Genomic DNA, 57671 nt, shown 5'->3' with positions numbered 1-57671 from the left:
TGCGGCCAGACGGCCCGTAGCGACAGGTACGTCATACAGACGTCCCGGTGCGAACCGGGCCCAGAAGTGCCGGAGCCCCGGCACGATGACCTTCACGACAGGCATGCCGACGTCCGGTCTCGTCTGGTCATGGACGAGAAACTCGAGACCACGGCGCTCGACGATATCACGTGCCATCATGATATCTTCTCGTAGATCCGTCGTCTGTGGCACGGAATAGTCCTCACGCTTCGTCGCCGCCAGTCGTGCATCGGGCACGATATAGGGCTGGTTGGTTATCGTAGCCGTGCGCCACCAGTCGATCGCCTGCGGATCGTCGAAGGCATATTCCTGTCCGTTGGGTCCGGGCTGGATGCCGGGCATCATCTGATTGAGTTCCGTGAGCGCACGAAGCAATGCGATGCGGGGATCGATATGCGCCCCGGGTGCGAACGTGATATTCTCACGCGGACCCTTGGCATCACGACTGAAGGCCATGAATACGGGAATTCCGAGATCGTTCGTGACGTCCAGCACCCAGAGCTCGCGTCCGAGTTCATGCTGACGTCTGCGCATGGCATGCACATAGGGATCATCGTACGATGCGAGATCGACACCTGGCTGACGCGTCCTGTTATACCACCACGTGGCCACGGCATCGCGTTCGACCAGTTCGAGAAAGCCCTGCAGGATGGCTTCCTCCCTCGTAGCACCCGTCGAGGCGCCATTCGAATCCGGTATGTAGTAGAATTCGTTCGCTGCCTTCGGATAGCTGTAGTAGAGCTGGCCCGTCGGCAGCCAGCGGGGACAGTCGTTGGTGAGGGACCATACGGGCGACCACGACATGCGCACCGTCGGATCCATGCGATACGGCACGATGGCGAACTTGTGATCGCGTCCTAACCATATATCCCGTTCGTCGAACTGGCGATCCGAGAAGCGCATGAGATCGTTGGGATGCAGTGCTTCACCACCGAGCTCTTCCATCGTCGCTTCGCGCACGTATTCGTCACCACGATAGACACCGCTGTAGCGTTCGATGGCTTCACACAATCCGCTCACGCGAGCCTGGATATCCGTCGTTCCCTTGCCGCAGCTCGCACTCCGCAGTTCACGACGGAGGTTGTCGAATGAACCGTATTTCGTAGCCATGTTCTGGCCGGAGAGATAGACGTGCTGTACCGCGTCGGACGGATCGGTGATGCGCTCAAGCATGGAGACCACGCCGCTGACATTACTGACGTGGTGCCTGTACCGCTCGTAGATCTGTTCCGGAGTCGAGCTCCGGTACCCTGCGTCCGTCGCCGACATGCGGGGCGATGGCGCGAGTTCTACACGGTCGGGACCGTGCAGGACCGACGCACCTTCACCGCAGGCGGGACATTGCGGACGCCGCACCACTGCATGACGATGCTGATCGCCACCGATCATATCCATCGACAGTATCGTACCGAGCAGGGGCGACCTGTCTGTGAGGAACCACAGCGTCAGTGCCGAAGCGATACGACCGGTCGCCAGATCCATGAAACCCGGCAGCTCAACGCGCTCGGGGAACGGGAAGTGTTCCGGTGCATGCTGACCGAGGAACATGTCGAGATCGCGGTTATGACGCTGACGCTCGGCCAGGCATTCCCAGCAGGCCGTGGCACCGGGTACGATGAGTGGACCGACCATGGGATCGAGGCCGTTCGGACGCACCATGACCCATGGCTTCCCACGTTGCAGATGATCACGATTGATAGCATCGAGTCCGGAACTCAGGTAGTCGTCGGTCACGACCACCGTGACATCGGCCCGCTCCGCCTCCTCGATCGTCCGCAGACCGTTACGTGATAACCCATCCTTCAGCATGTCGATGTCGACGTCACCGACGGCAACGACATGAACCGTGCGATCGAGTACTCGTTCGGATACCTGGGCGGTGCGTACTCCAACCGATGTGGCGACGGCTGCAAGCGATATCGGAACATCGGGCGCATTCTCTTCCAGATAGCCTTTCTGCTCCAGCTGGAAGATCAGCGTATAGACCGTCGTCGGATCGATGTCGGGCTGGCGTTCGATCACGGCATCGACGATATCGTCGACCGTGTGGACACCATCGATCATCGGAACGATGACGGGCCATAGGGAATGAGGCATGCGCGTCTTCAGCATTCCACCGGTAAGGACGAGATCGTGTGGTGGAATGAGATGGACGTGCAGATGTGGGGCGAATCGGGGACGTTCTATCATGACGTTGACCATCGAAAGAATTGGAATGCCGGACTTGACAACAGGATCCGATCGAGGGGACGTCGCCGAACACGACGTCCCCTTCTATAGGAATCGACTCGTTACGTTTTCACGTGCACTTCGTGGACGCCGTCGAGGCGCTGGAGATACATGCCGCTGCCGACATCATCGTCGACGCCGACCCATGACAGGAACCGCCACTGGCGGCCTTCGTGAAGGCTTCCTCGTTCAGCTCGACATCGCCGATGCGATCCAGCGAACCAAGCTGAAGATAGACATCGGAAGCCGTGGATTTGGGGATCGGTGCGCCTGCATCGACGAAGTGGACGGCAATACCGGGCGGAATACTGAGGCCCTGGTTCGAGAGTGCAGCGGACGGATCCGACAGCAGGGAGGCCTTGAACGTCGGATCGGTGTTGGCCCGTGCCACTACCTTGCTGATGATCTTCACTGCCTTTGCAGAAGAGACGAGAGACATATGTCCTCCGGAAAAGAATGCACCGAAAAACCCGTGCGGGGCACGGCGTCTATTGAATCATCATGAGTACGTAACCCTACGATCCCGACTATACAAAGGTAGCCATGTCACCGTCGGGAAAAGTCAACAACAAGTCAACGATCGTTCATGAATCCATGACACCGATGTCGATGGCCTTCATGCGATTGCCGGCGGCCTGCCCTCGGCCGATGCGGTTCGCATGAAGTGGGACGGCGACTGTGAGGCGTCGCATGGACACTCGGCGATCGGAATGGATGGCCACGTCCTTAGGTGGTACACTTCGTGGAACCCGTCGCCGAGCAGGTAACGCAGGACGCAATCGTGTAGGACGTGGAGTTCGTACTATGCGTGGACCCACCCCCACCGGCAACCTTCGTAAGGGCTTCTTCGTTCAGTTCGACGTCGCCGATGCGATCCAGCGAACCGAGCTGAAGATAGACGTCGGTACCAGTGGACGTCGGCATTGGCGCGCCGGCATCCACGAAATGCAGATTCACGTCGGGCGGAAGGATCAAGCCGTGGCTGGCAAGGGCTGCATTCGGATTCGAGAGCAACGAACTCTTGAATGCCGAATCCGTGTTGGCGAGTGCCACGACCTTGCTGATGGTCTTGGCTGCCTGGGCCGATGTGAGAGACATATGTCCTCGATATTGGAAGAAACAAGCCGTGCATGCACGGCGTTGGATGAATCTGCGTCGGTGCGATCCCGGAACATCGACAGCGGGTCGACGATCGTTCATGAATCCACGATACCGAACATGGCGGGCATTGGCGTTCCATGACCGGTATCGGCGATCCCATAACCCTTGTGGTTCATACGGAACAAATGATCGACCGTGGGGACGTCACACGAACGCCCCACGATCGAAATCGGAGCGTCGTCTATCAACCGCACTTCGACGAGGCCGTCGATGCGCAGGTAAGGCATGAGGGGATGCAGAAGCAGGTCGAGGCCGTGCTCTGGCACGAACCACCACCGGCGACCTTCGTGAGAGCCTGTTCGTTCAGCTCGACGTCGCCGATGCGGTCCAGCGAACCGAGCTGAAGATAGACGTCGGATGCAGTGGATGTCGGCACCGAAGCACCGGCATCGACGAAGTGAAGCTTCACGCCGGCCGGGAGGCTCAGGCCGTGATCAGAAAGTGCGGCGGTCGGGTTCGCGAGCAGCGAGCTCTTGAACGCCGAATCCGTGTTGGCGAGTGCCACGACCTTGCTGATGGTCTTGGCGGCCTGAACCGATGAGAGAGACATACGTCCTCCAGGGTGGAATACCGAAAATATCCGTGTCATACACGGCGTAATACGGACCGACAATAGTATAGTCTTCTACGATCCCGACATTGCGGACAGCGATCGCGGAGGCACCGCACGAGGTCCCCACGACCGGATCCGGATTGCGCGTCCTAGCCGCACTTCGTGGAGGCCGTCGATACGCACGTCACGCAAGAAGGCACTGTAAGGCAGGTGGACGCCGTGCTCATGCAGGAGCCGCCGCCGGCGACCTTCGCGAGCGCTTCCTCGTGCAGTTCGACGTTTCCGATGCGATCCAGCGGACCGAGTTGGAGATAGACGTCGGTTGCGGTCGACGTCGGCACCGAAGCACCGGCTTCGAGGAAATGGACGTTGACGCCGGCCGGGAGCTTGAGGCCATGTCTGGAAAGTGCTGCACCCGGATTCGCGAGCAGCGAGCTCTTGAATGCTGCATCCGTATTGGCAAGTGCCACGACCTTACTGATTGCCTTGGCAGCTTGTGCTGATTGAATGGACATATAACCTCCGAACAGGAATTACGTAAAACCCGCATGGTACACGGGACTATCATGGCGGAATCGATCAAGGGAACACAGGTAATTCGTCGACGTCAAGGCATCATACGGACGTCGAGGGTCGGCGCTATCCCTCTCATGTGGTGGTCCGCCCAGGCACGCACTCCCCGGAACGGAACCTTCGATCAAACTACGGCACTACGGACATCGGTCAGGACGACATGACGGAACACCCCCCGGGATCCGATCGATGCTGTCAATATATACAATATCGACCATGGGACGTTGTTGACCCCAACGCCCCATGATCGAAATGGGATTACGCTCTTAGCCGCACTTCGTCGAAGCCGACGATGCGCAGGAAGCGCAGGACGGGATCGTGAAGCACGTCGAAGCCGTGCTCTGGCAGGAACCGCCACCGGCGACCTTCGTGAGAGCTTCTTCGTTCAGCTCGACATCGCCGATGCGATCCAGCGAGCCGAGTTGAAGGTAGATATCCGAATCCGTGGAGGCCGGAACCGAAGCGCCGGTATCCACGAAGTGCAGATTCACGCCAGCCGGGAGGCTCAGGCCGTGGCTGGAGAGAGCGGCACCGGGGTTCGAGAGCAGCGAGCTCTTGAAAGCAGCATCCGTGTTGGCAAGTGCCACGACCTTGCTGATGGCCTTGACCGCTTGTGCTGATGCGATAGACATGTGTCCTCCGAGAAGAGAAACTGGAAAATTCCGTGTCATGCACGGTATTGAATGAATCGAAGATTGTACAACCCTACTCCGAGCTCGACGATGCAAAGGTAGTCGATACCATGTCACCGCAAAGTCAACAAGAAGTCAACAGCACCTTCCTCGATTCACGGCCCGAAGTTATGCAAGCGCTCATCGCTGTAGTATCCCCACTTCAGGCTATTTGACGCCTTGCCAGGGCAGCGAATGCTCCACCCGCGGTCATGAGTTCGTGATAAGTGCCCGACTCCATGACGCGTCCGCGATCCATCACGTAGATGCGATCCGCATGGATGATCGTGCTGAGTCTGTGTGCGATGATGATCCGCGTCGCATGCATACGGCCCAGCGCCTCGGTCACGATCTGCTGCGTGCGATTGTCCAGCGCGCTCGTGGCTTCGTCCATCAGGATGATCCTGGGCTTGGAAGCGATGGCGCGTGCGATCAGCAGACGCTGACGCTGTCCGCCGGACAACGTGCTTCCACCTTCCGAGATGACGGTATGCATTCCCATGGGCATGCCGTGAATATCTTCGTCGAATCCCGCCGATGCTGCGGCCTCCCACGCATCGTCGATGGTCAGCAGCGGATTGCCGCTCACGATGTTCTTGAAGATGTCCCCGCTCATCACCCGGCCGTTCTGCAGTACCACACCCATCTGCCTGCGTACCGCACGGATGTCGACGCCCGCGATGTCCTGGCCGTCGAAATAGATACCACCCGCTTCCGGAGTCTCGAAGCCGAGCAGCAGACGCAACAGCGTGGACTTGCCACAACCGGACGCCCCGACGACGGCGATGAATTCACCGGCACGCGCCGAGATCGAGACTCCATCCAGGATCAACGGCCCCTCCGCATCGTAGCGGAAACTGACGTTCACCACGTCGATGTCTCCATGCAGACGGCCCGGATCCGGCCTGGCTTCATCGACTTCGGGCGGTGTCTCGAGGATCGGCCTGGCATAGCTGTAGAGCGGAACGCACATGAGCACGCTCTCGGCAGCCGTGGAGCATGCCAGCAACGATGCGAAGAAGGTCGAGAACGCCGCGAGGAATGACAACACGGAACCCGTGGCCAGCGATTTTCCGTCGACGGCCATGTCGTGGATGATCCAGTAGAAGACCATGGACGCGATGGTAGGAACCACGGCATAGAGTATCTGGGACAGATTCTGCAGGCCCGAAGCCTTGAACTCGTTCCTGCGCTGGCGCAGGAACATGGACGACCACATCCTGAACGCATACGTCTCGGATGCCGTGGCGCGCAACTTCGAAATCGCCGAGAGAAGCTGGAGGATGACGCCCGTTATCTTTTGATAAACGTCCTGCGTAGCCACGAGATGCCGATATCTGCCGTAGCTGATGAGCGCCAGGCAGAGTGCAGCCAGCACGAGAATCAGCAATGCGATCCAGGCGAGCTTCGTGCTGTGGTGGAAAAGGATGATCAACTGGAACGTCGAGAAGATGAAGGCCACCATGGAATTCGCCGTTGCTCCGGCGATGAGCTGCTGAATGGCGTTGAAGCCGTTGGCCCGCGTCGCGAGCTCGCCTGCGGTGAACCTGCGGAAGAAGGTCGCAGGCAACGACAGCAGACGGTCCCAGAGCGCTCCCTGCAACGTCGCATCGCTCTGCAGTTGCAGGCGAAGCACGGCGACGTTCCGTGTGAGTTCGAAGATGGCACCGACGATACCGGCAAGCACGATGCCTACCGTGATCAGCAGCAGTTGGGATCTGTTCGTCGTGGGAATTACCTGGTCGAAGATCGTAGCCGTGATCGAGGGGAGGAACAGGCTAAGCAATCCCCCTGCACATCCCGCCAGCAACAGCAGGAGCAGGTCCTTGCGGAGCGGGCCGAAGCCGAAGCGGAGGATGTCGCGGAACAGCATCGCCGTCGCGGGGAACGGACGATAGACCTGCAGGCCACGTTCGGCATAGTTGCCTACCGTCGTCGAGGAGATCACGGTACGTCCGCCATCGACATCGATGGCCACGTAGTGTCGTCCTTCGCGAAGCATCGTCACTGCGGCGCCCGACTTGTCGAAGCCGATGAGGGGTCCGGCGTCATCGTGATACCACATGCCTTCGAGCACGACGATGCGTGAGCGCATGCGCGAGGCTTCGAGCAGGAGTTCGATCCGCCCGGTACCATCGGCAGGCCAGGACGGTGGCAGGATGAAGGGCGTATGGAGTGCTTCCGCCATTCTCCGTGCAGCGGCGATCACCGGATCGGACGTCGCGGCCATCATCGTGGATTGGGCCTTGTCACCGAAGACCGTACCGAAATCATCGACGCTCGCACGAGCCGTGGCCGCACGACGCTTCATCCGGGCGACGAGGACGTTACGATCCAGGTCCGCTGCCTGCCGATCGAGATCTTCGATGGCACGGGACAGCAGCGTCGTGGCTTCGTCGAGGACAGCGACGGGATCGCCCAGGAGCGTGAGTGCATCGACCGTACTGCGCGGAGCGACCATGATGTCGGCCGTGACACGCCCCGCATGACGGGACGTGACAGGGCGCCATGCCATCGACGATGGCCAGCGCATGGCCGTCGCCGGTGGAATGTCCTTGGTCTGACACCACAGGACCCGGTCGTGTGCGCCGACGACGGATCCCGCCGTCAACTCGATGACGCTGGCTGCGCTGAGTGCAACGACCCTGCCGTCGGCGTCTCCTGCGGAATTACCCACCAGCAGCAATACGTCGACCCATGCGGCAAAGTCAACGGCTTCGTTCGCTGCGGCGTGAATGACGTCGCTACGCGGGCCTTCAGGTCCGAGCTCGAGCATGGTGTCCGCGGAGCCGACGGCGATGATGTCCATTCCGTTCAGCCGCCCGCTGTCGAGCGGTGCGAGCATCGCACCTTCGGGACAACGTGCCAGGAATCTGCGGTGCCCGGGCTCTCCATTCGCACCTGTGCCGATGGCGAACAGGTCGACGCAACCCGTGCGGACGATGGCCGTGCGTGTGGCATCGACGATACGCCAGGGATCATTGCCGGGACATGGCCGCTGTAGGGGTGTGGCGCTCATTCGGTTGATATCAGCCGTGCATAGGGTCCGTCGACATCCTTCATCTCTTCGTGGGTCCCGCGCTGGACGACCTTCCCGTTCTCGAGTACGATGATCTCGTCGCAGTCGCGTATCGTACTCAGGCGGTGTGCGATGATGATCGTCGTGCAGCCACGCTGGCGCAGACGATCGTCGATCTGTTGCTCCGTCAGCGGGTCGAGCGCGCTCGTAGCCTCGTCGAGCACGACGATGCGTGGATCGCCTGCCAAGGCCCGCGCTATCTCAAGCCGTTGTGCCTGGCCCCCGCTGTAGTTGCGGCCCGCCTCTTCGACATGGCTTGCATAACCGCCCGCACGCGAGGCGATGACGTCGTGGATCGACGCATCCTTCGCTGCGTTCACGACGCGCGGCCGCGGAATGGCGGAATTCCACATCGTCAGATTGTCTTCCACCGATCCATCGAAGAGGAAGATATCCTGATCAACGAAGGCCAGCGACGACACCAGGATATCGCGGGGCCATTCATCACGGCGGCGTCCGTCGAACATGATCTCCCCTGACCAGGGCTGATAGAGCCCCATCAGCAACCGGGAGATAGTGGACTTGCCGCTGCCGGATTTACCGACGATGGCTACACGCGATCCCGGAACGAGCTTCAGATTGAAATCCGTGATGAGTGGTGCCGCGAGTGGCGAATAGCCGAAGGTCACGTCCCTCAGCTCCACGTATCCTTCGAGCTTCGCGGGAAGATCGCCGTCGACGGCCCGTTCCTGCGTCATATCGTCCATCTTGTATCGGAGCACGTCATCGAGTCGCGTCATGTCGCCGCGCAGCCGCTGTATCTCGCCATAGAGATTCACGACGTCGTTGATGGGAGCGAGAAAGCTCATCAGCAAAGCCTGGAAGGCGACGAGTGTACCCGCGCTGATGTTGCCGTCCATCACGTACCAGCCTCCGAGACCGAGCACGGCGGCTGTGGTGATGGTCGTGATCATCGGCGGAACGACGAGCAGCACTTGCATCACGATCTGGACGCGGCGCTGCGAATCGAGAGCCTTGGCCTGATATCCTGCCCATCGTGCGAAGAAGTCGCTTTCCGTACCACCGGCCTTCAATGTTTCGATGATCTGCAGGCCGTTCATCGAAACGCCCATGACCTTGCCCTGCTCCTGGAGGAGCTTCGCGTTCACGGTCGCGAGATGCGAACCCACGAATCGTACGGCGACGATGTTCAGCATGGCCACGGCGAACGTGGCCAACGTGAGCGGAACGCTGTACGACAACATCACCAGCCCATAGAAGACGATCATCATCAGACTCAGCACCGTCGTGGCCAGCTTGCCACCGATGGTATGCGCCACGTTGTCGTTGATCTGGACGCGCTGGGCGATGTCACCCGCGAACCGCTGCTGGAAGAAGTCGACGGGTAGCCGGAGGACGTGCCACATGTAGGAGCTGGATTCCCGTACGGCCACCTTCGTCTCGAGCCGCAGCAACGTCGCCTTCTGCAACAGCAGCAGCAGGATGTGCATCGCCACGGTGATTCCCATGCCGAGAAGCAGGGGTTTCATCCATGAGCCATGGCCGCGGATCAGGATCTCGTCGACGAAGACCTTGGAGAAGGCCGGAATGACGAGACCGGGCAGGATCAGGAAGAGACTTGCGATCAGGACGTAGGCCAGTGCGGCGCGCACGCCATGAAGACGGCGTACCAGTGCCGAGATCATGGAGGGAGAACTGCCGCCCTTCGTGAAGTCCGGCCCCGGCTTGAAGGTCAGCGTGATGCCGGTATATCCCTTGTCGAAATCCTCGTGCGTGATGCGTGTGCGTCCACCGAGCGGATCGTTGAGCCACACCCACTTGTCGGACACTCCTTCGACGACGAGGAAGTGATTGAACTTCCAGAATACGATCACCGGCAGGTCGCCGGTATAGACGTCGTCGATAGGTCGCTGGAAGCCTTTCGCTTCCATGCCGTAAGAGCGGGCCGCACTCAGGATGTTGCTGGCTTTGGAACCGTCGCGCGAGACACCGCAGGCGCGGCGCAGTTCTTCGAGGGGTACGATACGTCCGTAGTATCCGAGGATCATCGCCAGCGACGCGGCTCCGCATTCGACGGCCTCCATCTGATAGACGGTAGGCGTGATGACGTGCCGTTTCCGGATATGCGATGAGGCGTCAGCCATTGCTCAGCCCCAGTTTGCGCCGCAGCCAGGGCAGCGCCAGCGTGATCGGGGCCTGGTCCTTCACGATGATCGATCCCGTACAGACCATGCCGGCGGTGACCCTGATGTCGGGGCCCTTGCCGGATGTCCAGGTATACCCGCTCGGCGCGGCCTTGTTGGGCCGCAGGCGTACACGCACTTCGACGGGAGGTTCCTGCTGGACACCGAAGTACGACAGCAGACCTTCGTTCTCGATGAGGCTCGCCATACCGCGTTGATCCAGCGGATACTCGCTCACGTAGAGGACGTCGCCGATCAGCGAGCCCGACTCTTCGGCCGTGACGGTCGATGGCACGATATGGGCATCCATGCCGATCTCGATCTTCTTGCCTTCGAGCGGTGGCACGAAGAGCACGACGTCGACAGGCGTATCGTGAGCCTTGTCGACTTCGAGAACCATGAGTGGCGAACCGTTCGTCACCAGCTGTCCGACGTTCGACGAAAGCTGGACGACCCTGCCATCGTACGGCGAAATGACCGTCGTCACGAGACTGTACTGCAGGTCCGTTTCCCGGGCCGTGCGCAGGGCTGCGCGTAGTTGCTGTTCCTGCTGGAGAAGTTGCTGTCTTTTCTGCAGTGCATCGTCGGAGGTCGTCGATTCCAGTTGCAGCGTCGATGTACGCGCCGCGATGAGATCCTGCTCGGCCGTCAGCAGGGTGTTGAGTTCTTCGAAGTAGGTCGCGGATGTCACCAGACCCCGTTCCTGAAGTCCCTTCGTCGATTCCGCCTTGCGTCGCGCGTGGTCCACGCGTTGCTCGGCCGCGGCGAGACGCGCACGGTTCTCCTTTTCCTGGCTGGTGGCCGTCGCTTTCTGCAAGGATTGATAGGTGGCCAGTGCGCCGATCATCATCCGGTAGACGCTGTCGGCTTCACGAACGGCCAGCCATGAATTCTCCTGTCGCAACGCGAGTTCCGGAGCCTCGATGATGGCGATGGTGTCCCCGGCCTTCACGTGCGAACCGATCTCGCAGCGGAATTGCCGCACGGCACCGGGTCCGAGCGAAGCGATACTGTGAAGCCCGCCTTCACGTATGAGCAGGCCTCGCGACTGCACAGTCGTGGGAATGGAGCCCATGACGCTCCACACCAGCGCGGCGGCGATGGCTATTCCCACACCCGTCAGGGCGAGCCATCCGAGCGGCTTGGTCACGACGAGCGTACGATCGAGCTGCTCCGGTGACGACAGGGCATCCAGCGCCGCCTGACGGAACATGGAAGATTCACTCATGGAGTCACCTTGGGAACCGTGAAGACGTTGGTGGCATCGATCACCATCGACGTGCCGTCGGTACGGAAGAACGATGAGGTCAGGAAGCGCAGTTGCAATACTGCGGCATAGTAGTCGCGTTTGGCGGTGATGAACGTCTGTTCGGCACCTATCACGTTGTCCTGCATCTGGCGAAGCTGTACGAGTGTCGACGCATCGTTGCGTACGCGGTACTCTTCGTCGAGGTAGACGTGGCGCGCGAGTTCGAGCCCTTCCCGTGCAACGCTCAGGCGATGTTCGGCCGACTTGAGCGCCGTCGTCGCCAGCTCGGCATTGATGGAGATGACCCTGCGGAGGTCACGCTCCTGCGTTGCCGTGCGCTCGGCCTGGGCCGTTCTCGTGGCCAGGGCTCCACGGGCGGCGGAGTTCTCCACCGGGAATGCCCAGGTAAGAGTGGCGTTGATATTCAACGGGGTTACGTTTTCGGTATACGGCGAGATATAGGCAGGCATGCCGCTCCGGAAGTTGAAGCCGTTGGCACCAAGGGTCAGTCCGAGATCGAGTTGCGGATCAGATGCACGCTCGAGTCCTTCGATGGACCGTCGGGCGGCTTCACGGCGTGCGAGGAAGGCGGCGAGGTCGGGGCGTTCCCGCTCCGCCACCATGCGTACGTCCCTGCTGGCCAGCTCTCGTGCGACAAGAGTGTCGGATGGCATATCCAGGAACGTCGGCAATCCATACTGCAAGGCCGTTTCCAGATCGTCGCCCAGAACGACTGCGAGCTGGAACCGTGCGGATCTCAGACGCTGCTCCACTGCGACGAGATCGGCGTGACGCTGAAGCGACGTCGCTCGCGCCTGATCCAGATCGGAACGCGTGCGCCTGTCGGCGGCCACGAAGGCACGAACGTCATCCACGGTACTGTCGGCCTCTTCGGACGATGTAACGGCTACTTCATGAAGACGTTTTACGTACCAGTACTCCAGCCACGCCGTCATCGCATCCACGGCGCGCGAATTCATGGCGGCACGTGCATCGTTCCTGACGGCCGTCACGACGAGTGCCGCTTCGTCGCGCACTCCCCGCATAGCGGCCGAACCACGATTCTTCAGAAGAGGGACGCCGAGGGTGAGTCCATAGATGGCCCGATTCTGCGGTCGCGTATCGTCCGACGTACCATCGAGGATACGCGTACTCTGCACACCCACCGTGGCACCGACCGAAGCACCGAACTCGAACTGGCGATTGATACCGATCTGGTACTGCCCCGTCGTCACGCTCGGAAATACGATGCCGAGTGGAGAGATGATCGGAGAATGATCTATGCCGTACTGCGCGTTGAAGGTCGTCTGCAGATCGAACGGAGCCCTGTACTGCTGGGCATATCCTTCGTACTCCGCGATGTTCGTGCGCTGGATCCGTATCTGGGGATCGCGCTCCAGAAGCCTCTGAAGACAGTCGAGCGGCGACAGTTCATTCTGCCCACGCACGGCCCCACCAGAGAAAAGGCAGAAGATGATCGGAATCAATAAGCGTCGAACGTTCCTTCGACGCTGACGTCCGGACGTGACGAGTGTACTGACATGAGTCATGCGCGCCGAAGTTACATAGAACTCGGCATTATGGTTCAAACATCATCGAAACGATGCAGAACGTCTTCGAGACGCTCGCCTCTGCGCAGATGCAGCTTCTTCCGGATACGATGACGGTACTCCTTGACGCTGACTTCACCGATATGCATGCGTTCGGCGCAGGCTCCGGTCGAAAGCCCGTCGCGTATCAGCATGCACAGTTCGCGCTCAGCAGGAGTGAGTGCGGCAAGGAGAACTTCCAGTGCCGGCGCGACGGTACGGATGCCGCGCGGCGAAACGCGTGCGCTTCCCGGCATGGCGAGGCCCTTGCGAACGAGATCGAGCATGCTCTTGTCCGCATCCTCGTCCTTCAACCTCCGTTGCAGTCCGCGCAGCACGTCTGCCCTGTGTTCGTTGAGCATGGTCACCGACGTTAGATTCTGCCGCAGATCGTCCACCGTACGCTGAAGACGTTCGGCAGCGGCAACGAGCTCGTTGTCGTCGTTGTCCCTGGCGATCCGTGCGCGTTCGTCGGCATCACGGCGATGTCGAAGGACGGCGATGGCTTCACGCAAACGTTCGTGCTGATGCATGGCGCGATAGGCCTGTTCGTAGTCTCCGATGGCCGAGCATACGTCGGCCAGCGCTCGTACGGCTATGGCACGGGCATCGACGCTTTCGGCCTGCATCGATGCATCGATGGCTTCATGGATGCGGGCGATGGCCATGAGGTCGTTCCCCGACGACTGTTCGAGTCGGGCCAGTTGTACGAGTACGTTCACGAGTACGAGATGCTGTCCGTCCTTCCGCGCTCCTCTCGCCATACGCAGCAGGGCTGTACGTGCGGCGGCACGTCGTCCCGCCCGCTCGTCCACCCGCGCGGAGAACAGCCGTATCTCCACTTCCACGAGCGGGAGGTGCAACGTCCCCGCCAGATGCAAGGCCATCTCGAGATCGTCCTTGATATCTGCCGCCGGATCGATGTCGTAGCGCGTCATGCTCGAAGCCAGCAATGCGCGAAGAAGGGGCATACCGCGCTGACCGCTGGAGCGCACGAGTCGCAATGCACGTCGGGCATCGTCGGCGGCGGACTTGCTGTCGCCTTCCTGTTGCCACGCCCCGCAGCGTCCCATGAGGGCATGGATCACCGCCGCGGGCGCTGCGCCCTTACGTCTGCTCAGGACGTCGTCGAAGCATCGTCGGGCATCGATCGTATCACCGAGTCGACGTAGACATTCACCACGTTCTAACTGGATCCAGGGATAGAGTTCGTCGCCGACTTCCAGTACTCGCCGCGCACGATCGAAGGCGCGCACGGCCGCAAGCACGTAGCCATTGCGCGCATGCAGGAGGCCGGTCGACGCATGTCGATACGCCTCGCGGTCGACCTCATCCGATGTGAAGACGGATCGGAGCCGTTCGGCATCCGCCGTACGATCGAGATGGATCAGGCACCAGAAGGCGACGAAGGCCGTGCGCTGGATATCCGTACCCGGCTTCTCCGACTGCAATGCACGCTGTAACGATGCGATGATCCGGTGAGGATCGATGAAGGCGAGCGAATAGTCGATATGCATAGGAACGGAAGATATGGCGATCACCCCGTCGGACGTGCATGGATACCGGGCTGGAACGTGGAGATGAATACCGACATGCCGGTATTTTCGTTCTTCGAAAAAGAAAGCCCGCCTCGTCGCATTCGACAAGGCGGGCTCATTGATCTTCCGGCTAGGTCAACGCGTGATGGTCAACGGTATCGACCAGCGCCCATCATCCGCAACCAGGACGATCCGATAGGAACCGCTTGCGAGATGTCCGATGTATCCCTGAATGGTCGCGGCTCCCGTCGTACCCATGTCGAAATGACCGAACTCGGATACCATACGGCCGTTGATGTCGACCACCATGAGACGGCTACCGCGCAATACCATCGTACTCCGTATGGAGATGCTTACGTCGCCCGCTGCAGGATTCGGATGCGCGGACATGTGGACTTCCGCATCGGATCCGCCACCATCGCCAGATTCCTGGACGATGCTTACCGGCTCCTCGAGCAGAACATCACCATTCGACAGTTCCTGGCCATCCTCACCCACCGTCGTGTAGTCCAGCGATACCGGCCCGTCGTCGCCCGCTACGGTGATGTAGATCGGACGCAGTTGTTCGCCAGGTGCGATGAGACGGGCGGCGACATCGCGATGGACGATGTTCGCGACCGCAAGATGCTTCGCACCCGTTTCCTTGCTCGATTCGACGAGCATGAGATCCAGTCCGCCATCGCCGTCGAGATCGCCCGGACCGAAGGCCAGGATGGAAAGCTCGGGACGCGACGGTGCGATACGGAAGGAGGCGATGTTCTGTCCACCCGGATTGCCGTTGGCGATGAAGAGCATGTAGGTACGGACGTTCTTCGGACGGGTACTCTTCCTGTCTTCGGCGATCGTGTCGCCACCATATTCACCAGGACTACGCGCCCATACCGTGAGTTGCGGCGACGCTTCTTCCGGACAACCGCGGCATTCCGCAGCGGTAAGCTCGGCGTAGGTCGGGAAGACCTTCACGCTCTCCTTGTTCTCGAAGACCACGTCGTAGGTCAGTGAGTCCGTCTTCTCGTCCATCACGACGGCGGCATCAGCAACACCGTCCGTCACGACGACGACACCACCATTGGTAAGGCTCATACGGGCCAGCTTCGCCTGCGGCGAACCGCTGTAGCGCAGATTACCGTAGTGCGGCTGTCCTGGACCGTAGAGCTTCCTGAGTGTCAGGGTTCCTTCCGTGGTCGACTTCATCTTCAGATTCACGGCATGGTGCCAATCACCGTTGTGGATGATGATCGAGCCCTTGCGTGGAATCCTGATGCAAACGGTCGTGTCGCATGTCACGCACGACGTATCCGTGAACGAATAACGGATACATACCGTGACCGTGTCGCGGCAGAAGAAGCCGAGTGCGGCATTCGGCATCGAGACACCGAGCGACAGGTTGGACGGCGGCCCGGACATCGACACACCGCTCGGTTGCGTGCCCCACGTCACCGACGAGGTCGATGGCGCGAAGACGGGCGCGGAGTTGATGACCGGCGTGAGCGATCCGCCGGTGAAGACGACGGCGACGGGTCCACCCGGCGAGGTGACGTTACCACCACACCATACCTTGCCACGGGTCGCGCTCACGATGGTGGCCGTGAACGATGCGATGGGCTGCGGTCCGGCATTGAGTGTGGACGTGATCGTTCCCGCACCTGCGCCCGACATCGTGCCCGTGATCGTCGGCACCTTGATATCGAACTCATCACAGCAATCCGTGCACTTCGGCAGGACGATACAGGTATCGAACGTGCAGCAGTTCTGCATCGATGCATCATGCAAGGTGATGGAAAGACACAGCGTGTTGGCCGTGACACCGGCCGGTACGGTGATCGTGAACGGCAACGTCGTCGAGATGCCCATCGGCGGCACTACCGGTGCGAACGGCCCGGCGTTCGGCGTGACGCTGACTCCTGCAGGGCTGTTCACCGTGATGTTGTAGCCGTTGGCCGTATACCACGACAGGTTCTGGATCTGCGTCGTCATGGAATACGTGCTACCGTTGGCACCGACCTGGAGGCAGGACACGGAGAGCTTCTGAAGCTTGCCGCATGGCGGCACCGGTGGCGTAGTGCCGTGACACTGCAAAGTGAACGTCGAATCGCACGTGACGCCGTTGGCACCGATCATCGAGATCGTGATGGACTGCGATACCGTCGTACCGACGTTCAGGCAGAAGACGAAGGGGAACGACGTTCCCGTCGGAATGAAGCCCGACGTATGCGTATACGTTACCTGCGTCAGCGGTGTCGTCGTCATCCAGCCGGCGGGGCCACTGGCATAGTTGATCGACACGCCTGGCGTATTGGCCGTGACGGTAAAGCCCGTCCATGTATTCGCCATGGAATTGCTGATACCGAACTGGACGCAGCAGCCACCATCGGAGTTCGGAACGCCCTGCGTCTGCCCGAACTCGATGATGCGGACGCCCTTGCAGGGGTCGCTCTCGACACGACAGTTCTGCCAGATGTCTATATCGCCGTAGAACGTCTTCGCAGTGCCGAGGTTGACCATCACACCTGCGGTTGCGGCTACACCACCACTCGCCGGAAGACGTTGGGCACCGTAGACCGACAGGCTGATCAGGGCATCGCCCATCGACCACACGGCACTGTCGCAATCGACGGGAACGCGCTTGTCCTTATCCCACGAACCATAGCCGTAGTCGCAACCGCCCGATGAATTCATACCCGTCGGGAAGCTGCCGCAACTGGACCCCACACCCGGCATTCCGATTCCATAGACCTGCGGCGCCGGGAGCCATGTCACCCCTGCGAGCCGATACTCCATCAGACGGGAAGCATGGGCATTGGTCGTATATCCGGTAAGTGTACTGCGCATGGTACGCTCGGCGACGAGCATGTGGCCCGCCTGGTTGAACTCGATATCACTGACGGGATTGCTCCAGTTATTGCCGGGAAGAGGCGGCAGCGCGATCTCGAGCTGTGCCGAGCCGGGATTGAAATCCCCCGAACCGTTCAGGGCTACCGACCATATCTCGTTCGAGGCGACTGGATCGGGCATGAGGCAATCCTCTACCCATCGCGAGAAATAAACACGGTTATTATACACACCGATACCGAATACGCGTTCTCCGATCGGAGCTTGTCCGCTCGCACCGCCATCGGCGGCGAAGGGATCGAACGTGCTCTGGATGATACCGGCACTGTTCACACGGTAGATCTTGCCATCCTCGAAGTTCGTCACGAAGAACTGGTCGAAGACCGGATCATAGGCGATGTTGCCGAGACCCGGACCGGTATTCGGAATCGTGGACGTCCCGATACCACCCGTCGGAGCGGCAAGCGTGGTAAGGAAGGGGGCGATCGCACCGGTCAATCCATCGAGACGATAGACACCGCCCCATCCTCCAGGGCCGGCACTGCCTCCGTACAGCCGCGTGGCCGCTACATAGATATGAGGTGCATTGGAGATACAGATTCCGAAGACTTCACCGAGATTGGTCCTCGTCCAGGAGTTGGAAGGTCCGTACTGCTTTACCGGATTCCATCCCGTATTCACGGGCTGAAGGTTCGCATCCTGAACCTTCATCAAGGCGACGACGAAGTTCCCCGCATTACTACCCGACGCGAAGGTCGCGACGGCATCCCCGTTGGTAAGCGGCTGGGCTGTCAATCGTAGCACTGCGAAAACACATACCATCGCAGAGAGTAACATCCTCATAACGCAACCTCCTCGTACATTAGGTGACATAGTCGACCTGAGACATCCAACAATACGTATTGTTCCAACATGAACGGACACCTATGCGTAGTGTGCTGACCTTGTGCGTTGCAACACTGATTTCCGTCGCCAACCTCTGCGCATGGGTCTATCCTGAGCATCGGGACATCTCCGCGATGGCCATACGCAAGCTGCATGGACGCGAGCGTGCGATGCTCGAACGCATGTGGAGCGAAGCGCGCAGGAATCATGAGCATCGACTGTTCGAACGCACCTGCGACACCGTCGATCGCGAGACGACATCGACGATCGACTTCGCTGCATGGCCGGCAATCGCAGGTGATCATGCTTGCTCGCCCGCCAAGCTCGTCTCCAACGTTCTCGCGACGGAATGGATACTGGATGTCGCCGACGCCTGTGCGTTACTCAAGCGTCGCCTTTCCGAGGCCGAACGAAGGGATGAACGCGTGAACGCGATGCGCGATGCCGACATCAAGCTTCAGCGCGTCGACCCTTTCTACGCCACACGCGCAAGCTCGAACAACGTGCACTTCCTCGCCGCACGACAGGCCGTATCGACGACTCCGACGGACTATCTCTACGGATGCATCCGGGAAGGGATTCCGTTGAATGCCGTCGGTGCCTACACGTACTTCCATGCGAGCGCGCTGCGAAAGGCCAGCAGGTATGCGATGGATCGCACGCTTTCCGACGAACGACGCTCCGCTCTGGCGATCGCGGCACTCGCAGACGAAGCCTTCGCATTGCATTTCCTACAGGATGCATTCGCTTCCGGTCATGTTGCAGGAACATGGGGCGATGCCTCCGTACGCAAAGGAACGCACGACCACTACTGTGAGCATGGCCTCTCCGTCAGTACGTGGGACAACAGACAGGCCGTCATCATGGGCGATGCATACATGCGACCGACGGATGTGGATCGCGCTTCCGATGCCGTGATGGCAAGCCTCGACGACTTCCTCCATGTCGCTTCCGGGCACATGACCGTAGCTACGACCGATACGTCCTTTCTGCCGAATGCCTTCGACGTATGCGCCAATACCCTCTCACCGAAGATCGAGACGGACACGTCGATGACGGACAACATCGCCGACATCCTCATGCAGACGCCTATCCCCGGCCTTGCGGATGGCGAGGGCTCTCTTCCCCGCTTCCGTACGGAGCTCGGCCCCTTCATGGGCGTATCCCCTGCCGTACGATCGGAAGGTGTGAGCTCCGGATTCGGCAAGGCACAGGAACTCGCCGGGGGTGTGGCCGGACTAGAATTCGCCTTCAAGGTCGGCTTCGGTATGGATGGCATTCTGAGCGAAGCGGGAGACGGCCTCGTCTTCTTCGCGATCGGTACACGCCTCGACGCCGCATCGTCCATGCCGTATGTGAACGATAACGAACTGATCGGCAAGAGTCCGATCATCTCCGCCATCCCGGCACGCAGTGCCTATTCGCTACGACTTCGCCTGCCCTTCTATCTCGTACCGGGCGATCTCATCCTTGCGGCACCGCTGTGGCTGGTTTCGCACGATGCCTACGAAACGATGGCCATTCTCGCCGGTAACGGCGGCCTCATTCCATGGCAAGCGGGAATCGCAACGCCTGTCGGACGATTCCAGTTCGTCCTCGGTCGCGAGATCGGTGTGAGCCTCTTCGGCTACGGGAGTCAGGAAAATCAGGCCTTCATGCGTATGACCACGACTCAGGGCGACGTGACGACGCTGGTCAGTTTCACATCGGTCAATCTCGACCTTCCGTTCCTGGAGCTCAGGACATTCCACAGTTTCTCGATGACGCAAAGCTCCGGCTTCCTCATCCAACTGCATCTCGGCGCGGATATTCCTACATCATCGACCATGATCTCCCATCCGTCGATTCCGGCGCCGGATCTGCGAACGACGTGGCGCCTGGGACTCCGCATCGCCTTCGACTGGCGCTATTACTTCTGATGATGGGCTGTCCCGATCATCGAAGGCGCACGGACGTCATTTCGCGAAGACCAGTCTCATCCGCGCCAGCGACTGATCCGCGCAGGCAGTCGCGTCTTCGAAGACACTCGGCACGGAGCTATCCTCCTCCTCGATGTGGAAGCGTCGATACGTCAGCTCCTTCGTCGAAATGACGTCCTCCCTACGGATATCGACGACGATACTGCCGTCTCCCATCACGGTACAAGGATGGCGGTCCAGACGTATCTCGTACTTGACCCCCGCAGATCCTGTCGACGTTCCGATCGGGATATTGCAGGTCAACGTCGTTCCATCGAATGCGATGGTTCCGACACCGAGGCAGGATCCTCCGCTTCCACGACAACAGTCGCGATTGAACAGGAAGGTACCGTCGGTCGTTTCGTTCGCCTCGGGCTCGAATTCCTCGAGCACGCGCAGCAACGTATCCTTCAGGTAACGACGACGTTCTTCGAGCCGTCCTTCGCTACCCAGGTATCGCCCTTCACGAACGAGGATCTGCGCCGGCATCATGAGATCGACCGTCAGCCTTGCGGAAACGGGCACATAGATGTCGGCGTCGATGCGCAGACGATGATCGAGCGGCGCTTCGTAGCTGTCCGTCATCACGTCCACGTCGTACGAACCGAAGGGAATGCCGTCGAGTCGGATGCCGACGTATCCCGCCAGCGAGTCGAGGATGGTCATTTGTCGCACGAACGTCGCATTCTGTCCTCTCAACCGAAGGCTGCACTTCCCTATCGGTACTGCGATATGATCGACGTAGGCCGAAGGCCTGAGTCCGCGCGAAGCCGGCCTCACTTCCGGCTGCTTGATGTCGACGCTCGTCGCCGTGCGGTGGTACAATCCGTTCGCCTCATCGTAGACGACCCACGTGAATATCCCGCTGATCGGCGGAACGACATATACCGAAGGGTTGGCGGGAATCGGTATGGCATCGTAGACCTTGCCGTTCCGATCCTGGAACCGACATCGGGCGAGGCGTTCTTCGAGACGCTGATTCCATTTCGCCCATGTCGGGAGCGCGGACGGCACCATGGCTTCGCCATAGACGCGCAGGATGGTATCGATAACGACGGCACCACTACCGTTGACGATCTTCATTCTTCCCGTGCGCAGCGAATCCGGTACCTGCCATACGATGTCGCCGCCATCCTCGAGAACGGATCGAATCGGGACACGGATGTCCTGCCCACCGTAGCAGACCAGCACTCCGTCCGCCACCAGAACCGCGAGATTATCACCCTGTATCCTGAACGTCCCGCCGATAGAGACGTCCGTCGTGATCGTGCGGATGACCACCACACCGTTCGCTACAGAACCGACGGTCGAGGCGTCCGTACAGGCACAGAGTATCGACGTGACTGCTATCAGATACCAGATTCGCAATGGTGTGTAACGATTCATGACATGACTCCATACTGCACACAGCGCCGTTCGTTCGCCGTCCTCACCCTGTCGCCGGATGCCCCATACGATACCACTTCCATGCTCTCTCCGTATCGAGCAATAATCGGGCCGCCCCTGTCAGCACTCCAACCGTTCTTGACGAACCGGTACGCCGGATTTCTTACGAGCATCGTTTGAATGATGACCGTGGCATTCTCGATTTCGTTACGACATCATCGATATCATGAACACTCCCATGCATGTACGACACGTACACTCTACCGTCCGATGTCCATGATCCAATCCCGGGCCGTATGCATGGACGTCGTCCGGGTGCGACCTACTACGATGGGTGCCACGCACGTGGTCGATGCCGATGATCGGGCGCTAGGGTTACTGACTCCAAGTATCACGAATGGTCGCCCGACGAGATTCCGGAATACACCCGTCACCACCTCCATTGTACCCGACGCAACTTCGCATCGGAGCACCTTGGAGGCACCTTGACAAAACCTTTACGATCGGGAGGCCCGGATACGCAGAATCCTCGCTCCTCCACGCCACTATCGGTGGCTATGGTGAACCGAGGATTCCGACGTTGGTGAATGCTACCGCAGAACGCCATGGACTGACGACTCCTCCAAGCACGTGGAGTGTGCCATCGTCGACATTAAGCGCTCTGCGGTGTGATATCCGTAACGACAAGACTGACATTGACGTTGCGGATACTGTTGATCGACACGACTACTGCATCCCCGCAAAGGTTTCCGTCACGTAATGCATGGGAATCGGACACGATCCAGTCGATATGACGGAATGCCGTACGGACTGTCCTTCCGATCGGAAGGAAACAATGGAAGGGGTTTTCGATCCTGCGTCCAAATCCAGCCGATACCGTCATTCATAGTATGAATGACGGCACGATGAACAATACCGGTATCTTCAGCCATGACCACACACACCATCATCGTTATCCTCTTCCTTGCCGCCACACACATGATGGCACAGACGCTGGAGGGGCCCTTCTTCCCGTTTCCCGAACCGGGTATCGTGAGCCGCCAGTATCCGAAGCTCACGACGTCTTCCACCGGACGTATCGCCTTGACCTACGTCGAGCGGTCGGGAAACAAGGCCATGGTTTATGCCATCGTATCCGATGACGGTGGTACGACATGGTCGACACCGCGTCATGTGACGGCCGTGACCTACGGAACGATCGGCCTCCAGCGCCAGCCCTACGTCGTCATCGACGAGATGAACGTCTGGCATGCCGTATGGGAGGATCTCGTCACGGCCAATCAGCTCGACCCGTTCTATTCACGCTCGACCGACGAGGGCATGACGTGGTCCGCGCCGGTCTCCGTCGCAGCCGACAGCAACAAGGCGACACAGGACTTCGCGGCGATCACTGCCGTGCACGGTAACGTCTACATCTCGTTCCTCGACTCACGGGAGATGTTCATCGACGGTTTCAAGCACGTCTATCTCGCACGGTCGACGGATAACGGAATCACATGGCAGCCACCGGTTCGTGTGGACCAGTTCGGTCATACCGGTGGTGGTGTATGCGAATGCTGCCAGACGAATCTGACCGTCGATCCTTTCGGAACGGTCTACGTGGCCTTCCGCTCCAACATCTTCAACCGGCGCGATATCCACGTGGCACGGTCGACGGATGGCGGACAGACCTTTCAACAGCCTATCGCCGTCCAGGACTCACCCTGGCATCTCGACGCATGTCCGTCGACGGGGCCTATGCTCCGGTCGGACGCTTCGGGCACGATCCACTTTGCATGGACGGATGCACGGGATACAGCGGGCTATGATGCCATCTACTATACACGGCTGGGACGCACCGATATGCAGCCCGAACGGAATATCCAGATCAGTCCACGAGACATCAACGGCCCGAACTGGCCATCCATCGCCGTATCGGAAGATGCGGATACGGTGGGTATCGTCTATCAGAGTTTCGATGGCGTGCGATACGTTCGCTCGCTCGACCGATCCGATGTCTTCACGACGTTCGTCGTCGATGAATCACCGGCACGCCAGGAATTCACGAGCATCGTGCGCACGAAGGACGGCAGGAATCTGGTTGGATGGCAGGGTACGCGGGAGGCAGTCCATGATGCGTTCCTGATACGCGATGGCGTATCGTCGACGTCGGTCGACGATGGTGAGGCCATCGATCATGGGACGTGGACATACGATGTCATCGACATGCTTGGAAGGACGCTCACGTCGGGAACGTGTCCATCGGAGCTCGTGAACATACCTTCCGCATTGCTCCGCGATCTGCCATCGGCACATCGCGGGCCGGCAGGAATCGTCTTCCGGAATGCAGGCCGTACACGTACGGCCTGGGTGCTGGTTCGATAGCCTCGCCGAATCCGGTGTCGGTGGACCGCTAGAGCGATTCCATGAATCGCAGGAGGTCGGCGCGTTCGGCGGCGTTCAGTGACTTGAATGCACTCCTCGATGAAGCGGCCTCACCGTCATGCCACAGGATGGCTTCCTCGATAGTACGGGCACGCCCGTCATGGAGCAGGAAGGTATGCTTGTTGACGACGGCGATGAGTCCGAGTCCCCACAGCGGCGGCGTTCGCCATTCACCCGCACCGACGATACCGTCGCCGATGGGATCGGCCAGTCCACTACCCATATCGTGCAGGAGAAGGTCGGTGAACGGATGGATCGTCTGATTGCGGTATGCCGCGACGACGGCCTGACTGCCTGTCGTCAATACAGGCACATGACACGATGTACAGCGGACGGCAGTGAAGTTCCGCGCACCACGCACGACGGCGGGATCATCGACGTTCCTGCGTGCCGGCACGGCGAGCGTCGCGGAATAGAATGCCACGGCGTCGAGCATGTCATCGTCGATTTCGGGATGGCCTCCATCGGGCAACGTACCGAGACGTCCCCACTGCGCCGATGTGATGTCTTCTTTCTCGTGAAGGGTGTTCGTGATGCCGATGTCGTTCACGAAGGCCGCAGCCGTTTGCGTGCGGACACTCGGTTGCCCGGCCTTCCACCCGAAGCGTCCCACGACCGGATGCGCGGCGATGGGATCGGGAACGTACCGCAGCGTTCCCGAAACCGGCGCTACCTGCGAGCCGGCGATCCGTTGCAACGTGGCCTGATCCACGGCTTCGAGCAGGCCCATTCCTATCATCTGCGGAGCGATCCTCGGCAACACGTGCGTAGCGCCGTCGACGGCGCCATAGACGCCGCCATAGACCTTGTAGACAGGACGACGCAGCGAATAGACCGTACCATCGGGATAGTTGCCCGGCTCTTCGACGTATGCGACCTCGACACGGCCTTCCGGTTCCACTCCCGGAATGGCGAACGAATTCATCGCACCACCATAGATGTCGTCCGGCAACAGACCATCCACGCCCGCTCTTCCGAGCTTGTACACCATTCCCGACGCGGGGTCACCTGGAAAGGCAGGAGGGCGTCCACGGCCATCGAACGTATGGCAACTGCCGCACGATCGCGCATCGAAGAACGGTCCGAGACCATCGCGTGCCGTCGTCGAGCTCGGTGCCGCTACCCAGTTGTTACGGAAGAACGAATTACCGGTCTGGAACCGGAGCCGTTCGTCCATACTCAGTGCCGGCGATGCATTGCCGAAGGCATTCACGGAGCCGTCCATCGTCGTGGCCGCTCCACCGGAACGCGCATCGTACTCCCAGCCTTGCTGAACGGGATTGCTCCCCTTATCCTGCGAGCAGGATGCGAGGGCGAGCCAGCATATCAGGACGCCCAATCCATGCCGAAGGCATGTGGATCGGGCGCCGAGGGATGTCATCATAACGGTTCGCTTGTCTTACAGTTCCAGCGTGATCCCGAGCGCACGTGCCGCATCCTGCAATGCTACACCTTCCGCGACGAGAGCGTTGATGGCATTCTTCACACGGATACGTCCGTCGGCCTGGATGATTTCCTGATCGAAGGGAGCATGGATGGACACAACTTCGGCATCCGCTCTTTCGATGCTCCGTTGCAGGGTCTGCGCCAGCGTCGCATTGCGGGCCGCGACGAGAGCGACGAAGGAAGCACCGGCGATCTGCCTTCCGTCGAGGGTGACGTAGGTTCCCGTCAGCACATTGCGGATTCCCATCTGGCCAAGCCGTACGTCCATGTGCGTCTGGTCGCTGAAACAGGAATGCTCGTCTTCCTGATCGGCATTGTTCCACGCCACTTCCATACGTTCTCCTGCGAGCTCGCCGATGGTGAACTTGCCCGCACCCGTCAGGACGAGCTTCAGCGCATCGTCCGGATTCATGGCCTCGAACTTCGTCCTGTATTCGGCGCCCGATGCCCATGCATCGTGGACGTAGGTGAGATCGTCGATGAGCATGTCGACGACTGCGAGCAGGTACTGTCCCCTGCGGTCGGCATTGGTCCTGCCGCCCTGGACGTAGTCGGTATAGGGACGACGGCCGGGTGAGTCGACATAGAGGTCCTGTCCCCACAGCAGGAATTCCACGGCGTGATATCCGCAACTGATGTTGGTCTCTCCGCCCTGTTCGTTGATCGCACGGATGGCATCCTTCGTGATGACCGGTATGGTCATGAGATCGTTGACGACGCCCGACGATTCCGCACCCACGACGTAGTCGATGTACGCTTCGTCGAGAGGCCAGCCGTTCATCGCGCCTTCCGGACCGTTGTCGTCGTCGATGGGGCCGCCGTAGAACCGGAAGACATCCGATTGTCCATACGGATACCGTGCGTTCACGTAGGCCGTACGTGCAGCACCCAGCGTCGCTTCGGACGGTGCGCTGACGAGTTGTTGACATGCCGTTTTCAGGGCCTGTGCACGCGTCAGTGCATCCGCATAGGTCGCTTCCACGATGCGGGAATAGGTCTGTACGACGGACTTCGCGTCGACGGCAGTACCTGGATTCGTCGTGTCGGAAGAGCATCCCGGCAGTGACGTCATGAAGACCGATGCTGCAGAGATACCGAGAAGACAACGTGTACCGAAGTTCATCGAACGTTCTTTCGTGATTTGGTGAGTACGTGATTATGCGATTGGCCTGGCACTCAGTTGCGCCGATAGGATGCGCCATGATCGGATCCTTCACAGAATCCGAGTCGATACCGTGCGATCATCAGACACTCGATCGTCTCCGCCAGTTCTTCCTTCGTGAAGACGATATTGATGCAGGTGCCTCGCACCTGGACCATGATCTTGCGTCGATGTCCGCTGCGCTCGTGCCTGTATTCCTGAAGATCCGGATCGATGCACCGAAGCCCCTCGAGGAATTCGCACATGTCCTCCCTGCTCAATCGCAGGGAGATGGTGCCGATTTCCAGATGCACGTCACGGCATACTTCACAGATGAATGCCTTGCAGATCGTCGTCTCTGCGAGAACTCCGATGATCATGTCGACTCCGGTTTCTGTCAACACATGGGATCTTGCCCGAGTTGTTCTTATTTGGACCAAATCCAAATAAAGACGAATCTACGATGATACGGCTATCCTCGCAAGTAAAAGGTTGGGTACTGGAGTAGGTATCCTACATAGTCTAACGATCAATGACCCACATCAAGGTAGAGTCCTGCGCTTGTTGAGCATAGAGTCCTATTAACAAACAAGACATCACCGCCTATCAACACGACAATCCATCAAGCATCATATGAACAGCCCTCCTGCTTATACTGCAAGTGTCGCTGTTAACACGACGTCTCTCACCAGCGACATAACAGCATTCTTTACCATCCTACCATAGAGATTAGTATGTACGGCAGATGCGGAAGTATTGGGCTCTTAGCAATTTCTTGCTTCATTCTCGTCGCTTGTGGGGATACCAGCACAAGCAACTCAATAGCTACTGTCCCCGGTCGTAGCAAGTTTGATACAAAAATTACGGGAACCTCTCCATCCCTCGATTCAGTTGGTATATGGCACAATACGGCTTGCGCATATATCTACAGCAACATACCGCCAGCGTCCTATGCGTCGACCCTGTCGGCCAGATATCAGCAGCTGAGCCAGACTGGACATGTGATCCTGCAATCCACTTACGGAATGGACACGACACACCGACCGTCTGGTGAGAGCGCGATGTTCACGACAGAATTTCCGCTCATGACCTCGAATACGAATCCGGAAGAAATCTTCGATGATGTAAAAGCGCGCATGACCTTGAATACTGAATGGTCATATGTCAGTGGCAACGATGAAGCCATACTCGATTCAATTGCGCTATTCTTCCAAAATTACAATACGGCATCGAAGACCTATGCTCAGGTTTCGTCGGATATTATCTCCGAAATGACATCGCTCTTGTCCTACCATTCAACTCTCACATGGTCAGGTACTGGTGCGGGAGAACCATCCAAAGCAACATTGCGTGGTATTCAATCAAGTGCACTATATTGGAAACAGTGGCTTGACAATTACGCCACACCAAGCCAGCAGGCGAACGGCGCCCAAGACATTGCCGTGATAGCACAAATCGATGGTGGCGGCATGCTCGTTGGCTGGATCGGAGCAATCGTCGAGGAAGTATCGATGAATGGATCTCTGAACCCTGCTAATTCATGGAAACGAGTGAATGCCGCACTTCGGCAGGGATTCAATATGAGTTCAGGTACAATGTTCAGTCGTTGGTTTGGTAAATAGCGACTACATGAAAGGAGTTGACAAATGTCTATACTCAAATGGACCGTGCAATGGCTCGTTTTGGCATTCTTTCTTTATGGAGGAGCGGAGGCCATCAACAGCATCGATATCCAGATCGGTGGTGAACAATACCTACCGAAGAATATCTACATCAAGATCGTGACGGCATTGGCTTCGTCTGCTATCGTACTATGGCTGACCCATCGCCATCGGACTACTTCGCAGTTGCGGAAGAACGGTTGAACATTGCGACAATAACCGGAGAACCTTGACCGTGACAGATCACCACGGTCAAGGTTCATCCTGTTCGCCGCGCCCCGGTCTCAACCACCTTAGGCCAACAATCAAAAGATCGCAAGAGTAACAGAAGGCTTCACACCGGAACACCATCATGATGCATCCGATCCTTCTCGCCATCGTCTTCACGATCATCCTGACGTCGTGCGATGCACAGACCAGCGACCGGCGGGCATCGTCGCGATCCGTCGGTGGGCACGTCGGCGGTCCGTGCGAAGGGTGTGAGGCCATCCACGAATACGGGAATACGCCACTGTTTCCCGTCGACACCCTGCCATCGTATACCGACAACGAACCGAAGCTCGTCGTCAGGGGCACCATCTTCCAACGCGACGGCATCACTCCCGCTCCGAACGTCATCCTCTACATCTATCACACGGATCGTCGGGGACGTTATGCACGAACGGGCAACGAGACGGGATGGGCGAAGCGCCATGGCTTCGTACGGGGATGGATCAGGACCGGTGCGGATGGCCGGTATACGTTCCATACGTTCAGGCCCGCAGCGTACGCGGATGGGACCGAGCCCGAGCACATCCATGCCGTCGTGAAGGAACCGGATATCAACGAATACTATATCGACGACTTCATGTTCGACGACGATTCGCTGCTGACGCAGTCGAGACGCGACAGGTTGCCCAAACGCGGAGGCTCGGGAATCGTGCATCCGCACGTCGAGAACGGGATACTCACGATCCGACGCGACATCGTTCTCGGTCTGAACATTCCGGACTATCGCTGAGAGTCGATCGGCCTCGCCGATATGCAACCGGGTCAAACGCTTCCATGCGCCGCCATCAGCAATTCATAGGAACGTCGTCGGTCTTCATGCCGCGCCGTGATCGTCACCACGGCTACTTCCGATGCAGCATAGCGTCGCGCCAGATATTCGATGGCCTGGCTCACAGCCGCCCCGGTACCGATATGCACGGTACTGCGCCTCATGGCGGCGATGGCCTGTTCGTGATCGTTGAACGCCATCGAGGGCTTCGACGGGAAACGCGTATTCCGTCCGCGCAGGAAGGACTGCACGAACCATTCCTCGCTGCAGTGCGCAAGATCCTGGGCCGCAGCATCCGTATCGGCACAGAATGCGACGGTCGCGATCATCGTCGTCGGCTCCGGACACCATACCGACGGCACGAAGTTGTTCCAGTAGGCAGCCATGGAGGCGTCGATCCGCGTCGGATCGATAAAGGCGCCGAAGGCATAGCTCAGGCCTGCACGGGCGGCGGCCAGAGCGCTGTCGGGACTCGTTCCGAGCATCCATACTTCGGGCATCCCCGCTCCATCCGGAACGGCCACGACATCGCCGTCCTGCGACGGCTGACGTCCATCCCGGAGATAACGCAATACTTCATCCAGCCTGGTCATCGCCTCGACGGGAGTGTAGTGCAGCGCCCGTGCCACACGTCCATCTCCGCCCGGCGCCCGCCCGAATCCCGCATCGATACGGCCTGGTGCGAGTGCTTCGAGCATCCGCAGCGTTTCGGCCACCTTGAGCGAGGCAGCGTGACCGAGAAGAATACCGCCGGACCCGAGACGTATGGTCGACGTCCGTGCCGCGGCGTATGCCATCATCAGCTCGGGCGTAGCCGATGCGAAGGAAGCGCCGCCATGATGTTCGGCGAACCAGTACCGATGATATCCCTCCCGCTCGGCGAGCATGACGAGATCCATGGTATTGCCGATCGCCGTGGCCGCCGCGATGTCGTCGACGACCGGCGACTGGTCGAGAATACTCAGGCGCAGCTTCATAGGTCCCCTCCATCCTCGAGCAGATGGATCGCATTGCCGTCGTCGACGTAGTCGAACATCCGCTGCGAACTTCCATTGACGATGACCTGCAATACGTCCGGTGATGCCCTGAATCCGTCGGCGGCGAGCGCTTCGATAATGGTTCCTACCGTCATCTGCCGTTCGGGTGCATCCATGAGCAGGGCTTTGAGCCTGCGCTTGATGCGTACGATGGTGAATGAATTCACGATTCCTCCTGGGCAAAGATACCGGTCGTCCAGTCTCAACCCCAGAAGCTATTTTGCGGACATGAAGACACGACCTATCCTGCTCCCTCTCGTCCTGTTCGCCTGTGCCTTCGCCTGCCTCCATGCCCAGCCCTACGCCGGCATCGTCAACGGCGATACGATCCGCCTCGAAGAAATGGCCCGCGAGGTCGGCCGACGTACGGAATTCGCGAAGCTCGGCCGTCCGATGTCACAGCCCGATATCATCGAAGCCACATGGAACGACCTCGTCACACGTACGCTCGTGTTCCAGGAGTGCCGCAAGCGGCGGATCGACGTCACGATGGGAGATGTGGACAGCCTGTTGCTGAACAGAACGCCCGACTACGTACGCCGCGGCATCGTGGACGAGAAGGGACGCTTCGATCCGTCGCTTCTGAGAGCCATGCTGTTTTCGCCGGACTCGCTGGTACGCGCCCATTCGGACGACATTCCGGCCAATGCGCGTCAGCAGCAGATCGACGACATCAAGGCGAGCATGAAGGACCTCCGCGACCGCGTCCGTATGACGATGCTGGACGTCCGTCTTCGTGAAGCGCTCGCCAAGGAGATTCCGGTCGACAGCTCACGACTCAGGGCATCGTTCGAGAACGCCGCATCGCGATGCTCGGCCGACGTCATCTTCCTCCCCTGCCTGCCGAACACGAAGGAACCGACGGAAGCCGAACTCCAGCGATGGTACGATCAGCACAAGGCGCAGTACCGCACGGAACACGAACTGCGCCGCCTCGTCTTCATGGCCTTCAAGGTGGAGGCATCGCGCGCCGACTCGGCGATGATCATCAGGAACGTCACCAACTTCGTCCAGGACTGCATGCGGAGACCGGCAGGACGTCTGCGCGACTCCCTCTTCCAGTCCGTCGCACGGACGACATCATCGGGCAATGCGGTCGTGGATCCCGACTCCGCCGATCACGCCCCCTTCTACAATGTCTGCCGCGGCAAGAAGCGTGGCGACATCGTAGGCCCCGTCAAGCTTCAGGACGGACTCCACGTCCTGCGCATCGACTCGGTCCTGAAGGGTCCGTCACGCACACGCCCGCGCTATGCGGTTACGGCCCTGAACACGGCGATCGACGCCACGAAACCTACGCTCGACAGCATCCTGCAGAACGTCGAGGCGACGATCGAGAGTTACGAAGCCGGCAAGGAGCTCGGTGAAGTCGCCCAGGCTGCGCACAAGCCGATCGAAGTCTCGCCGTACTTCGGTATCGACGAACGCCTGTTCGGATCCTATGCAGTCGCCGACGCGGCGTTCAGGACGCAGGTGGCGGCAGCCTGCGATCCGGTGGACACTCCGGAACGTGGTGTGCTCGTGGCCATCGTCGTCGACAGCGTTCCTCCCGGCCCCATGCCCTTCGATGCCGCCATCGAGAAAGTACGCAAAGACATCATCCATGACCGTACGTGTCTCGGGCGCAGCCGCGAAGCCCGCGAGCTCAAGGACATGTGCGCACTGACGCCCGAAGGTCTGTTCGTCATCGCCGAGCATCCCCGGGATGCGAAGATCTACCGCGACGTCACCATCGACCGTGGAGGCATGATCGGCGACGAGCTCATGGATACGCTCGCAGCGAAGGGCATCTACGATCAGGGCGTACGCGGCATCATCGGTCCCGTCTATGGGGACAACGGATGGTACGTCGTCAACATCCGCGACATCGTCAAGGCCAATCCCGACGAATTCGGCATGTTCATGCAGCTCAACGGTGCGGCACTCGTCGAGTCCCAGCATGCCGAAGCCTATGACCGATGGCTCGCCGGCGTCCGCTCGCGCAGCACCATCGACGACAAACGCTGGGTCTATTTCCGCTATTGAGACGTTATGGATCTGATCATCTTCGACTTCGGCGCAGTGCTCTACGACATCGACTTCACGAGAACCCGTGAGGCCATGCATGCCCTGGCCGGATACAATGGAGTGCCGATCCATTTCGGCGTCGACAAACAGGACGACATCTTTCTCGCTGTGGACCGCGGTGAGGTCACGAACGAGGAATTCCGTGCGGCCATGCGTACGAAGTGGGGATTCACCTGCACCGATGCCGAGCTCGACGCCGCATGGTGTGCGCTGCTGAAAGAGCCCTTCCCCCATGCCGTCGACGTCGTACGGAAGGCACGCAGGACGGCACCCGTCGTCCTGCTCAGCAATATCAGCGATCTGCACCTGATGCACGTGATTCCACAGTGCAGGGCATTGCTGCCGCTCTTCGACGGCCTGTTCCTTTCATGTCAGACCGGACTTCGCAAGCCTGACCCGGAGGCCTTCCTCTATCCGTGCGACATCATGAATGCCGATCCCGAGAGGACCATGCTCTTCGACGACTCCGGCGCCAACTGCGAAGCGGCCGCAGCCGTCGGCATCGTCGTGCGCCGCGTCGTCGATCCCTATGCGTTACCGGACATGGTTCCCTGATCAGTCGGGCAGGGCCTGTCCCTTCGTTTCGCGTGCGGAGAACAGGGTGAAGAAGCCGACGACGTAGGCGAAGGCGAACGTGAAGATGGCCTTGTCGTATCCGCCGAGTACCGTCACGAGCACACCGACGAAGAAGACGGTGACGGCCGTCACGAGCCGTCCGACATTGAAGCTGATACCCGTCGCCGATGCACGTACGAGCGTCGGAAAGAGTTCGGGAATGTAGCCCGTCAAGACCCCCTGATTGAATCCGATGAACAGCGACAGCACGAGGGTCATGCCGAACATGATCGACGGCTGTGCCTGGGGCTGAAGGAAGAGTGCGCACGACATACCGAAGGCACCGAGATAGCCGATGGCTGCCGCCTTGCGGCGTCCGACGATATTCGACACCGTCCCCGAAATGATACCGCCGAGGATCGCTCCCACACCGAGCAGCGAGATCGTGATACTGCGCGCCGTGCGCTGCTGGTCCGGCGTGCTGATCGACGAAACCCACGTCGGCATCCACGTATAGGCGGCCCACAGTCCTACCAGCATGCTGCCGAACAGCATCAATCCCACGACGAGGTCGCGACGGTGTGCCGAATGCCACACCGATGCAGTCGTCCTGCGTTCACGGTCACGCTGCGACCACAGGTCGCTTTCCTTCACGACGATCTGCACGGCCACGGCCACCGCTACGGTGATACCGGCGAAGAGATAGGCTGTGCGGAAATCGGGTGTCAGAACCTGGAAGGCACCCGAAAGAATGAAGCCCACGGGAAACGCATTGATCAGGATTCCCACCATACGGGCCCGGTTCGTGGAATTCGCCCAGGCCTCGGAGACGAGAACGGCCGTGATGAGCAGGATGCCACCCGCACCGGCGCCCGTCATCGCACGCAGGATGACGAGGTCGGGCAGCGACACCACGAAGCCGGTCAGCCCCATTCCGAGCGTGCAGGCCAGCGTGCTGATGAGCAAAGCCCTCTTGCGACCGATCCTGTCCCCCATCGCACCGAGGAAGACACCCCCGACGGCCCAGCCGAGCAGGAAGGCCGCTCCCGCATACGAACCCGTCCGCGCGATGCCCTGCGGTGTGGCCGTACCGTTGATGTCGGCGACGATGGAAGGGAGGTAGACGCTGAACAGCGTAGCGCTGAGACCGGCGCACACGGTGGCCAGCCAGGAGATCAGGTACAGGACGTGTCGGTGTTGCATGTGCAAAGATAATGCAACCGAACGGCCCCGTTATTTGCCCCGGCCAGCGTACCTTTGTGCCCACAATTCAAGGATAGGGTTGCTTCTTCACGAAGCATGAAAAGGGAAGTCGGGTGAGAATCCCGCGCGGTTGCGCCGCCGTAACGGTCGACGATCGTCCCATATCTCCCTGTTGGGAGATGGTCACTGTGCCTGCCAGGGCATGGGAAGACGGGACGGAAGACGGACCGGAGCCGGAAGACCTGCCTTATCTCGTTTTCGGTCGCGACCTTCGCGTCGCAGCGCTGCGCCAACAGCGTACTGAAAGGAGCACGTCATGATACGTAGCACCCTGGCATCGATATTCCTGGCATCGGCACTTTCCCTGACGGCACAGGTCCAGACGATCACGACACCGAGACAGCCGGTGGCCATGCACGTCACCTCGTCCGAGATCCACGTCCTGACCAACCGCATCGACGTGAACTTCAACGGCCAGCGCGAGGCCGAAGACAGTCCCGCACAGTGGATCGTCATCGATCGTCTGACTCTCGGCACCAAGTCGGAGACGGCCTTTCCCTGGGCCAACGTCAAGAGCTCGCGCCCGGCATTCTCCACCGAAGCCAACGACAAGCTCTTCATCGGCGTCGACGGCGGCCTCGATATCTACAAGGTATCCGACAAGTCGAAGATCAACACACTCCCCCTGTCGAACGTGAACGGCGTCGGCTATAACGATAACGCCAATCTCATCGTGACCTCCCATAACGCTCCGGACTTCGTCAAGCCGGGCACGGTCTCCCTGCACCTGGCCGGCGGTACGCAGACGATGACGTTCGATGCGGGCATCAATCCGCAGCAGATCGCCTGGTACAACTTCGGCAGCGAACCGACGCACGCCGGTTTCGCCGTCGTCAACGAAGGCGTCTTCGGCAGCGCCAACGGTCGTGTCGAAGTATGGGAAAATCAGTCGAAGACGGCGATCGACGTCGGCGATACGCCGAACCACATCACGATCGACGACAGGATGGCCTACGTTACCGTCAACGGCTCGCACTGGATCGTCGTCATCGATCTCGAAGAGAAGAAGGCCGTCGACACCATCCTGGTCGGCACGTCGGGCTTCGAAGGTCCCCGTGAGAGCTGCATCCATGACGGGCGCCTCTTCGTCTCCACCTTCGCTGCGGAAGTTCGCATCTTCGACCTTGCCACGGGTGACCGTGCAGGTCGTATCGCCCTCGGTGCGAAGCCGGAAGCCATCGCCGTGATCGACGGCAGACTGTGGGTCACCCGCGCCTTCGTCACCGGCGGATACGATGCCGATTCCGGTATCGATATTTACGATCTCGACGATGCCACCTCCGTAGCCGCCGATGCCCCGGCAAGCGCACCGAAGGCATATCCCCTTCCCGCAGCGTCCGTTCTCACGATCGACGGCTTCGATGCCGCTTCGACGATGCAGGCGCGGATCGTATCGCCGATGGGCACGATGATCGATGCCGCACCACTCCTGGTGGCCAGCAGTGGCAGCAGGGCACAGCTCGACGTACGCTCCCTTCCGAACGGCGTCTATACACTGACGACGGGACGCAACAACGTACGCTTCGTCGTCGCCCGCTGAGAGCGCCACATCCGACGTCCATCCGAAGCCTGGCTCCCATGGAGCCGGGCTTCGCTATTTTTGGACGACATTGGCAATCATCGGAGAGATAGGAATAGTGAGGCAGCGTATCCTGATTCTTCTCGCGGGCTCCATCGCATGTGGCATCAGTATGATGTGGATCGACGTCCCCCTAGCGCACTGGATCCACGATCATCAGACGCCGTGGATGCTGACGTTAGGAGGATGGCTGGAAGAAGCGGGGAAGTCGCACTGGATACTTCTCGTTGCCGCCGTCGTCGCCGCCGTCGCATGGGGGCACGATCGTGACGTCGCACGGCGCCACCTCGCACTGTTCACGGCAGTGGCCACCTCGGGTATCGCGGCCAACATCGTCAAGATCTTCGTGAGCAGATCCAGGCCGCCACTCCTCATCGACCAGAGCATATCGAGTGCAGCCCCGTTCACGTTCAGCATGGACTATCTCTGGCAATCGTTTCCGTCAGGCCATTCCACGACGGGCCTCGCCATCGCCGTCGCAGGCAGCTTCGCATGGCCCCGTATGCGATGGCTGGCGTGGGGTCTCGGACTCTCCATCGCCGCAGGCAGACTGCTGTACAACGTCCACTACCTCAGCGACGTCATCGCAGGCAGCATGCTCGGGATCCTCTTCTCCTGGCTGGCCATCGCCTTCTGGTGTCCGGGCGACGACCGGAAGATGCGGGACAACTGATACCGCCGACTACCCTCAGACTCTCGTGGATCTATGCTGCTGCAGCCGCTCGCGCAGGATGCCCAGCCCCGGATTGCCGATACTTCCGATATGCGTCGACGCAACAGGCTCGGAAGGTGCGGTGAAGGTTCCGTTCTCGACTTCCGCTCCGATGGTACGGTAGGCGTCACGGAACGACATACCGGAGACGACGAGATCGTTGACGCGGTCGACGGTGAAGGCATAGCGATAGAGGTCGGCGCTCATGATGTCGTCGACGGGCTGCACGTGAGGTGAGACGTGATCGGCGATACGCAGGCACAACGAGACTTCGTCGATTCCCGGAACGATTCGGTCCTTCACGAACTGCAGGTCACGATGGTATCCGCTCGGAAGATTGGTCGTGACGTAGCCTATCTCCACCGGCAAGGCCTGAAGCCGGTTGCAACGGGCACGCAGTACTTCGAAGATGTCGGGATTCTTCTTGTGCGGCATGATGCTCGACCCCGTCGTGAACTCCACGGGCAGGGTCACAAAGCCGAAATTCTGCGACATGTAGTGCACGACGTCCGTCGCGTATCGAGCAAGCGTGCTCGCCACCTGGGCGATGGCGACGGCGGCAAGACGTTCCGTGCGTCCGCGCGATTGCTGTGCGAACGTACTCGTGACATGCATGCGCTGGAAGTTGAGCGCGCGGGTGACGAGCTCCCTGTCCAGCGGGAAGGACGATCCATAACCAGCCGCCGATCCGAGCGGATTGGCGTTGGCTGCGTCGATGGCCATGTCGAGCACTCTCACATCCTCCAGCAATGCTTCCGCATGGCCACCGAACCAGAGTCCGAACGACGAGGGCATCGCCACCTGATAATGTGTATAGCCTGGCAGGAGAACATCGATGTGCCGCTCGGCCTTCGTCAGCAATGTCGATGCGAGATCGAGCACCTGCTGGCGTATGCCCCGCAGTTCGTGACGCAGCCAGAGCTTGATGTCGAGCAGGACCTGGTCGTTGCGCGAGCGGCCGGTATGGATCTTCTTGCCGACCTCACCGAGCTTCTGCGTGAGGAGGTATTCCACCTGGGAGTGGACGTCCTCCATGCCGGCGTCGATCACGAAGCCGTGGGTGTCGATCGACTCGAGCATGTCGCCGAGCTCGGCCACCAGCGTGTCGCCTTCGTCCTTCGTCAGCAGGCCGACCGAAACCAGCATCGAGGCATGGGCGATGTTGCCGACGACGTCCCAGCGCGCGAGGCGTACGTCCATGTCGCGATCGGCACCTACAGTGAACTCCTGCATGAGCGCATCGATGGGCGCTCCCTTGTCCCATAGTTTCATGTCGTTTCCATGAATAGTTCGATCCAGCGGATCATGACGTCGACGCCATGACGCAGTTCGTCGAGATGGAGGTATTCGTTCGGCGTATGCGAACGTGCGGAATCTCCCGGACCGATCTTCAGCGACGGAACGCCGGGAGGAAGCAGGGATTGATCGCTGAGCGTCGGGCTACCGTAGGTCGTCATGCCGATGCGCTTGCCTGCAAGGACGAGTGGATGGGTTTCCACGATCGACGAAGGCTGCAGCCGCAGGCTTCGCGGTACGACGTCGCATCGTACATGATCACGGATGATATCGACGATCTCGCCGTTGACGTAGGCATCCGTCGTACGGACATCCACGACGAAGCGGCATTCGTCGGGCACGACGTTATGCTGGCTCCCGGCCTCGATCTGCGTGACCGTCATCTTGACCGGACCGAGCATGGGTGAGACACGATCGAACGTGAAGGTCCGGAACCACTCGATATCGCGCATGGCGACATAGATAGCATTCTCCCCTTCGTCTCTCGCAGCATGTCCCGTACGCCCCCGTGCAGTACAGTCGAGTACCACGAGTCCTTTCTCCGCGATGGCCATGTTCATCCCCGTCGGTTCTCCGACGATGGCTACGGCGATGTCCACGCCGTCCGTCATCCACTGTCGTACCAGCATGGCCATACCGTCGCTGCCCGATATCTCTTCCTCGGATGTCGCCGCCATGCAGATCGTATACGGCAGATCCGTGTGATCGAGCAATGCGATGAAAGCCGCGAGCAGGACGACGAGAGAACCGCCGGCATCGTTGCTTCCGAGACCGGTGAGCCTGCCGTCATGGACGACTGGGTCGAACGGATCCGTCAGCCATCCGTTACCGGGCCGCACGGTGTCGTGATGCGAATTCAACAGGAGAACGGGTGCACCGGGGATCGAGGATCGATGCCAGGCGACGACGTTGTTGCCGTATCGCTCGGGCTCCGCGCCACGCTCCTGCAGCCAGTCCGCTACGATGACGGCCGTATCCCCCTCCTGCCTGCTGTACGACTGCGTCGATACCAGACGCTTCAACAGTGCGAGCGCTTCGTCATACCGCTGTTGCATCATGCATCCGTCCTGACGATGGCCGTGCCCGACCGCGTACCGAGCGTGGCCGCGGACTGGATACGGACGTTGCGCACCCCCGCATCGAGAGCGGCGAAGGCTGCATTGAGTTTCGGAACCATACCCTTGACGATGACACCCTTGCCATACAGATCGTCCATCTCCGCACGTGTGAGCGTCGGAATGACCGACGTATCGTCGGCGACATCCATCAGCACGCCATCCCTGTCGAAACAGTAGACGAGATCGACGTCGGCAACAGTCCCCAATGCGGATGCTACGGCGGATGCGACCTTGTCGGCATTCGTGTTGAGCAATTGTCCGGCACCGTCGTGCGTGACAGGCGCCAGCACGAGCGAAAGCGGCGTCGCACCGCCCGTCATGAGTTCCATCATGCGTCGCCCATCGACGTCGGTGATGTCTCCGACGAAGCCGTAGTCGCGCGATGGATCACGGTGCTTCGCGGACCTGATGATTCCCGCGTCCGGCCCCGTCATACCGAGAGCAGCGACACCCCGGGCCGCAAGTCCGGCGACGATGGATTTGTTCGTGAGCCCTCCGAGGATCATGACGAGGATGTCGAGTGTGCGCGCATCGGTGACCCGACGACCCTCGATCATCGTCTGGGGAATTCCGAGCGATTCGGCCGTTCTCGTCACAAGGCTTCCACCGCCGTGAACGAGGACGAACGGGCGCGGAAGCCGTGCGAGCGTATCCAGGAAGTTCGTGAGCGATGCCGCGTCCTCGACGATGGCACCACCGACCTTGACGACCGTTACCGTCATGCCTGCAGCTCCTTCACCATGTGCATGAGAATCGTCTGGGCGCTGACGACGCGGTTGCCGGCCTGCTCCAGCACGGCCGACCATGGTCCGTCCAGCACCTCATCCGTCACGATCATGTTGCGTCGCACGGGCAGACAATGCAGGAACCGTGCGTCGTTCGTGCGTTTCATCTTGTCGACCGTCACCGTCCATGACGGATCCATCGACGTGATGGCACCATACTGTCCGTAGTTCGACCAGTTCTTGGCATAGATGAAGTCGGCCCCCTCGAAGGCGGCATCCTGATCGTGCATCATCGTGACGCCCCGCATGAAGTCCGGGGCCAGATCGTATCCTTCAGGATGGGTGACGACGAGATCGACGTCAGCGGCCGACATCCATTCGACGAAGGAGTTGGCCACTGCCTGCGGAAGTGCCTTGGGATGTGGCGCCCACGTCAGGACGACCTTCGGCCGCGCCGTCCGCTTCAGCGTTTCGATGGTGATGAGATCGGCGAAGCTCTGCAGGGGATGCCTCGTGGCACTTTCCAGACTGACGACGGGAACACCGGCATATCTTATGAAACTCTCCATGACCTCTTCATTGTAATCCTCGTTACGGTCCTTGAGGCCGGCGAAGGTGCGGATGCCGAGAACATCGCAATACTGCCCCATAACGCCTGCGGCTTCCTTGATATGTTCGGTCGCGGTGCCGTCCATCACGACGCCATCGCGTGTTTCGAGCGTCCATGAATCACTGCCGGCATTCAGCACCATCACATCCATACCGAGCAGGGTTCCTGCCTTCTGTGTGCTCATGCGTGTCCGCAAGGACGGATTCATGAAGAGCAGGCCGAGCGTACGGCGGCGACCCAGCGTCTCGTGCATCCATGACGAACGCTTGAGTTCGAGGGCATCGCGGAGTACGGTGTCGAGTCCGGGACCGGCCAGTACATCATGGACGGAGGTAAAGCGTTTCATGTCGTCTCCAGTGTCAGCGTGGAAGAGAGAGCCTGCACGAACCGGTCGAGTTCTTCGCGGGAAACGTTGAGCGCGGGCAACAACCGTATCGTCTTCGGGTTGGAAGCGTTGCCGGTGAGGATACGATGATCCTGCACGAGCGACGTCCGGACGGCTGCCGCGCCATGATCGATATCCATACCGATCATGAGGCCACGGCCACGTACGTCGGTCACTCCCGGTACGTCGCGCAACATATTCGCCAGTACCGCACCGTTCTCCGCGGCCCGCTGCATGAGATCATCGGACTCCATGACGTCGATCACGCTCATGGCTGCGGCACAGGCCAGGTGATTGCCACCGAACGTCGTACCGAGCATACCGTCCCAGACGTCGATGTCCGGCGATACGAGTACTCCACCGATGGGAAAACCGTTGCCGATTCCCTTCGCGACGGTGACGAGCGGTGGCCGGATACCTGCATGCTGATGCGCGAAGTATCGTCCGGTACGACCGCATCCGGACTGTATCTCGTCGAGGATGAGCATCGCACCGTGCTTGCGGCATTCCGTATCGAGGGCGACGAGGAAGTCGTCGTCCGCCATGCGGATACCACCCACGCCCTGGATTCCTTCGACGATGACGGCGGCGACGTCCCCACGATCGAGCTCGGCGCGCACGGCCTCGATGTCGTTGAGCGGCACGAAGGTGACGTTATCGGTCCTGTTGACCGGAGCGACGATCTTCGGATTGTCCGTGGTGGCAACGGCGAGCGACGTACGGCCATGGAAGGCCTTGTCGAAGGCCACGATCCTGCTGCGCCCCGTCACGAAGGACGCGAGCTTCAAGGCGTTCTCGTTGGCTTCCGCACCACTGTTGCAGAGGAACAGCCTATACGTGTCGTATCCCGAGACGATGCCGAGACGTTCTGCGAACTCTTCCTGGATGCGGATCCTGACGCTGTTGGAATAGAAGCCGAGACGTTCGGCCTGCGCCGCGATGGCCTGTACGTAGGCCGGATGGGCATGACCGATGGAGATGACGGCATGACCGCCGTAGAGGTCCAGATAGGAATTGCCGTCGGCATCCCACACGGTAGACATACTTCCGCGCACGAGTTCGATCGGCATCAGCGAATAGACCGGCAATGGATTCATGGTGTCCCTGTTCGATAGACGTCAGTAGGCGATGGCCCGGAGATCGAGTCCTGCCGTCTCGTCGTAGCCGAGTGTGAGATTCATGTTCTGCACGGCTTGCCCCGACGCACCCTTCAACAGGTTGTCGAGTACGCTCACGACGAGCAGATGATCGCCCTGATGCTGCAGTCCGACGCAGCAGCGATTCGTTCCGGTGATGCGCTTCAGATCGGGCAGGTCGTCGGCCACGACGACGAAGGGATGGCCTTCGTAGCGGTCGCGGTAGAGCTTCATGATGGCGGCGGCGGAACGCTCGCACCGTATCAGGCACGATGCCATGATACCGCGCTGGAACGGACCCCGCATCGGGACGAAGATCACGTCGGTGTCGTTCCCGGCGGCGGCAAGCGTACGATGGATCTCCGGAAGATGCTGGTGATCGAAGGCCTTGTAGACGCTCAGGTTGTTCGCACGCCACGAGAAATGCGTGGTATCCGACGGAGCCTGGCCCGCGCCCGTCGATCCTGTGATCGCCGTCACGGTGACGTCATCACGCAGCAGCCCTTCGCCCGCGAGCGGCAGCAGGGCCAGCTCGATGGTCGTGGCGAAACATCCGGGATTGGCTATGCGCTTCGCCGTGCGGATACGCTCGCGATGCAGTTCGGGTAGACCGTAGGTCCACGCATCGTCCAGACGGAAGTCCTGGCTGAGATCGATGACGATCGTCGAATCCGGAAGAGGATTCCCGGACAGGAAACGCTTCGCCTGACCGTGCCCGCTGCAGAGGAAGACGACGTCGGGATCCGCAGGCAGCTCGTTCGTGAACCGAAGCGTCGTCGTACCGGCAAGATCGGGATGAGCTGCACCGACCGGCTGGCCCGCATGGGATGTACTGACGACGGCGAGGTCGTTCACACTGACTTCGGGATGTCCGAGCAGGAGGCGGATGAGTTCGCCGCCCGCATAGCCTGCGCCACCGACGATACCGATCATGATCGTGCGCTCCCCGTCGCCGGCTGTTCGTTATCCACGGTGCGATGGATCGTCGTCGTGATTGCCGATATCGTGGCGAAGCCCTTGACATCGTCTCCCGACCACGCACGGTTCACTTCTCCGTACGTCGCGAACGACGACTGCATGAGATCGTTCGGCGACGAGATGCCGAGTACGTCGAACGTGCGATCACGGAGTTCGATGGTGACGTCGCCGGTTACCCGCTCCTGCGTCTGCCTGTAGAACGCTTCGATATCGCGCATGGCAGGTTCGAGGAACTGACCTTCGTGCAGGAGCTGTCCGTACCAGGTGGACAGTTGGTCCTTGAGATTGATCTGCCATTTCGTGAGTGTATGCTTCTCGAGGACGCGATGCGCTTCGATGAGGATCGATGCCGCAGGCGCCTCGAAGGCGACGCGCCCCTTGATGCCGATGATCGTATCGCCGACATGCATTCCCCTGCCGATGCGCCACGCCGTGCCGCGCTCGTTGAGCATGCGTATCACGTCGACGGGTTCCATCGTCGTACCGTTGAGAGCCACCGGCTCTCCATCGACGAAGCTGACGACGAGGCCTTCGCTGTTCTCCGGATGATCGTCATCGCTCGTCGCGCTCGGGTAGGCATGTTCCGGCAGCGGATCACCCGACGTCAGCGTCTCGCGTCCGCCGATCGTCGTGCCCCATATTCCCTGATTGATCGAGTAGGCGGCCTTCGTCCAGTCGCCTTCCACACCATTGGTAGAGAGATAGGCGATCTCCTCGTCGCGGCTCAGTCGCTGGTCGCGAATCGGTGTGATGACGGGAAGGTCGGGACAGAGGATACGGAAGATGAGATCGAAGCGGACCTGGTCGTTGCCGGCACCTGTACTGCCGTGCGCAAGATGCGTGGCGCCGATCGTACGCGCGTGCTCGGCGATGGCGATGGCCTGCACGACGCGTTCGGCGCTGACGGAGAGTGGATAGGCCGCGTTCTTGAGAACGTTCCCGGCGATGCAGTATCGCAGTACGTCGTCGTACAACTGCTCCGTCCTGTCGAGCGTGGCATGCGACGTGGCACCACATACCTGGGCACGTTCGGCGATGCGGTCGAGTTCGGCGTCGGAGAACCCGCCCGTATCGACGACGACGGTATGGACTTCCATCCCGAGATCCACGGCGAGATAGCGTGCACAGTAGCTCGTATCCAGGCCGCCGGAGAATGCCAGCAGTACGCGGTTCATGGTGTTTCCTTCTGTTGTGTTTCGGGATCGAACAGCATGCCCGTACACAGACACATCTTCTGTTCGGTACGCTGGAGGATATCGTAGTTCGGGCAGCTCTGGCATCCCTTCCAGAACACTTCGTCCGTCGTCAGCAACGAGAAGTGCACGGGAATGTAGCCGAGCTCGCTGTTGAGCTTCATGACGGCGGCGCTGGTCGTGATGCCGAAGATCTTCGCTGTCGGATACTTCTTCCTGGACAGCTCGAAGGCAGCACGCTTGATGCGTCGTGCGAGGTTGAGCTTCCTGAAGTCCGGCGCGACGATCAGGCCTGAATTCGCCACGTAACGTCCATGCTCCCATGTTTCGATGTAGCAGAAACCGGCGAAATGCCCATCCGACGTGATGGCCACGATGGCCTTGCCTTCGCGCATCTTCTGCACGATGTATTCCGGTGTACGGCGTGCGATACCCGTGCCACGCTGTTGTGCGGCAAGGAAGATCGTTTCCACGATCTCTTCGGCATAGCGTTCGTGTGAGGCATCGGCCACGGTCACCATGACGACGGGCAATTCGACCTCGAGTGTTGACTGTTCCATGAACGGCAAACAAAAGGGTTAAGGATGAATGATCACGACGACGGCACGAGCACACACTTCCCGTGTGGGCATGATTCATGCGGACTGGAATGGGGCGATATGTGGCGGTGCAGAATGCCGTGTACTTGCGTACCTACGCGTGCATTCCTGCTACTTCGCTGCGGGAGGGGTCAGAGTGAAAGAACGACACAGATCGTCCTGCGAAGACACTGCCCGGATTCCCGCAGCAGCATTCGTCGTCGGTCGGATCGATATGTGTGTCGTGTGGTCAAGGGATTGGGGTCGTATCCTTGGGAAGCGCGCAATTTGCTAAATAATCTTCGAATTGCTGTGTTGTCATTTCACGGCAGGTCGAAAGACCCGCCGAACGGGGCACATGCAACGCTGGACATCGATCGTATCCGGGGCAGAAACGATGCCACATGACGGCATGGATACCCGGTATCACATCGTGGTCGACGGATACGCAGGCTCCGGTGGTTCGCCGAATATGGAGTGCGGCCGTACGGCCTACAGATGGTCGTTCTTCGCTCTCGACTCTTCGGCGATACGCTGCTTGAAGACGATGAGCTTCTGCAGAAGTGAAGGATCTGCGATGGACAGCATTTCGATGGCGAGAAGGCCGGCATTGCGGCCGCCACCGATGGCGACGGTGGCCACGGGAACACCGGCGGGCATCTGGACGATGCTCATGAGGGAATCCATACCCTTGAGATGCCGCGTGGGAATCGGTACTCCGATGACGGGAAGGGGCGAGAACGCAGCCGTCATGCCGGGCAGATGCGCTGCACCTCCGGCACCGGCGATGATGACCTTGATACCGCGTTCGTGAGCGGTGCTTCCGTACTCAGCCATGTCGGCAGGTGTACGGTGAGCACTGACGACGCGCATTTCGTACGGAACGTCGAATTCTTCGAGAATGATGGCCGCATCCCGCATGACGGGCAGGTCCGAATCACTTCCCATGATGATACCAACGATAGGCTTGCTACTCATGACGATGCCTGTTGATGTTGATCTCGGGTTCGTTTCATGATGCCGATGAGGCTGCTGCGACCGTCTCCCGTCTTCGACGACGTGACGATGACGTCCACGGCGAAGCGGCACTGCGACAGCAATTCCTTCACCTGCGCATGACGTCGTTCGACGTCCTTGGCGGACAGCTTGTCGCACTTCGTGAGCACGGCGACGAAGTTCCGTCCGTTCATCTCGAGCTCTTCGAGCATGGCCATGTCGAGAGGTTGCGGATCGTGGCGGCCATCGATCAGCACGCATACCAGGGCCAGCGGCGTACGATTGAAGAGATAGGTTCTGATGCTCTTGGCGAACAGTTCCCGACGTTCCTTGCTCACGGATGCATAGCCGTAGCCGGGAAGGTCGACGAGGACGATGCCGAGATTGGTGGCGAAGAAGTTGATTTCCTGCGTCTTGCCCGGCGTGTTGCTGACGCGCGCGACGTTGCCCTGACGTACGATGGCATTGATCAGCGACGACTTCCCCACGTTGGAGCGCCCGATCATCGCCACTTCGGGCAGACCGAGATCGGGGTACTGGTCCGGCTGGACGGCACCCTTGATGAATTCGACGCTGATGTGATCCTGTGCCATAAAAAGGAAAACGCCGGACCGCTGGTCCGGCGTCGGAATCCTCGTAGTCTTCGTTTGTTATGCTTCGGTCTTGGGCTCTTCGTCCGTATCGGCTGCCGTTTCGGGTGCATCCATGGTGGATGCTTCGGCGATGGGTGCCGTATCCGCCAGCTGAGCTGCTTCCACGACGGGTGCATCGGCGACCGGAGCTTCGACTTCCGCCACCGGAGCTGCTTCCGCAACAACGGGTGCTGCGGCGACTGCAGGTGCGGCCTTCTTGGCGGCGGCCTTCTTCTTGGGAGCAGCCGTCGTAGCCTTGGCACGGGTCTTCGTGCTGACGCGACCATCCTGCGGATTCGACCAGTCCACGAGTTCGATCACGGCTTCTGGGGCGTTGTCACCACGACGGAGACCGATCTTGGTGATGCGCGTATACCCGCCGTTACGTTCTGCCACCAGGGGTGCGATCGTATCGAACAGTTCCTGGAGCACGGCCTTGTTACGGATGAAGCGGCCTACCATACGGCGGCTGTGCACATCCACACCCTGGACGGAACCGGCCTTCTCTGCATTGTGTGCATTGCGGGCGCGCGTGATGAGGTGTTCGGCGAATGGGCGCAGTTCCTTGGCCTTGGCTTCGGTCGTCACGAGGCGCTTGTGCTCGAACAAGGAGGTTGCAAGGTTGCACAACAGTGCGCGCCTGTGGCTCGCCGTGCGCTTCAGCTTGCGTCCTGCTACGTTGTGTCTCATGGCTCAGATCTCTTAATCGTTGTTCGTCTTCTTGTTCGGTGTACGGCGAGTTATTCGGCCGATTTGGGTTCTTCACGCAGGTAGGGCTCGACATCCATACCGAAGGTCAGTCCGGCAACCTGGACGACGTCCGCCAGCTCGGCCAGCGACTTGCGGCCGAAGTTGCGGAACTTGAGGAGTTCCGATTCCTGCAGGCTGACGAGGTCGGCCATCGTCTTGATGCTGGCTGCCTTGAGGCAGTTGTGTGCACGTACGGAGAGTTCGAGATCATCCACCGACGTCATGAGGACACGACGGATGCGGATGAAGTCCGAATTCGCATTGCTGTTCTCGGAAGGAGTGTTCTCGGCCACCGCGACTTCCTTGCGGACGCCGAGGAAGAGTGCGATGTGTTCGCTGAGGATCTCGGCAGCATGCTGCACGGATTCCTGTGCCGTGATCGATCCGTCCGTCTGGACGTCGAGGATCAGGCGCTCGTAGTCCGTCTTCTGACCGACACGATAGGGTTCGACGGTGAAGACGACGTTCTTGATCGGCGTGAAGATCGCGTCGATGGCGATCATACCCACCGGGAAGTCCGAGCTGTTCTGATCTTCGGAAGGAACGTAGCCCTTGCCCTTGCCGATACGGAGTTCGACGTCGAAGTCCGCATCATCGGCGAGCGTGGCGATCTTCTTTTCGGGATCGAGAACGGTGATACCGGGATTTGCGGCTTCGATGTCCTTACCGTACCAGATCCCGGGGCCCTTCATACGGAAGGTGATGCGGTTTGCGGCCTTCTTGTCGTTGAGGGCAAGGCGAACTTCCTTCAGGTTGAGGATGATCTCGCACATGTCCTCGGTCACACCGGGAATGGTCTGGAACTCGTGTTGTACGTCGCTGATTTTCACACCAACGATGGCGGCACCCTGGATCGACGAGAGGAGTACGCGACGGAACGCGTTACCGATCGTCACACCATATCCTTCCTCAAGCGGGTTGAGGACGAACTTGGAGTGATACGGACCGGTGACCTCATCGATCTGGACCTTCTCCGGCATCTGCATGGTTGTATTCATAAGCTCAGGGTCTCGCAAAAAGTGAAATATCATTTCACTGGCACAATCGGCAATGCATCGACGAGCGGAGCGCGAAGCATCACGCACGCCCACGCATGGCATGGAACGGGATTATACGCGGCGGCGCTTCGGCGGACGGCAGCCGTTGTGCGGAAGGGGCGTCTGATCCATGATCGAAAGCACTTCCAGACCGGCTTGCGTCAATGCGCGGATGGCGGCTTCACGACCACTTCCCGGGCCCTTCACGACGACATCCACCTTGCGCAGGCCCATTTCGAAGGCCTCGCGTGCGGCCTTGTCGGCCGACACCTGGGATGCATACGGCGTGTTCTTCTTGGAGCCGCGGAAACCGTTCTTGCCGGCCGACGACCAGGCAAGCGTGTTACCGTACGTGTCCGTGATCGTTACGATCACGTTGTTGAACGTAGCGCGAACGAACACCTTGCCGTGTACGTCCGCGACGATCTTGCGCTTCACGCGCTTTTTCGCTGCTGCCATTGTTCCGTTATCCTAGTTGTCGTTACTTCTTCGCTGCCTTCTTCTTACCGGCCACCGTCTTGCGCTTGCCCTTGCGGGTACGTGCGTTCGTACGCGTGCGCTGTCCGCGTACGGGCAGCCCACGGCGGTGACGCAGCCCACGGTAACAGCCGATATCCATGAGGCGCTTGATGTTCAGTTGCACTTCGGAGCGCAACTGCCCTTCTACCTTGATGTCGCCAAGTACTTGGCGGATCCGCGCTACTTCATCGTCGGTCCAGGTCGACACACGCTTGTTCGGGTCCATTCCGGCCTTTTCGAGGACCTGGCCCGACAACTTGTCTCCGATACCGTAGATGTAGGTCAGTGCAATGATGCCGCGCTTGTTCTTCGGCAGATCAATACCTGCGATACGAGCCACAGTTAGTCTCCCAATTACCCTTGACGTTGCTTGAAGCGGGGATTCTTCTTGTTGATGATGTACACCTTACCCTTGCGACGCACGATCTTGTCGTCGGGGTTCCGTTTCTTGACGGATGCCTGTACCTTCATGACAATACTCCCTTTGTTACAATCTATTCTTCGTTACTTGTACCGGTAGACGATGCGACCCTTCGTGAGATCGTAGGGGGACATCTCTACCGTCACCTTGTCACCAAGGAAGATGCGGATGAAGTTCATGCGCATCTTTCCCGAGACGTGAGCCAGAATCTTGTGGCCGTTCTCCAGTTTCACGATGAACTGGGTGTTCGGCAGCGTGTCTTCGATCACGCCGTCAACGCGGATGAGGTCTGCCCTCGCCATGCGTTCCCTTGCGTTAGTTCATCAACGTGAGAATGACCGGCTTGTCACCGCTCACAATCACTGTGTGTTCAAAATGTGCCGACGCCTTGCCGTCAGCGGCATAGATCGTCCAACCGTCGCTGGCCGTATGCACATGGAACATGCCCATGTTCACCATCGGCTCGATCGCGAGCGCCATGCCGCTGCGCAGCTTGACGTTGGGATACCGCGACCGGTGCAACAGGCCCGGTACGAAGTTCGGGACGGGAGGCTCTTCATGGAGGTGACGGCCGATGCCGTGCCCCACGAGTTCCCTCACCACCGAAAATCCATGCTTTTCAACGTGCGTCTGAATCGCTCTCGCGATGTCGTATACCTTGTTGCCATCCACCGCCTGCTCGATACCGAGCATAAGGGCTTCCTGCGTGACGTCCAGCAGACGCTGCTTGTCGGTGGAAATCTCACCGACGGCGAACGTATGCGCGCTGTCGCCGTAGAATCCGTCCTTGCGGACACCGCAGTCGACCGACACGATCTGTCCGGCCTTCAGCGTGCGATTCCCCGGCATGCCGTGAACCACTTCTTCGTCGATGCTTACGCACAACGAATACGGGAACGTCAACCCGTTCACCACATGTCCCTTGAAGGCAGGCTCTCCACCACGGCTGCGGATGAACTCCTCCGCCATGGTATCGAGGTCCTGCGTCGCCACACCAGGTACGATATGCGGCTTGAGCATGGCCAGCGTATCGGCGACGAGGCGGCCAGCCGCCTCGAGCTTCCGGATATCATCGGCCGAATGCACAGTAGGCGCAATATCGACGACGGAGGCCATCATCATCAGGACATCGCTCCTGCACGACCACGGATCTTGCCCGTCTTCATGAAGCCGTCATAGTGACGCATGAGAAGATAGGATTCGATCTGCTGCAGCGTATCGAGGGCTACGCCGACGATGATCAGCAAGCTCGTTCCGCCGAAGAACGACGCGAACAGCGGCGGCACCTGCAGAACGCGGATAGCGAACGTGGGCAGGATGGCGATGAGCGCGAGGAAGACGGCGCCCGGGAGCGTGATCCGGGTAAGGATGTTCTCGATGTAGTCCGACGTCGGCTGTCCAGGGCGTACACCCGGAACGAAGCCGCCGTTGCGCTTCATATTATCGGCCACTTCCTTCGGATTGAAGGCGATAGCCGTATAGAAGTACGTGAAGAACAGGATCATCAGGCCGTAGACGATTGCATAGACCACAGATTGGTCGCTGAACAGTCGTGCGAACTCCTGCAGACCCGTGCTTTCGGGGAAGAAGCTGGCGATCGTAGCCGGTACGAAGAGGATCGACTGGGCGAAGATGATCGGCATGACGCCGGCCGTATTCACGCGCAGAGGAATGTACTGCGTCGTACCACCGTAGACCTTGCGGCCGACGACACGCTTGGCGTACTGGACCGGAATCCGGCGCGCGCCCTGTGTGACGAGGATGACCGCTGCGATGATACCGGCGAGAAGGGCGACGAGGACGAGGTCGACGACGACGTTTCTCGAACCGGCGGAGATCAGCGAGATTTCCTGCTGGATGGCCGTGGGGAACCGTGCGATGATACCGATGAAGATGATGAGCGAGATACCGTTGCCGATACCGCGATCCGTGATCTGTTCACCGAGCCACATCAGCACGATCGTTCCTGCCGTCAGGATGATGACCGACGATGCCGTCCACAAGAATCCCGCATCCGGTACGACGGAGAGGCCACCGGGGCCTGCCGTCGTCTGGGCGATCTTCAACGTGACGCCATACGCCTGCAGGACGGCTACAAATACCGTCAGATATCGTGTGTACTGGTTGATCTTGCGGCGCCCGTCCTCACCCTCGCGCTGCATCTTCTGCAACGACGGGAGTACGACGCCGGCGATCTGCAGGATGATGCTGGCCGAGATGTAGGGCATGATGCCCAGGGCGAACAAGGCCGCATTCGAGAAGGCCCCTCCGACGAACATGTCGTAGAGACCGAAGATCGTCCCCGAATCGCCGAGGGACGATGCGGAACTCAGAAGGTCGACGTCAACACCGGGGATCGTGATAAACGAGCCGATCCGCACGGCCAGCAACACCACGAGGGTGAAGATGATCCGCGTGCGGAGCTCTTCGATCCGAAAGATGTTACGGAGAGTGGTAACGATATTAGACATTGGCGCTTACCACTCCTCCGGCCGACTCGATCTTCTCCTTGGCGGAGGCGGAGACCTTGTCGACCGTCACGGTCAACTTGGCCGACAGATCGCCGTTACCGAGGATCTTTACCGGTGCCGATTTCTTGCGTACAACACCCAGATCATAGAGTACGGAGGCATTGACGACACCATCGGAGATACGGCGTTCATCAACAAGGCGCTGCAGCGTGGCAACGTTCACTTCCTGATACTCGACGCGGTTGATGCTGGTGAAGCCAAACTTGGGTACGCGACGGATGAGAGGCATTTGACCGCCTTCGAATCCGGGACTTTGGCTGAAGCCGCTACGCGACTGGTGACCCTTGTGGCCACGCGTGGCAGTGCCACCGTGACCGGAGCCTGCACCACGACCGACGCGTTTCTTCTTGTGGCGCGAGCCCGGAGCGGGGCTCAGATTTCCTACGTGTTTCATTGTCGTTCGCAGTTTAGTCAGCAATTTCTTCCACTTTAACAAGGTGTCGTACCACGTTGACCATGCCGAGCGTCTGGATGTTCTTCGGCTTGATCGATACGTAGTTCGGACGTCCGAGGCCCAAGGCCTTGATCGTGGCCTTGTGCTTTTCCAGCGAACCGATGACGCTACGGACTTGTGTGATCTTCAATTTCATGGGTATGGGTCCTTTCTACCTGGCTTAACCGTGGAGAACCTTCTCGATGCCGACACCGCGGCGAGCTGCGACGGCCGATGCATCATCGAGTGCCGTGAGCGCCTGCATGGTAGCCTTCACCGTGTTGTGCGGATTCGACGATCCCTGGCTCTTCGTGAGCACGTCCTTGACACCGGCGAGTTCGAGGATGGCACGCACGCCACCGGCGGCGATGACACCCGTACCCGGCGTTGCAGGGCGGATCAGGACCTTGGCCGCACCGAACTTGCCGATGATCTGGTGAGGAATGGTTCCATCCTGCACGCGGACCTTGACGACAGCCTTCTTCGCTGCTTCTGTTGCCTTCGTTACCGCATCGGATACTTCGCCAGCCTTACCGAGGCCATAGCCGACGTGTCCGTTCTCATCGCCCACCACGACGATGGCCGAGAAGTTGAACCGACGTCCGCCCTTGACGACCTTCGCCGTCCGGCCTACGTAGACGATCTTGTCCTTCAGGTTCAGTTCCGAGACTTTTTGCTTTGCCACTGACAGTTCTCCTGTTGTCGTCGTTCGATTAGAATTGCAGTCCGTGTTCACGAGCTGCGTCGGCCAGGGCCTTCACACGGCCGTGGTAGAGGAAGCCGCCACGGTCGAAGGCGACGGTAGCGATCTTGCCTGCCTTGGCACGTTCCGCGAGAACGGTACCGACGACACGGCTCTGCTCGACACGCGAAAGACCATCGATCTTCGCGCGGACTTCCTTGTCGTTCGTGGAAGCGCTGACGAGCGTCTTGGCCGTCGTGTCATCCACGATCTGCGCATAGATGTGATTCACCGAGCGGAAGATCGACAGGCGATAGCGCTCCGGCGTACCGTGAACCTTGCGGCGCACGCTCATCTTGCGGCGCATGCGGCGTGCATTCTTCAGTTGATTGCGTTTCATAGTCTTTTCGTTCCTTACTTGCCTGCCGACTTACCGGCCTTACGACGGATGTATTCGCCTTCGTAACGGATGCCCTTGCCCTTGTACGGCTCGGGGGGACGCAGCTTGCGGACCTTGGCGGCCACTTCGCCCACGAGTTGCTTGTTGACGCCCTTCACGGCGAAGACCGTGGGAGATGCGACGGCGAACTCGACGCCATCCGGGGGGATGAAGAGGATCGGATGCGAGAAGCCGAGGTTGAGCAGCAGGTTCTTGCCGCGCATTTCGACCTTGTAACCGACACCTTCGATTTGCAGATTCCGCGTGAATCCGTTGGACACGCCTTCGACCATCCACGCGATGGTGGCACGCGTAAGACCGTGTACGGAACGTACCTTCTTGTCATCCGACGAGCGGCTGAAGGTCAGTTCGGATCCATTGAGGTGATGGGTGATCTCATCGCTTACCGCGCACGTCAGTTCGCCCTTCGGGCCCTTGACCTTGCAGTTGCCGCCATCGAACGTTACCTGGACGTTGGCGGGGACGTTGATCAGTTTCTTCCCAACTCGTGACATGTTGAATGCTCCTTAGCTTCGCGTTACCAGATCGTGCAGAGAACTTCGCCGCCGACATTTTCACGGCGGGCCTGCTTGTCCGTCATCACGCCACGAGGCGTGGAGACGATGGCGATACCCAGGCCGTTGCGTACGCGCGGAAGCTTGTCGACCGGCGCATAGAGACGACGACCAGGCTTGCTGATTCGGCGGATCTCGCGGATCACGGGCTGGCCGAGATAGTAGCGCAACTTGATGTGCAGCACACCCTGATGGGCGTTCTCGATCTTCTCGAAGTCCGCAATGAACCCCTGATCCTTGAGAATCGAGGCGATCGAGATCTTCAGGTTCGAGCACGGCACATCCAGGGTCTTGTGCTTTGCGGCGGACGCATTGCGGATGCGCGTGATAAAGTCGGCGATGGTGTCTGTTACTGGCATAGTGGTCGTCGAATGGTCGTTGTCAGAATGTCGTCGGAACTCCGATTACCAGCTGGATTTCCGGATGCCCGGAATCTTGCCCTCGAGGGCGAGGAGCCGGAACATGTTCCGGCAAAGTCCGAACTTGCGATACACGGCCTTGCCGCGCCCGGTCATCTTGCAGCGGGAACGAATGCGCGTAGGTGCACTGTTCCGGGGAAGCTTCTGCAGTCCTACCATGTCACCGGCAGCCTTGAGCTCGGCACGCTTGACAGCGTACTTGGCGGCGAGGCGTTGGCGCTTCTCGTTACGAGCGATGATACACTTCTTAGCCATTGCGATTAGTCCCGTTTGCGGAATGGAAAACCGAATTCCTGGAGAAGAGCGTAGGCCTCTTCATCCGAGGCAGCCGACGTCACGAAGGTGATGTCCATACCCGTGATCCTGCCGACCTTATCGACGTCGATTTCCGGGAAGATGATCTGCTCCTTGATGCCGATCGTGAAGTTACCGCGACCGTCGAAGCTCTTGTCCGAGAATCCGCGGAAGTCGCGGATACGGGGAGCGGCGATGTTGATGAAGCGGTCGAGGAACTCGAACATGCGAGCGCGACGCAGGGTCACTCGGGCGCCGATGGGCATGCCTTCGCGGAGCTTGAAGTTAGCGATGGACTTCTTGGCTCGCGTGACAGCCGGACGCTGGCCGGTGATCAGCTCGAGTTCGTTCACGGCAGCCTGGAGCAACTTGGTGTCCTGCGAGGCAGCACCGACTCCGATGTTGATCGTGATCTTTTCGAGCTTGGGCACTTGCATGAGGGTGCCATACGAGAATCGCTTCATGAGCGCCGGTACCACGTTGTCCTTGTAGAAGGCATACAGACGCGGTGCCGCGGGGGCTACGCTCACCTCTTCGAGGCGAGGGCCGTCCGGCTTGAAATCGATCTTCTTCGTTGGTGTTTTCGCCATGGTTTCGTCTACCTGATTATCAGCTTAGAGTTCTTCGTTCGTGGTCTTGGCCACACGCTTGACGGTTGCCTTGCCACCGGGCGCAGCCGTACGTTCGATGCGCGTACGCGTCGGCTTGCCGTTCTTGTCCACCAACATCACGTTGCTGTAGTGGATCGGCACTTCCTGCTTGACGATGCCACCGTTCGGATTGGACTGCGACGGGCGCACGGCCTTGGAACGGATGTTCACACCTTCGACAAGGACCTTCATCTGGTCGGGAAAGACCATGAGAACGCGGCCGGTCTTGCCGTTGTCGTTACCTGCGATGACCTTGACGGTGTCGCCTTTTTTGATCTTCAGCTTCATACGTACCTCAGAGCACCTCAGGTGCCAACGAAATGATCTTCATGAAGTTCTTTTCGCGCAGCTCGCGAGCGACGGGTCCGAAGATCCGTGTGCCACGCGGGTCGCCGTTGTTGTTGATGATGACGGCTGCATTCTCGTCGAAGCGGATGAATGAGCCATCACGGCGGCGAACTTCCTTCTTCGTGCGCACGATCACGGCCTTGCACACTTCGCCTTTCTTGACGGTGCCGGAAGGCAAGGCTGCCTTGACCGAGCACACCACGATGTCACCGACGGTAGCGGTGCGTTTGCCGTGACCACCGAGGACGCGGATGCAGCGCAGCTTGCGAGCTCCGGAGTTGTCGGCGACGACGAGATTACTTTCTTCCTGGATCATGAGCCTTCTCCCTTACTGCGCACGTTCGATGATTTCAACGAGCGTCCAGCGCTTGCGTGCGCTCAACGGACGGCATTCGATCACCTTCACGGTGTCGCCGATCTGGCACTGATTCTGTTCATCATGTGCCATGATCTTCTTCGTCTGCTTGAAGTACTTCTTGTAGAGCGGGTGGATGACCTGGCGTTCGATGCTCACCACGATCGTCTTGTCCGCCTTATTGCTCACGACCTTGCCCGTGCGCGCTTTCTTGCGTCCGGTCGAGGTTGCTGCTTCTGTAGTCACGTCTGGCATGGGTCTGTCAGTTCTCAGTTAGCGTTATTCTTACGTTCCTGGAGAATCGTCTTCATACGCGCAATGTCCTTGCGGAGCGTGCGGATGCTCGACGTATCCTGCAATTGGCCCAGCGTGAGCTGGAAGCGCAGCCTGGTTACGTTCTCTTCACTTTCCTTGAGGAAGGTGTCGAGCTCATGTGTCGGGAGGCCGCGCAGGTCCTCTGCCTTTCTTGCCTTCATTGCTTAGCCCTCCAGGTCCACGCGTTGGACAAACTTGCACTTGATCGGAAGCTTGTGCATCGCAAGGCGGATAGCCTCCTGCGCACGTTCCTTGGTTACACCGTCGATCTCGAAGAGGATACGGCCGGCCTTGACCACCGCTACCCACATTTCGGGATTACCCTTACCCGAACCCATCCGGGTTTCGGCAGGCTTCTTCGTCACGGGCTTGTCGGGGAAAATCCGGATCCACACCTTACCGTCACGACGCAGGTAGCGATTGATCGCGATACGCGCCGATTCGATCTGGCGATTGGTGATCCAGGCACCCTCGAGGGCCTTGAGACCGAAGGAGCCGAACGCTACCTGCGATCCACGATAGGCCTTGCCGCGGCGACGTCCGCGCTGGGTCTTCCGGTGTTTTACTCTTTTAGGAATAAGCATTGCTCTGACCCGTCAGCTACTGGTTCACTGTTCCTTGTTCTGTTGCTTGCCGATGACTTCGCCACGGCAGATCCATACCTTGATGCCCAGGGATCCGTACACGGTTTCGGCACGGGACTGCGCATAGTCGATGTCGGCTCGTAGCGTGTGCAGCGGCACACGACCTTCTTTGTACTGTTCGGTCCGGGACATGTCCGCTCCACCGAGACGGCCGGAGCACATGATACGGACACCTTCCGCGCCAACACGCATGGTGCTGCTGACGGCATTCTTCATCGCACGGCGGAACGAGATACGCCCTTCGAGCTGCTGCGCGATGTTGTCGGCAACGAGCTGGGCATCGAGTTCGGGGCGCTTGATCTCACTGATGAGAATCTTCACTTCCTTCTTCGTCAGCTTGCGGAGTTCTTCCTCGAGCTGCGAGATATCCTTGCCCGAACGACCGATGATGACACCGGGACGCGACGTGTTGATCGTGATCCGCAGTTGCTTGGCCGTACGCTCGACGATGACACGTGCCACGCCGGCCTTCTTCAGACGACTCTTGATGTAGTTGCGGACCATCAGGTCTTCCTGAAGCTTCTCCGCAACGTTCTTCTCATCGAACCAGTTGGCTTCCCACTGGCGGATAATGCCGAGGCGCAGCCCGATCGGATGTGTTTTCTGACCCAAGGTTGCTCTCCTGCTTACTGTTTCGTGGTTACAACGATGGTGAGATGGTGCGAACGCTTGCGGATCCGGTACGCACGGCCCATTGGCGCGGGCGAAATCCGCTTCAGCGTCGGTCCCGGATCGACGAAGCATTCCTTCACGATGATCGATTCCGGATTGATTCCGGCATCCTTCTGCGTGAGGTTGTTGATGGCCGACTTCAGTGTGA

Annotated in this window: 62 protein-coding genes and 1 other annotated feature (2 of these 63 cut by a window edge); of the genes, 9 read left to right on the top strand and 53 right to left on the bottom strand. The window is 59.7% G+C overall.

Annotation, left to right across the window (positions count from 1 at the left end):
* The 12 genes from BGO89_09415 to BGO89_09360 form a co-directional block, all read right to left on the bottom strand.
* A protein-coding gene (locus BGO89_09415; protein ID OJX57338.1) for a hypothetical protein crosses the window boundary here: on the bottom strand, positions 1-2211 show its 5' portion. The gene continues 45 nt to the left of window position 1, outside the view; only the first 2211 of its 2256 coding nucleotides appear in the window; the start codon lies at positions 2209-2211; its stop codon lies beyond the left edge, outside the window.
* A 109-nt stretch (positions 2212-2320) separates the two neighbouring features.
* Positions 2321-2689 (bottom strand): hypothetical protein, encoded by a 369-nt coding sequence (locus BGO89_09410; protein OJX56744.1) that lies wholly within the window; start codon positions 2687-2689, stop codon positions 2321-2323.
* Positions 2690-2976: 287 nt separating this feature from the next.
* Positions 2977-3348, bottom strand: coding sequence for a hypothetical protein (locus BGO89_09405; protein ID OJX56743.1), 372 nt, complete (start codon positions 3346-3348; stop codon positions 2977-2979).
* 247 nt (positions 3349-3595) lie between these two features.
* The gene (locus tag BGO89_09400) at positions 3596-3961 is read right to left on the bottom strand and encodes a hypothetical protein (GenBank protein ID OJX56742.1); all 366 of its coding nucleotides are present in this window, start codon (positions 3959-3961) and stop codon (positions 3596-3598) included.
* Positions 3962-4113: 152 nt separating this feature from the next.
* Entirely contained in the window at positions 4114-4479 is a 366-nt protein-coding gene (locus BGO89_09395) for a hypothetical protein (GenBank protein ID OJX56741.1), read from the bottom strand.
* A gap of 324 nt (positions 4480-4803) precedes the next feature.
* Positions 4804-5169 (bottom strand): hypothetical protein, encoded by a 366-nt coding sequence (locus BGO89_09390; protein OJX56740.1) that lies wholly within the window; start codon positions 5167-5169, stop codon positions 4804-4806.
* Between the two features lie 202 nt (positions 5170-5371).
* The gene (locus BGO89_09385) at positions 5372-8227 is read right to left on the bottom strand and encodes an NHLP bacteriocin export ABC transporter permease/ATPase subunit (protein ID OJX56739.1); all 2856 of its coding nucleotides are present in this window, start codon (positions 8225-8227) and stop codon (positions 5372-5374) included.
* A complete protein-coding gene (locus BGO89_09380; GenBank protein OJX56738.1) occupies positions 8224-10392 on the bottom strand; it encodes an NHLP family bacteriocin export ABC transporter peptidase/permease/ATPase subunit in 2169 nt (722 codons plus the stop codon). The genes BGO89_09385 and BGO89_09380 overlap by 4 nt, the downstream gene beginning before the upstream one ends.
* Positions 10385-11659: an NHLP bacteriocin system secretion protein gene (locus BGO89_09375; protein OJX56737.1), complete on the bottom strand. Its 1275-nt coding sequence runs from the start codon at positions 11657-11659 to the stop codon at positions 10385-10387. The genes BGO89_09380 and BGO89_09375 overlap by 8 nt, the downstream gene beginning before the upstream one ends.
* Positions 11656-13128, bottom strand: coding sequence for a hypothetical protein (locus BGO89_09370; GenBank protein OJX56736.1), 1473 nt, complete (start codon positions 13126-13128; stop codon positions 11656-11658). The genes BGO89_09375 and BGO89_09370 overlap by 4 nt, the downstream gene beginning before the upstream one ends.
* A 137-nt stretch (positions 13129-13265) precedes the next feature.
* On the bottom strand, positions 13266-14786 hold the full coding sequence (locus tag BGO89_09365) for a hypothetical protein (protein ID OJX56735.1): 1521 nt from the start codon (positions 14784-14786) through the stop codon (positions 13266-13268).
* 156 nt (positions 14787-14942) lie between these two features.
* Positions 14943-18350, bottom strand: coding sequence for a hypothetical protein (locus BGO89_09360; protein ID OJX56734.1), 3408 nt, complete (start codon positions 18348-18350; stop codon positions 14943-14945).
* A 215-nt stretch (positions 18351-18565) separates the two neighbouring features.
* Between BGO89_09360 and BGO89_09355 the strand changes: the two genes are divergently transcribed.
* Complete coding sequence (locus BGO89_09355) at positions 18566-20443, top strand: hypothetical protein (GenBank protein OJX56733.1); 1878 nt, start codon at positions 18566-18568, stop codon at positions 20441-20443.
* A 36-nt stretch (positions 20444-20479) separates the two neighbouring features.
* On the opposite strand, the gene BGO89_09350 is transcribed toward BGO89_09355, so the two are convergent.
* Positions 20480-21850 (bottom strand): hypothetical protein, encoded by a 1371-nt coding sequence (locus BGO89_09350; GenBank protein OJX56732.1) that lies wholly within the window; start codon positions 21848-21850, stop codon positions 20480-20482.
* A 670-nt stretch (positions 21851-22520) separates the two neighbouring features.
* Positions 22521-22751 carry a hypothetical protein gene (locus tag BGO89_09345; GenBank protein ID OJX56731.1) on the bottom strand — a complete coding sequence of 77 codons (231 nt, stop codon included), beginning with the start codon at positions 22749-22751 and terminating at the stop codon, positions 22521-22523.
* A gap of 47 nt (positions 22752-22798) precedes the next feature.
* Between BGO89_09345 and BGO89_09340 the strand changes: the two genes are divergently transcribed.
* Positions 22799-24232 carry a hypothetical protein gene (locus tag BGO89_09340; GenBank protein OJX56730.1) on the top strand — a complete coding sequence of 478 codons (1434 nt, stop codon included), beginning with the start codon at positions 22799-22801 and terminating at the stop codon, positions 24230-24232.
* A gap of 28 nt (positions 24233-24260) precedes the next feature.
* On the opposite strand, the gene BGO89_09335 is transcribed toward BGO89_09340, so the two are convergent.
* The 3 genes from BGO89_09335 to BGO89_09325 all read right to left on the bottom strand — a co-directional run bounded on the left by BGO89_09335 (position 24261) and on the right by BGO89_09325 (position 27280).
* The gene (locus BGO89_09335; GenBank protein ID OJX57337.1) at positions 24261-25673 is read right to left on the bottom strand and encodes a hypothetical protein; all 1413 of its coding nucleotides are present in this window, start codon (positions 25671-25673) and stop codon (positions 24261-24263) included.
* An 18-nt stretch (positions 25674-25691) separates the two neighbouring features.
* Positions 25692-26810: a hypothetical protein gene (locus BGO89_09330; protein ID OJX57336.1), complete on the bottom strand. Its 1119-nt coding sequence runs from the start codon at positions 26808-26810 to the stop codon at positions 25692-25694.
* Between the two features lie 104 nt (positions 26811-26914).
* Positions 26915-27280 (bottom strand): hypothetical protein, encoded by a 366-nt coding sequence (locus BGO89_09325; protein ID OJX56729.1) that lies wholly within the window; start codon positions 27278-27280, stop codon positions 26915-26917.
* A 660-nt stretch (positions 27281-27940) separates the two neighbouring features.
* Here BGO89_09325 and BGO89_09320 point away from each other — a divergent pair.
* The 3 genes from BGO89_09320 (at position 27941) to BGO89_09310 (ending at position 29540) form a co-directional block, all read left to right on the top strand.
* Positions 27941-28501: a hypothetical protein gene (locus BGO89_09320; protein OJX56728.1), complete on the top strand. Its 561-nt coding sequence runs from the start codon at positions 27941-27943 to the stop codon at positions 28499-28501.
* A 24-nt stretch (positions 28502-28525) separates the two neighbouring features.
* Positions 28526-28744 (top strand): hypothetical protein, encoded by a 219-nt coding sequence (locus tag BGO89_09315; protein ID OJX56727.1) that lies wholly within the window; start codon positions 28526-28528, stop codon positions 28742-28744.
* A 151-nt stretch (positions 28745-28895) separates the two neighbouring features.
* Positions 28896-29540, top strand: a complete 645-nt coding sequence (locus BGO89_09310; protein OJX57335.1) for an intradiol ring-cleavage dioxygenase — start codon at positions 28896-28898, stop codon at positions 29538-29540.
* Between the two features lie 32 nt (positions 29541-29572).
* Here BGO89_09310 and BGO89_09305 read toward each other — a convergent pair whose 3' ends face one another.
* Together BGO89_09305 and BGO89_09300 are read right to left on the bottom strand one after the other, a co-directional pair.
* Positions 29573-30556, bottom strand: coding sequence for a hypothetical protein (locus tag BGO89_09305; GenBank protein OJX56726.1), 984 nt, complete (start codon positions 30554-30556; stop codon positions 29573-29575).
* Positions 30553-30783, bottom strand: a complete 231-nt coding sequence (locus tag BGO89_09300; GenBank protein ID OJX56725.1) for a hypothetical protein — start codon at positions 30781-30783, stop codon at positions 30553-30555. The genes BGO89_09305 and BGO89_09300 overlap by 4 nt, the downstream gene beginning before the upstream one ends.
* Positions 30784-30844: 61 nt before the next feature.
* Between BGO89_09300 and BGO89_09295 the strand changes: the two genes are divergently transcribed.
* Both BGO89_09295 and BGO89_09290 read left to right on the top strand, forming a co-directional pair.
* Complete coding sequence (locus BGO89_09295) at positions 30845-32641, top strand: hypothetical protein (protein OJX56724.1); 1797 nt, start codon at positions 30845-30847, stop codon at positions 32639-32641.
* A gap of 6 nt (positions 32642-32647) precedes the next feature.
* Entirely contained in the window at positions 32648-33238 is a 591-nt protein-coding gene (locus BGO89_09290; GenBank protein OJX56723.1) for a hypothetical protein, read from the top strand.
* On the opposite strand, the gene BGO89_09285 is transcribed toward BGO89_09290, so the two are convergent.
* On the bottom strand, positions 33239-34441 hold the full coding sequence (locus BGO89_09285; GenBank protein OJX56722.1) for a hypothetical protein: 1203 nt from the start codon (positions 34439-34441) through the stop codon (positions 33239-33241).
* A gap of 59 nt (positions 34442-34500) precedes the next feature.
* Positions 34501-34706: a binding site (cobalamin riboswitch), on the top strand.
* 51 nt (positions 34707-34757) lie between these two features.
* Between BGO89_09285 and BGO89_09280 the strand changes: the two genes are divergently transcribed.
* Entirely contained in the window at positions 34758-36041 is a 1284-nt protein-coding gene (locus BGO89_09280; GenBank protein OJX56721.1) for a hypothetical protein, read from the top strand.
* A gap of 97 nt (positions 36042-36138) precedes the next feature.
* On the top strand, positions 36139-36753 hold the full coding sequence (locus BGO89_09275; GenBank protein OJX56720.1) for a hypothetical protein: 615 nt from the start codon (positions 36139-36141) through the stop codon (positions 36751-36753).
* 15 nt (positions 36754-36768) lie between these two features.
* Here the strand turns inward: BGO89_09275 and BGO89_09270 are convergent, their stop codons facing one another.
* The 33 genes from BGO89_09270 to BGO89_09110 all read right to left on the bottom strand — a co-directional run.
* Positions 36769-38064, bottom strand: coding sequence for an argininosuccinate lyase (locus BGO89_09270; protein ID OJX56719.1), 1296 nt, complete (start codon positions 38062-38064; stop codon positions 36769-36771).
* Positions 38061-39146 (bottom strand): acetylornithine deacetylase, encoded by a 1086-nt coding sequence (locus BGO89_09265; GenBank protein OJX56718.1) that lies wholly within the window; start codon positions 39144-39146, stop codon positions 38061-38063. Before BGO89_09265 ends, BGO89_09270 begins: the two co-directional genes overlap by 4 nt.
* On the bottom strand, positions 39143-39928 hold the full coding sequence (locus BGO89_09260; protein ID OJX56717.1) for an acetylglutamate kinase: 786 nt from the start codon (positions 39926-39928) through the stop codon (positions 39143-39145). The genes BGO89_09265 and BGO89_09260 overlap by 4 nt, the downstream gene beginning before the upstream one ends.
* Positions 39925-40887 (bottom strand): acetylornithine carbamoyltransferase, encoded by a 963-nt coding sequence (locus BGO89_09255; protein OJX56716.1) that lies wholly within the window; start codon positions 40885-40887, stop codon positions 39925-39927. Before BGO89_09255 ends, BGO89_09260 begins: the two co-directional genes overlap by 4 nt.
* Positions 40884-42023 (bottom strand): aspartate aminotransferase family protein, encoded by a 1140-nt coding sequence (locus BGO89_09250; protein ID OJX56715.1) that lies wholly within the window; start codon positions 42021-42023, stop codon positions 40884-40886. Before BGO89_09250 ends, BGO89_09255 begins: the two co-directional genes overlap by 4 nt.
* Before the next feature lie 21 nt (positions 42024-42044).
* Complete coding sequence (locus BGO89_09245) at positions 42045-42995, bottom strand: N-acetyl-gamma-glutamyl-phosphate reductase (protein ID OJX56714.1); 951 nt, start codon at positions 42993-42995, stop codon at positions 42045-42047.
* Positions 42992-44215 carry an argininosuccinate synthase gene (locus BGO89_09240; GenBank protein OJX56713.1) on the bottom strand — a complete coding sequence of 408 codons (1224 nt, stop codon included), beginning with the start codon at positions 44213-44215 and terminating at the stop codon, positions 42992-42994. The genes BGO89_09245 and BGO89_09240 overlap by 4 nt, the downstream gene beginning before the upstream one ends.
* On the bottom strand, positions 44212-44754 hold the full coding sequence (locus BGO89_09235) for a GNAT family N-acetyltransferase (GenBank protein OJX57334.1): 543 nt from the start codon (positions 44752-44754) through the stop codon (positions 44212-44214). Before BGO89_09235 ends, BGO89_09240 begins: the two co-directional genes overlap by 4 nt.
* Before the next feature lie 549 nt (positions 44755-45303).
* Complete coding sequence (locus tag BGO89_09230) at positions 45304-45789, bottom strand: 5-(carboxyamino)imidazole ribonucleotide mutase (GenBank protein OJX56712.1); 486 nt, start codon at positions 45787-45789, stop codon at positions 45304-45306.
* Entirely contained in the window at positions 45786-46400 is a 615-nt protein-coding gene (locus BGO89_09225; protein OJX56711.1) for a hypothetical protein, read from the bottom strand. The genes BGO89_09230 and BGO89_09225 overlap by 4 nt, the downstream gene beginning before the upstream one ends.
* Before the next feature lie 57 nt (positions 46401-46457).
* Complete coding sequence (locus tag BGO89_09220) at positions 46458-47129, bottom strand: 50S ribosomal protein L17 (GenBank protein ID OJX56710.1); 672 nt, start codon at positions 47127-47129, stop codon at positions 46458-46460.
* 50 nt (positions 47130-47179) lie between these two features.
* Positions 47180-48187 carry a DNA-directed RNA polymerase subunit alpha gene (locus tag BGO89_09215; GenBank protein OJX56709.1) on the bottom strand — a complete coding sequence of 336 codons (1008 nt, stop codon included), beginning with the start codon at positions 48185-48187 and terminating at the stop codon, positions 47180-47182.
* A 111-nt stretch (positions 48188-48298) separates the two neighbouring features.
* Positions 48299-48685 (bottom strand): 30S ribosomal protein S11, encoded by a 387-nt coding sequence (locus tag BGO89_09210; protein OJX56708.1) that lies wholly within the window; start codon positions 48683-48685, stop codon positions 48299-48301.
* Between the two features lie 22 nt (positions 48686-48707).
* Positions 48708-49085, bottom strand: coding sequence for a 30S ribosomal protein S13 (locus BGO89_09205; GenBank protein OJX56707.1), 378 nt, complete (start codon positions 49083-49085; stop codon positions 48708-48710).
* 14 nt (positions 49086-49099) lie between these two features.
* The gene (locus tag BGO89_09200) at positions 49100-49216 is read right to left on the bottom strand and encodes a 50S ribosomal protein L36 (protein ID OJX56706.1); all 117 of its coding nucleotides are present in this window, start codon (positions 49214-49216) and stop codon (positions 49100-49102) included.
* Positions 49217-49249: 33 nt separating this feature from the next.
* Positions 49250-49468 (bottom strand): translation initiation factor IF-1, encoded by a 219-nt coding sequence (locus BGO89_09195; protein OJX56705.1) that lies wholly within the window; start codon positions 49466-49468, stop codon positions 49250-49252.
* Between the two features lie 13 nt (positions 49469-49481).
* A complete protein-coding gene (locus BGO89_09190; GenBank protein OJX57333.1) occupies positions 49482-50282 on the bottom strand; it encodes a type I methionyl aminopeptidase in 801 nt (266 codons plus the stop codon).
* 5 nt (positions 50283-50287) lie between these two features.
* Entirely contained in the window at positions 50288-51637 is a 1350-nt protein-coding gene (locus BGO89_09185) for a preprotein translocase subunit SecY (GenBank protein ID OJX56704.1), read from the bottom strand.
* Complete coding sequence (locus tag BGO89_09180; protein ID OJX56703.1) at positions 51630-52091, bottom strand: 50S ribosomal protein L15; 462 nt, start codon at positions 52089-52091, stop codon at positions 51630-51632. The genes BGO89_09185 and BGO89_09180 overlap by 8 nt, the downstream gene beginning before the upstream one ends.
* A 13-nt stretch (positions 52092-52104) precedes the next feature.
* The gene (locus BGO89_09175; protein ID OJX56702.1) at positions 52105-52287 is read right to left on the bottom strand and encodes a 50S ribosomal protein L30; all 183 of its coding nucleotides are present in this window, start codon (positions 52285-52287) and stop codon (positions 52105-52107) included.
* Between the two features lie 24 nt (positions 52288-52311).
* Positions 52312-52821 (bottom strand): 30S ribosomal protein S5, encoded by a 510-nt coding sequence (locus BGO89_09170; protein ID OJX57332.1) that lies wholly within the window; start codon positions 52819-52821, stop codon positions 52312-52314.
* 22 nt (positions 52822-52843) lie between these two features.
* Positions 52844-53212 (bottom strand): 50S ribosomal protein L18, encoded by a 369-nt coding sequence (locus BGO89_09165; GenBank protein ID OJX56701.1) that lies wholly within the window; start codon positions 53210-53212, stop codon positions 52844-52846.
* Between the two features lie 14 nt (positions 53213-53226).
* Positions 53227-53766: a 50S ribosomal protein L6 gene (locus BGO89_09160; GenBank protein OJX56700.1), complete on the bottom strand. Its 540-nt coding sequence runs from the start codon at positions 53764-53766 to the stop codon at positions 53227-53229.
* Between the two features lie 23 nt (positions 53767-53789).
* Complete coding sequence (locus BGO89_09155; protein ID OJX56699.1) at positions 53790-54185, bottom strand: 30S ribosomal protein S8; 396 nt, start codon at positions 54183-54185, stop codon at positions 53790-53792.
* Positions 54186-54230: 45 nt separating this feature from the next.
* Positions 54231-54500: a 30S ribosomal protein S14 gene (locus BGO89_09150; protein OJX56698.1), complete on the bottom strand. Its 270-nt coding sequence runs from the start codon at positions 54498-54500 to the stop codon at positions 54231-54233.
* A 5-nt stretch (positions 54501-54505) separates the two neighbouring features.
* Positions 54506-55003 (bottom strand): 50S ribosomal protein L5, encoded by a 498-nt coding sequence (locus tag BGO89_09145; GenBank protein OJX57331.1) that lies wholly within the window; start codon positions 55001-55003, stop codon positions 54506-54508.
* A gap of 150 nt (positions 55004-55153) precedes the next feature.
* A complete protein-coding gene (locus tag BGO89_09140; GenBank protein OJX56697.1) occupies positions 55154-55477 on the bottom strand; it encodes a 50S ribosomal protein L24 in 324 nt (107 codons plus the stop codon).
* A 7-nt stretch (positions 55478-55484) separates the two neighbouring features.
* Complete coding sequence (locus BGO89_09135; GenBank protein OJX56696.1) at positions 55485-55853, bottom strand: 50S ribosomal protein L14; 369 nt, start codon at positions 55851-55853, stop codon at positions 55485-55487.
* Between the two features lie 12 nt (positions 55854-55865).
* Entirely contained in the window at positions 55866-56147 is a 282-nt protein-coding gene (locus tag BGO89_09130; protein OJX56695.1) for a 30S ribosomal protein S17, read from the bottom strand.
* A gap of 14 nt (positions 56148-56161) precedes the next feature.
* Positions 56162-56368 (bottom strand): 50S ribosomal protein L29, encoded by a 207-nt coding sequence (locus BGO89_09125; protein ID OJX56694.1) that lies wholly within the window; start codon positions 56366-56368, stop codon positions 56162-56164.
* A gap of 3 nt (positions 56369-56371) precedes the next feature.
* Positions 56372-56791, bottom strand: a complete 420-nt coding sequence (locus BGO89_09120; GenBank protein OJX56693.1) for a 50S ribosomal protein L16 — start codon at positions 56789-56791, stop codon at positions 56372-56374.
* Between the two features lie 24 nt (positions 56792-56815).
* Positions 56816-57463, bottom strand: coding sequence for a 30S ribosomal protein S3 (locus BGO89_09115; GenBank protein OJX56692.1), 648 nt, complete (start codon positions 57461-57463; stop codon positions 56816-56818).
* A gap of 14 nt (positions 57464-57477) precedes the next feature.
* Positions 57478-57671, bottom strand: partial view of a 50S ribosomal protein L22 gene (locus tag BGO89_09110; protein ID OJX56691.1) — the 3' portion only. It continues 145 nt past the right edge of the window; only the last 194 of its 339 coding nucleotides appear in the window; its start codon lies off the right edge, out of view; it ends in the stop codon at positions 57478-57480.

The sequence above is a fragment of the Candidatus Kapaibacterium thiocyanatum genome (genome assembly GCA_001899175.1).
Taxonomy (GTDB): domain Bacteria; phylum Bacteroidota; class Ignavibacteria; order Kapaibacteriales; family Kapaibacteriaceae; genus Kapaibacterium; species Kapaibacterium thiocyanatum.
This window is presented reverse-complemented; position numbering and strand designations above follow the sequence as displayed.

What these genes read in the sequence shown, in the direction of transcription:
- BGO89_09410 (OJX56744.1), bottom strand. Translation starts at nt 2,689, where the DNA reads ATGTCTCTCGTCTCTTCTGCAAAGGCAGTGAAGATCATCAGCAAGGTA.
- BGO89_09405 (OJX56743.1), bottom strand. Translation starts at nt 3,348, where the DNA reads ATGTCTCTCACATCGGCCCAGGCAGCCAAGACCATCAGCAAGGTCGTG.
- BGO89_09400 (OJX56742.1), bottom strand. Translation starts at nt 3,961, where the DNA reads ATGTCTCTCTCATCGGTTCAGGCCGCCAAGACCATCAGCAAGGTCGTG.
- BGO89_09395 (OJX56741.1), bottom strand. Translation starts at nt 4,479, where the DNA reads ATGTCCATTCAATCAGCACAAGCTGCCAAGGCAATCAGTAAGGTCGTG.
- BGO89_09390 (OJX56740.1), bottom strand. Translation starts at nt 5,169, where the DNA reads ATGTCTATCGCATCAGCACAAGCGGTCAAGGCCATCAGCAAGGTCGTG.
- BGO89_09385 (OJX56739.1), bottom strand. Translation starts at nt 8,227, where the DNA reads ATGAGCGCCACACCCCTACAGCGGCCATGTCCCGGCAATGATCCCTGG.
- BGO89_09380 (OJX56738.1), bottom strand. Translation starts at nt 10,392, where the DNA reads ATGGCTGACGCCTCATCGCATATCCGGAAACGGCACGTCATCACGCCT.
- BGO89_09375 (OJX56737.1), bottom strand. Translation starts at nt 11,659, where the DNA reads ATGAGTGAATCTTCCATGTTCCGTCAGGCGGCGCTGGATGCCCTGTCG.
- BGO89_09365 (OJX56735.1), bottom strand. Translation starts at nt 14,786, where the DNA reads ATGCATATCGACTATTCGCTCGCCTTCATCGATCCTCACCGGATCATC.
- BGO89_09360 (OJX56734.1), bottom strand. Translation starts at nt 18,350, where the DNA reads ATGAAGGTTCAGGATGCGAACCTTCAGCCCGTGAATACGGGATGGAAT.
- BGO89_09355 (OJX56733.1), top strand. Translation starts at nt 18,566, where the DNA reads ATGCGTAGTGTGCTGACCTTGTGCGTTGCAACACTGATTTCCGTCGCC.
- BGO89_09345 (OJX56731.1), bottom strand. Translation starts at nt 22,751, where the DNA reads ATGACGGTATCGGCTGGATTTGGACGCAGGATCGAAAACCCCTTCCAT.
- BGO89_09340 (OJX56730.1), top strand. Translation starts at nt 22,799, where the DNA reads ATGACCACACACACCATCATCGTTATCCTCTTCCTTGCCGCCACACAC.
- BGO89_09335 (OJX57337.1), bottom strand. Translation starts at nt 25,673, where the DNA reads ATGACATCCCTCGGCGCCCGATCCACATGCCTTCGGCATGGATTGGGC.
- BGO89_09330 (OJX57336.1), bottom strand. Translation starts at nt 26,810, where the DNA reads ATGACGTCACTGCCGGGATGCTCTTCCGACACGACGAATCCAGGTACT.
- BGO89_09320 (OJX56728.1), top strand. Translation starts at nt 27,941, where the DNA reads ATGTTCACGACAGAATTTCCGCTCATGACCTCGAATACGAATCCGGAA.
- BGO89_09315 (OJX56727.1), top strand. Translation starts at nt 28,526, where the DNA reads ATGTCTATACTCAAATGGACCGTGCAATGGCTCGTTTTGGCATTCTTT.
- BGO89_09310 (OJX57335.1), top strand. Translation starts at nt 28,896, where the DNA reads ATGCATCCGATCCTTCTCGCCATCGTCTTCACGATCATCCTGACGTCG.
- BGO89_09305 (OJX56726.1), bottom strand. Translation starts at nt 30,556, where the DNA reads ATGAAGCTGCGCCTGAGTATTCTCGACCAGTCGCCGGTCGTCGACGAC.
- BGO89_09295 (OJX56724.1), top strand. Translation starts at nt 30,845, where the DNA reads ATGAAGACACGACCTATCCTGCTCCCTCTCGTCCTGTTCGCCTGTGCC.
- BGO89_09290 (OJX56723.1), top strand. Translation starts at nt 32,648, where the DNA reads ATGGATCTGATCATCTTCGACTTCGGCGCAGTGCTCTACGACATCGAC.
- BGO89_09285 (OJX56722.1), bottom strand. Translation starts at nt 34,441, where the DNA reads ATGCAACACCGACACGTCCTGTACCTGATCTCCTGGCTGGCCACCGTG.
- BGO89_09280 (OJX56721.1), top strand. Translation starts at nt 34,758, where the DNA reads ATGATACGTAGCACCCTGGCATCGATATTCCTGGCATCGGCACTTTCC.
- BGO89_09270 (OJX56719.1), bottom strand. Translation starts at nt 38,064, where the DNA reads ATGAAACTATGGGACAAGGGAGCGCCCATCGATGCGCTCATGCAGGAG.
- BGO89_09265 (OJX56718.1), bottom strand. Translation starts at nt 39,146, where the DNA reads ATGATGCAACAGCGGTATGACGAAGCGCTCGCACTGTTGAAGCGTCTG.
- BGO89_09260 (OJX56717.1), bottom strand. Translation starts at nt 39,928, where the DNA reads ATGACGGTAACGGTCGTCAAGGTCGGTGGTGCCATCGTCGAGGACGCG.
- BGO89_09255 (OJX56716.1), bottom strand. Translation starts at nt 40,887, where the DNA reads ATGAAACGCTTTACCTCCGTCCATGATGTACTGGCCGGTCCCGGACTC.
- BGO89_09250 (OJX56715.1), bottom strand. Translation starts at nt 42,023, where the DNA reads ATGAATCCATTGCCGGTCTATTCGCTGATGCCGATCGAACTCGTGCGC.
- BGO89_09245 (OJX56714.1), bottom strand. Translation starts at nt 42,995, where the DNA reads ATGATCGGTATCGTCGGTGGCGCAGGCTATGCGGGCGGCGAACTCATC.
- BGO89_09240 (OJX56713.1), bottom strand. Translation starts at nt 44,215, where the DNA reads ATGAACCGCGTACTGCTGGCATTCTCCGGCGGCCTGGATACGAGCTAC.
- BGO89_09235 (OJX57334.1), bottom strand. Translation starts at nt 44,754, where the DNA reads ATGGTGACCGTGGCCGATGCCTCACACGAACGCTATGCCGAAGAGATC.
- BGO89_09230 (OJX56712.1), bottom strand. Translation starts at nt 45,789, where the DNA reads ATGAGTAGCAAGCCTATCGTTGGTATCATCATGGGAAGTGATTCGGAC.
- BGO89_09225 (OJX56711.1), bottom strand. Translation starts at nt 46,400, where the DNA reads ATGGCACAGGATCACATCAGCGTCGAATTCATCAAGGGTGCCGTCCAG.
- BGO89_09220 (OJX56710.1), bottom strand. Translation starts at nt 47,129, where the DNA reads ATGAGACACAACGTAGCAGGACGCAAGCTGAAGCGCACGGCGAGCCAC.
- BGO89_09215 (OJX56709.1), bottom strand. Translation starts at nt 48,187, where the DNA reads ATGAATACAACCATGCAGATGCCGGAGAAGGTCCAGATCGATGAGGTC.
- BGO89_09210 (OJX56708.1), bottom strand. Translation starts at nt 48,685, where the DNA reads ATGGCAGCAGCGAAAAAGCGCGTGAAGCGCAAGATCGTCGCGGACGTA.
- BGO89_09200 (OJX56706.1), bottom strand. Translation starts at nt 49,216, where the DNA reads ATGAAGGTACAGGCATCCGTCAAGAAACGGAACCCCGACGACAAGATC.
- BGO89_09195 (OJX56705.1), bottom strand. Translation starts at nt 49,468, where the DNA reads ATGGCGAGGGCAGACCTCATCCGCGTTGACGGCGTGATCGAAGACACG.
- BGO89_09190 (OJX57333.1), bottom strand. Translation starts at nt 50,282, where the DNA reads ATGGCCTCCGTCGTCGATATTGCGCCTACTGTGCATTCGGCCGATGAT.
- BGO89_09185 (OJX56704.1), bottom strand. Translation starts at nt 51,637, where the DNA reads ATGTCTAATATCGTTACCACTCTCCGTAACATCTTTCGGATCGAAGAG.
- BGO89_09180 (OJX56703.1), bottom strand. Translation starts at nt 52,091, where the DNA reads ATGAAACACGTAGGAAATCTGAGCCCCGCTCCGGGCTCGCGCCACAAG.
- BGO89_09175 (OJX56702.1), bottom strand. Translation starts at nt 52,287, where the DNA reads ATGAAATTGAAGATCACACAAGTCCGTAGCGTCATCGGTTCGCTGGAA.
- BGO89_09165 (OJX56701.1), bottom strand. Translation starts at nt 53,212, where the DNA reads ATGAAACGCAATCAACTGAAGAATGCACGCCGCATGCGCCGCAAGATG.
- BGO89_09160 (OJX56700.1), bottom strand. Translation starts at nt 53,766, where the DNA reads ATGTCACGAGTTGGGAAGAAACTGATCAACGTCCCCGCCAACGTCCAG.
- BGO89_09155 (OJX56699.1), bottom strand. Translation starts at nt 54,185, where the DNA reads ATGCCAGTAACAGACACCATCGCCGACTTTATCACGCGCATCCGCAAT.
- BGO89_09150 (OJX56698.1), bottom strand. Translation starts at nt 54,500, where the DNA reads ATGGCTAAGAAGTGTATCATCGCTCGTAACGAGAAGCGCCAACGCCTC.
- BGO89_09145 (OJX57331.1), bottom strand. Translation starts at nt 55,003, where the DNA reads ATGAAGCGATTCTCGTATGGCACCCTCATGCAAGTGCCCAAGCTCGAA.
- BGO89_09140 (OJX56697.1), bottom strand. Translation starts at nt 55,477, where the DNA reads ATGAAGCTGAAGATCAAAAAAGGCGACACCGTCAAGGTCATCGCAGGT.
- BGO89_09135 (OJX56696.1), bottom strand. Translation starts at nt 55,853, where the DNA reads ATGATCCAGGAAGAAAGTAATCTCGTCGTCGCCGACAACTCCGGAGCT.
- BGO89_09130 (OJX56695.1), bottom strand. Translation starts at nt 56,147, where the DNA reads ATGCCAGACGTGACTACAGAAGCAGCAACCTCGACCGGACGCAAGAAA.
- BGO89_09125 (OJX56694.1), bottom strand. Translation starts at nt 56,368, where the DNA reads ATGAAGGCAAGAAAGGCAGAGGACCTGCGCGGCCTCCCGACACATGAG.
- BGO89_09120 (OJX56693.1), bottom strand. Translation starts at nt 56,791, where the DNA reads ATGCTTATTCCTAAAAGAGTAAAACACCGGAAGACCCAGCGCGGACGT.